Source organism: Streptomyces sp. NPDC050564, from assembly GCF_044457265.1.
GTDB lineage: Bacteria > Actinomycetota > Actinomycetes > Streptomycetales > Streptomycetaceae > Streptomyces.
The window spans coordinates 1-57,339 of the sequence record NZ_JBITGS010000048.1; the positions used below are offsets into that span (position 1 = coordinate 1).

The window sequence follows — 57,339 nt, forward strand, 5'->3', positions numbered from 1 at the left end:
ACGGTCCAGCGGTCCTGCAGCGCACCGATCAGCAGATCGGGTGTCAGGACGGCCGAACCGTGCAGGAAGGCATCCACGCAGGGCCCCTCGCCCAGGGTGAGCTGCAACTCCTCCAGCTGCTCGCTGATGTCGTCGGTGCTGCACAGTGGATGGCTCGCCGCGGTGCGGGACATCGCCGACAGCCCGGCCCCGCCGACCGGGAGCGCGGCCACGGCCGCGGTGCACACATCCACCACACCGACCCGGGCACCACGCAGGGCCGCCTGCTCGGCGACCAGCACCTGAATCCGCGCCGACCGACTGTCGGACCTCACCCGGGCCACCGGGTCCAGGCATCGTGCGCAAGTCCCTCCAGTCTCGCCGCGGTTGGTTCGCCGACGGGAAGGACCAGCACCCGGAGCAGCGTGGCGCTGGTCGGCCTCCAGAACTCTCCCATGTCCAGCCATCCCCAGGAACGGAGCGCAGCGAGGGCGGGGTGATCGGCCCGGTCCACCAAGGTGGCGCCGAGCGACGCCCGGTGGTCGATCAGCAGCCGCTCCTGCAACCGGCGGGCCACGTGCGCATCCTGCGGGTGCGGGCGGACCAGGATGTCGGTGATCGCGAAGACGCCGCCCGACTCGGTGAGTTGCTCGATGCTGCGCGGCAGTGCCCCGTCGAAGCCGAGCCACCAGAAGTCGTCGCTGCGCACCGGGAATGCGAAAGCGCATCCCACCAGGCCGTCCGTCTCCGCAATCGCCATGGCGAACCCCAGCCGACGGATCTCGGCGGTGAGACGGTTCAGAAACTCCTGGCGGCCGGGACGGCGGTACGCCTCACGGGCAGGCGTCTCACGGGAGTCCACGTACAGATCCGTCAGCTTCCCGCTCAGGCCCTGTGCCAGCCAGCGGTTCACCCGACGCAACCGCAGCGCGTCCATGGTGGACGGCTCGCCGCCACGGGGCTTGTACGGCTGCCCCCGCTCCGACCGGGCCGTCACCGCGCATCACCCGAGAGGACAGAGGCAAGCGGAACGGGCCGGTGCGGCGGGGCTTGGGCGGCCGGGGCTGGGACACCCTCGAGAGGAAGTGACAGATGCCCGAGCGGAACGCCAAGGAGCAGGAACCCGGAGTCGGTGAGGTCGAGTATCAAGCCCAGCATCGGTGGCGGATGGTGCAGTCGCAGGGCTCCGCCGGCCTCCGCGGTCTTCTGCGCGGCGTGCAGGAAGGCGTTGAGGCCGCTGCAGTCGCAGAAGGTGACGGGGGTGAGGTCGACGCCGATGGTGCGGATACCGTCGCCCAGACACCGCGCCAGTGCCGCGCGCACCAGCGGCGCCGATTCCAGATCGATCTCCCCGGCCAGGGTGATCAGCGCCCGGTGCCTTCGGTCATGGCGGTAGACGGTGAGCTGCGGGAAGGGCATGACGCCTCAGTTCAGAAGACCATCCAGCGGTGCGCGCGGTGACGCCGGGATTCCCGGCCCTCTTGGCGCGCTGCCGGGAGGGGCGTACGTTCGGCGGAGGCGGAGCAACGGCCGGCCCAGCAGCCTGTGCGACAGGACAGCGGGCCCACTCAGGTCCCTCCAGGGATGCGCCGGGTGACGGATGAAAGATCCGCTCCCCGCAGCCATCTGTGTCGAGCAACGACAAGCCGCCGGGGTCTGGGACGTCCGTACAGCAGCATAGTCCCTTACCCTGCCCGACGGACGGCCGTAAGCCACCCATTCCCAGGATGCGGACAGTGCCAAAACGCGGTGGCGCGCGCATACCCGGCGCCCTGCACTGTCGGGCTTGCTTTCCTCGCTGTGCACTCGGCCGGCGTGGGGTCTGGCGGGTCCCGGGGAAACGGGCGTCGGCGCTGAGGAAGCAATGGGAGAGGGGGAGGCCGCCCAGGCGGCGCAGGCGTTCGATGTAGAGGATGTCGGCGCCGGGTGGGACGTGGAGGCGTTCGGCAACCGGTGCGGGTGCCGGGGCGGGGCCCACCGTGCGGACCTCGTTGGTGACCCGGCCGTGTTCGCGGAGGGTTTCCGCGAGGCCCATCAGGCGGTCGAGGCCGTGCGGGTACTTCCGGGCGACGACCACGGTGCCGACGCCGGGCTGGCGTTCGACGAGGCCTTCGGCTCGCAGGAGGTCAAGGGATTGGCGGACGGTGTTGCGGGAGGCTCGGTAGTCGCTGGCGAGGGTCGACTCGTGAGGGAGCGTGCCGGTGTGGAAGCCGCCGGTGAGGAGTTGGTGGCGGAGGAGGTCGGCAAGCTGCCGGGCCTGGTCGGCGCGCAGTCGGCGCCGCGTGCGGTGAGCGGCGACGGTGGTGGCGCCCTGGCCGGCGTGGTCTCGGATGCGGTCGGTGGGAGGCACGGGTCGGACCTTATCCATCCGGTTGGGATAGTGGTGTTGCTGAAGTGTTGCGCCACCTGTTGCTTGGCCAAATGCGTCGCTGACCTGGGGTTCCCGACGGTCGACGGGAAGATCTGCCAGCGCCTGCCGGTACGGGGACGGGGCGCCGGGCGCTGCAGGGTGGCGTCCGCCGCGGAGCCGGTATCAACTGCGCCACGCCGGCTCAGGGGTCTGGCCATCACGTGGCACCGACCACGGCTCCGTTCTCAAGGGGCGGAGAAGTTGCAGGTATCCGCAATGTGAGACCTGTCCGGAACTTATTGACCGACGGGGTGGGCGTCTGCTCAACTCGCGTTCCATGACCCCGCGCGTGGATTTGACTCGGAGGCGCCACATCGACCTGGCGCACGTCTCCAGCGCGTCCTGTTGTCGTTGATCCGGAAAGTGTGTCGCTGATCCGCGAAGCGGCCCTCGGCAGCGGCGGGTGTGCGCCGGAGGCGTACTTCCGGAAAGGGGCGGTGCTAAGCCGCCGCCTCAGCGGTATCTCCCCGAGGGACCGCGGTATCGACCGCATGATCGCCTTCTTCTCCCGCTCCTCTCTCCGCTCCTGCTCTCCCCCTGGGGAGAAGTACGTGCGTCGCAACTCGAGGTCGGCGAGGGGATGTGCCGTCAGCTACGGGCCGAAGGTCAGTCGTGCAAGTGGCGCGGGCCGGCGGGACTTCCGCAACACACCCCGGACAGCGCGCGCTGACAGGCGCGGTCGCGCGACCTCCACTACGCGGCTTGACCTTCGTCCGGCACTCCTCGCGTAGTCGTCCGGCCCTCGCATCGCGACCGGACCGAGTACCGGCTTCGTGGCCGTTCATCGCTGCCCATCACCCGTTCACTCCGACTCGCAGCACCCGGCGGTGCGCCCAATTCCTTGAGAGGGACTTCCTCATGTCTCCGTCCATCCGCAAGCTCACTGGCCGCATCGGCGCGCTCGTCGAGGGCGTCGACTTCACGGCGCCCCCCGACCTCTCGACGATCACGACGCTCCGTCATGCCCTCAGCGAGCACAAGGCGATCGTGTTCGACCACGCGCACCTCGACAATGCCGGTCAGGAGCGCGTCGCCGAGTGGTTCGGCGACCTGACAACCGCCCACCCGAACGTGCCGGCCGCCGACGGTACGACGAAGGTGCTCGCCGTCGACAGCGAGACGTCCAAGGCGAACGAGTGGCACACGGACGTCACCTTCGTGGTCAACCCACCGCAGCTCACCACGCTCCGGTCCATCGTGACCCCGCCGTACGGTGGCGAGACGCTCATCGCGAACGCGGCCGCGGCCTACCGCGACCTGCCCGAGCCGCTCCGCGCCCTCGCGGACTCGCTGCGCGTCGTGCACACCAACCAGTACGACTACGCGCGCCCTTCGGCCACGACGGCACAGCGGAAGGAGTACGACCGGGTCTTCGTCTCGACGCCGTACGAGACAGAGCACCCTCTCGTGCGGGTACATCCGCTGACGGGCGAGCGCGGGCTGTTCATCGGCGGGTTCGCCAGGCGGATCGTCGGCCTGTCGAGCAGTGAGTCGGCCGATCTGCTGCGCATCCTCCAGTCGTACGTGACCCGCCCGGAGAACATCCTGCGCTGGACCTGGGCTCCCGACCAGCTGCTGATCTTCGACAACAGGATCACCCAGCACTACGGGGTGGACAACTACGACGACCACCCGCGCCGCCTCAATCGTGTGACGGTCGCGGGAGACGTGCCGGTCGGTGTCGACGGCCGCCGTAGCGAGCAACTCGTCGGCGACGCCTCGCACTACAGCAAAGTGCTGGAGGTGGCGGCATGACCGAGGTCAGCCTCAAGAGACCGGCCGTCGGCCCGGCGGTCGCCGAGACGACGAGTGTGCCGGGACGCGAGGTCTTCCTGCCGCGCGACGCCCGCCGCCAGACCCTGCTCCGCGCACTCCGCGAGCGCCTGCGCTGGCCGCTGGGGATCTACACGACTCCGGTCGTGGTCCTCATCGCCTGGGAGATCCTGGCCAGGGCCGGAGTGCTGAAGAAGACCTATGCTCCGGCACCGACCTCCATCGTCAAGTCCGCCGTCGATCTGTGGCAACAGGGCGTCCTCGGGCCGGACTTGGCCATCTCGCTGCAACGAGCCGGCATCGGTCTCGCGATCGGTCTGACGGTGGGCATCGTCAGCGGGGTGCTCGGCGGGCTGCTGCGCAGCGGCGAGTACCTGTTCAACGGCGTCGTGCAGATCCTGAACACGATCCCGCTGCTGGCGGTGCTGCCGCTGATGATCGTGTGGTTCGGCATCGACGAGCTCACGAAGGTGCTGCTGATCTCGTTCGGTGCAGGCGTCCCGATGTATCTCAACCTGTTCGCCGCGATCCGGGGTGTCGACCAGCGTCTGATCGAGATGGCGCGGACGACGGGCGCGGGCACCTGGCGCCTCGTGACGCGTGTACTGGTGCCCGGAGCCCTGCCGGGATTCCTGGTCGGCCTTCGCTTCTCGCTCGCGTACAGCGTCCTGGGCCTCGTCGCCGCCGAGACGGTCAACGCCGACAAGGGTCTCGGCTTCCTCATCACTCAAGGGCAGACCTACCTCCAGACCGGCCAGGTCTTCGTGGGGCTGGTGATCTATTCGCTCCTCGGTCTGCTCGCCGACCAGGTCGTCCGGGTTCTCGAGCGGGTGCTGCTGCGATGGCGCCCCAGTTATGAGGCAGCATGAGCAACACGGGTGCTACGCACAGCACACAGCCCCGCCGGCAGGCCGGCGCCGTCGTCGAGAAGATCGTCCGCCGGTTCGGGGACCGGGTCGTCCTCGACCACCTGGACCTCACCATCGCCGACGAGGAGCTGGTGGTCCTGCTGGGCCCCTCCGGCTGCGGCAAGAGCACCCTCCTCAGGTTGCTCGCCGGGCTGGACCGGCCCGACGGCGGGCGGGTGGAGGTCCCGGCGAAGCGCGCGATCGTGTTCCAGGCCGACCGTCTGCTGCCGTGGCAGAAGGTTCTGCGCAACGTCACCCTCGGCCTGTACGGCCCGGACTCCGACCAGCGGGCCCTCGACGTGCTCGCCGAGGTCGGGCTCTCGGGCCGCGAGGAGGCATGGCCCAAGGAGCTCTCGGGCGGCGAGGCCCAGCGGGTGTCGCTGGCCCGGGCGCTGGTCTCGGAGCCGGAGCTCGTGCTGCTCGACGAGCCGTTCGCGGCGCTCGACGCGATCACGCGGCTGCGTATGCACGACCTCGTGCGGGCGCTGCGGAGCAGGCACCACGCGGCCATGCTGCTTGTTACCCACGACGTCGACGAGGCGATCGCGCTGGCCGACCGTGTCGTCGTCATGAGCAACGGACGCATCGGCACCTCCCACCTCGTCGAGCTTTCGGCCGCGGACCGCGAGGCGAGCATCGCGCGTGAGGAGCTGCGTTCCGCGCTCCTGGAAGACCTCGGTCTGGCCAACCAGCACTGACTTCCCCCACCACACCCACCGACTTTCCCACCACAGCACAGAAAGCACGTGAGAACCCATGTCCAGAAGTTCCTCCCGAATCGTCGCCGCCGTCGGCCTGCTCGCCCTGGGGAGCACCCTCGTCGCCTGCGCATCGACGTCGGAGGCCGCCGCGCCTCTGAGCAGCCCCAGCGGATCGGGCGCCACCAGTCACCCCGAGTGGAACAAGTACACCTTCACCGTCGGAGACAACGGCGGTGACGGCAGCCAGGAGCTGGCGAAGATCACCGGCGTGTTCGACAACGCGCCCTACAAGGTGAAGTTCGCCCGCTTCACCTACGGCCCGCCGCTCGTGCAGGCTGCCGCGTCCGGCGACATCGACCTGGGCAGCGTCGGCGACGTACCGCCGATCACCGGCGCCGCGAAGGAGTACGACTTCAAGGTCGTCGCCGTCAACCGTTCCCTCAGGCCCACCCAGGCGAACGAGAACATCATCGTGCCGAAGGGCTCGACGCTGAAGACGCTCGCGGACCTCAAGGGCAAGAGGATCGCTGTGCCGCAGGGCAGTTCGGCTCACGGTCTGGCGCTGAACGCGCTCAAGAGCGTGGGTCTCACCCCCAAGGACGTGAAGCTGGTCTTCCTCGACCCGGCGGCCGGCGCCACGGCGTTCAACACCGGCAAGGTGGACGCCTGGTCGATCTGGAACCCCCAGTCGGCGATCGCGGTCAAGAACGGTGCGCGGATCCTGGCGAAGGGTCTCCCGCCGATCGACCAGACGAGCAGTTACTACGTCGCGAGTGAGAGTTCGCTGAACGACAAGACGAAGCGGGCGGCGCTCACCGATGTCCTGCAGCGGCTGGCCCACGAGTTCGCGTGGGCGATCAAGCACGAGGACAAGTACGCGGAGGCGATCTCCAAGGAGGAGGGCATCCCCCTGGACGATGCCAAGGCGTCCCTGAAGGCCTTCGAGACCCGGGTCACCCCGGTGGAGAAGAAGGACATCGCGGCGGAGCAGAAGCTCGCCGACGCCTTCCTGGAGGCGGGCCAGATCACCAAGACGGTCGACGTCGCGTCGATCACCGACAACCTCCTCCCGGCCGGCTACGACAGCTCGAAGCTGTCGGTCGGCTGAGCCGGCGTACCCGCCCCGAACGAAAGGAGAGCAGTCGTGAGTGATCAGAGAAGACGCCGGCTCCACCTCAACGCCTTCCTCATGGAGGCCGGCCATCACGAGGCCGCCTGGCGGCTCCCGCACAGCAACCCGCGGGCGGACTTCGACCTGCGGCACTGGATCGAACTGGCTCAGCTGGCCGAGAGCGCCAAGTTCGACTCGCTGTTCCTCGCCGACGGCCCGGCGATCATCGGCACCGGTGAGTTCCGGCCGCCGGGCCAGCTCGAGCCGCTCACGCTGCTGACCGCGCTGTCCCAGGCGACCAGCCGGATCGGCCTCATCGCGACCGTGTCGTCGACGTACAACGAGCCCTACAACCTCGCCCGCCGCCTCGCCTCGGTCGACCACGTCAGCGGCGGCCGCGCCGGCTGGAACATCGTCACCTCGGCGGGCGCCGACGAGGCGGCCAACTTCGGCCTCGAGAACCGTCCCGACCACGCCGAGCGGTACGCCCGGGCCGACGAGTTCCTGAAGGTCGCCAAGGCACTGTGGGACAGCTGGGAGTCCGAGACCGTCGTCGCCGACAAGACCACGGGGCGCTACGCCGACCCCGCCCGGCTCCACACGCTCGACCACCGGGGCACGCACTTCTCGGTGGCCGGCCCGCTCAACGTCGAGCGTCCGCCACAGGGTTACCCCCTGCTCGTGCAGGCCGGCTCCTCCGAGGACGGCAAGGACTTCGCGGCACGCCACGCCGAGGCGATCTTCACCGCCCACCAGACGTACGAGCGCGCGGCCGGCTTCTACGCCGACATCAAGGCCAGGGCCAGGGCCGCGGGGCGTGACCCGGACGGCGTGATCGTGCTGCCAGGCATCGTCCCGTACATCGGGTCGACCGAGGCGGAGGCCCGGGCGTTGGCGAAGCAGTTCGACGAGCTGCGCGTTCCGGAGTACGGACTGCGTCAGCTGGCCGCGGTCTTCGAGACCGAGCCGTCGGTGTTCGAACTCGACGAGCCACTGCCGGACTTCATCCTCGCGAGACCGAAGCTGGAGGGCACGCAGAGCCGCTCCGACCTGATCATCGAGCTCGCCGTACGCGAGAAGTTGACGGTACGCCAGATCATCTCTCGGCTCGGCGGCGGCCGCGGCCACTTCGAGTTCATCGGCACGTCCGAACAGGTGGCGGACACGATCACCACCTGGTTCGAGGGCGGTGCCGCGGACGGGTTCAACATCATGGCGCCGGCCCTGCCGTCCGGCCTGGAAAGCTTCATCGAGCACGTCCTACCGATCCTTCGCGGCAAGGGCCTGTTCCGTGAGGAGTACGAAGGAACGACCCTTCGCGAGCACTACAGGCTGCCGGTGCCGGCCAACCAGTTCCACCCGGAAGAGCCCCATGTGTCCGGTGACTGACAGCAAGCCGCCGGCTCTGCTCGTCCAGGGGCGCAGCAGGACGTACGGGACGGCTTTACCGCGATCGCCGGCTTGGACCTGGAGATCCCCGACGGCGCCTTCTTCGGGTTGCTCGGAAGCAAGGCCGCCGCGCGCGCCTATGAGCTGTCCGGGGGCAGCGGCGTCTCGTTCTCGCGCGGGCGCTCATGCACCGTCAGTGCAGGACGGCGGTTCGGCATCCGGGATCCGACTGCTCACGCCGGTCGCGTACGAGCCGTCGGCGGATGCGGAGTGGACGGTCGGACCGCTGCCTCCACCAGTTGTCGGGCGCCGCGATGAACCCCTGCCGTACGAGCCGCTGTTCGCGCCCCGGTCCACCTCCGCGATCCTGCAGATGGCCCTCTCCACCCACACGTCGGACGGAGAACCTGACATTCCCGAGACCGTCCGGCGTTTGGCCATGGGCCATCCGCTGACAGAGCTGTTCGTACGGCCGGTGCGCACGCTGAGATTCGGTGTGCAGATCCTGGTCGACCTTGGGGTCGGTATGGAGCCGTTCGCCCGCGACCAGCAGGAGCTGATCGGCCAGATTCGCCACACCGTCGGTCAGGAACTCACAGACATACGGTACTTCGACGGATCGCCGCTGCGCGGCACCGGCCACGGAGACCGCGGGGAATGGAGCACGTACCGGCCCCCGGCCCGTGGCACTCGGGTACGCCTGCTCAGTGACCTCCGGTTGGGCGGCCCATCGCTGCATGTGCGGCGTGCCGACGCCGCCGAGTGTACGGAGTGGGTCCGTCTCCTGGAGAGCGCCCATTGTTCCGCCGTCGCGTTCGTGCCGTATCCGCCCTCCCGCTGGCCGGGATGGGCACGTGAGCTGCTGCATGTGGTGGCCTGGGACCGCCGCACCACAGCGGGCAGGGTCGGACGCAGGCCGCCGAGAGGCGCTGTGACGGACACGGACGTCGGCTGACGACCCGTCCGAAACCGTTCGCCTCACGTACCGCCGACTTTCACATGGGGGCCACAGGACCCTTCCCTGACGTTTGGTGCTCTTGGAACACTCCAACCGCGCACGTTCCATCACCAACCGGCCGACCGGGCCCGTCAGGACAAGAGGTCACTCACCCATGCCTCAAGTGAATCGGCGCCGTTTCCTTCAACTCGCTGGCGGTACCGCGGCGTTCACCGCGCTGTCCAGCAGCATTCAGCGGGCCGCGGCGCTGCCCGCGCACCACCGTTCGGGCACGATCGACGACGTCGAGCACATCGTCGTCCTGATGCAGGAAAACCGTTCCTTCGACCACTACTTCGGTTCGCTGAGAGGCGTTCGGGGCTTCGGCGACCCGCGTCCGGCCACGACGTCGGGCAGCAAGTCGGTCTGGTACCAGTGGGACGGCACCAAGGACGTGCTCCCGTTCCGGCCCGAGGCGGACAATCTGGGCCTGCAGTTCATCCAGGACCTCCCGCACGGCTGGAGCGACGGGCACGCCGCCTTCAACAAGGGCAAGTACGACAAATGGGTGCCCGCAAAGTCGTCGACGACGATGGCGTACCTGACGCGCGAGGACATCCCGTTCCACTACGCGCTCGCCGACGCCTTCACCATCTGCGACGCGTACCACTGCTCGTTCATCGGCTCCACCGACCCGAACCGCTACTACATGTGGACGGGGTATACGGGGAACGACGGCAAGGGCGGCGGCCCGGTCCTCGGCAACGACGAGGCCGGGTACGACTGGACGACGTACCCCGAGCGCCTCGAAGCGGCCGGGATCTCCTGGAAGATCTACCAGGACGTCGGCGACGGCCTCGACGCGAACGGCTCCTGGGGCTGGATCCCCGACGCGTACCGCGGCAACTACGGCGACAACTCGCTGCTGTACTTCAACCAGTACCGCAACGCCAAGCCCGGCGACCCGCTCTACGACAAGGCCCGCACCGGCACCGACGCCCGTAAGGGCGAGGGTTTCTTCGACCAGCTGAAGGCCGACGTCCAGGGGAAGAAGCTGCCCAAGATCTCCTGGATCGTCGCGCCCGAGGCGTTCACCGAGCACCCCAACTGGCCCGCCAACTACGGTGCTTGGTACATCTCCCAGGTCCTCGACGCGCTGACCTCCGACCCCGAGGTCTGGAGCAGGACGGCCCTGTTCATCACGTACGACGAGAACGACGGCTTCTTCGACCACCTCGTGCCGCCGTTCCCGCCGCAGTCCGCCGCGCAGGGCAAGTCCACGGTCGATGTCGGCCCGGACCTCTACCAGGGCGACGCGAGCCGCACGGCAGGTCCCTACGGCCTCGGCCAGCGCGTGCCGATGCTCGTCGTCTCGCCGTGGAGCAAGGGCGGGTTCGTCTGCTCCGAGACGCTCGACCACACCTCGATCATCCGGTTCATGGAGCGCCGCTTCGGTGTGCACGAGCCGAACATCTCGCCCTGGCGGCGCGCGATCAGCGGTGACCTCACTGCCGCGTTCGACTTCGCCCGCAAGGACGCGAAGCCGGTCGCGCTGCCGGACACCGACGGCTACCGGCCGCCGGACCACGACCGTCACCCCGACTTCGTGCCCACCCCACCCGCGAAGGCGGTCCTGCCCAAGCAGGAGCGCGGCTCGCGCCCGGCCCGCCCGCTGAAGTACGCGCCCCTCGTGGACGGTTCGGCGGATACGGCGGCCGGCAAGTTCACGCTCACCTTCGGCTCGGGCGCCAAGGCCGGCGCCGCCTTCCTCGTCACCTCCCAGAACCGCACGGACGGCCCCTGGACGTACACCACCGAGGCGGGCAGGACGGTCTCGGACACCTGGAACTCGGCGTACTCGAACGGGTCGTACGACCTCACCGTGCACGGACCGAACGGCTTCCTGCGCACCTTCAAGGGCCCGGGCAAGGTCGCCGGACCCGAGGTCACCGCGCGGCACGTCGGGAGCGATGTGGAGCTGACCTTCACCAACAAGGGCTCCGGCGCGGTCGTCCTCAAGCTCACCAACGGCTATGGCGGAAAGCCGCTGTCGTTCAAGGTGCGGGCGGGCGCGACCGTCCGGCACACTGTGGAGCTGCGGGAAAGCAGGCGCTGGTACGACCTGACCGTCGTGTCCGACGCGGACGCGGGCTTCTTGCGCCGGTTCGCCGGACATGTCGAGAACGGTCTGCCCGGTGTGAGCGACCCGGCGATCGGCACCGCCTGATGGTTACCCAAGTGCCGGTTGCTTTCGGGCCATCTCACGGTAGTGTGCCCCGGTGACCACGCATTCGAACACTCCTGCAGGTTGGTACCCGGATCCGCACGGGGCGCCCCAGACGCTGCGCTACTGGGACGGCTCGCAGTGGACCGACCACACGAATGCGGACCAGCAGGCCCAAGCGGCACAGCAGGTACCGCAGCAGGCCCAGCACCCCCAACAGGCGTACGGCCAGCCCGCTCCGGGCCCCGATCCGCGCGTGCAGAAGCAGGTGCAGCAGCAGGCCGGGGTGGCGCCCAGCGGTGCCGGCGGCGGCAGCCTGTTCACCGAGCCGGTCCTGGTGGTGAACCAGAAGGCCAAACTGATCGAGGTGACCAACGAGTACAAGGTCATGGATCAGAATGGCAACCAGATCGGCTCGGTCACCGAGGTCGGTCAGAGTGCGCTGAAGAAGGTCCTGCGCTTCGTCTCCAGCCTCGACCAGTTCATGACCCACAAGCTGGAGATCCGCGACGCGTACGGCCAGCCGCAGTTGCTGCTGACCCGTCCGGCGAAGTTCCTCAAGTCGCGGGTGGTCGTGTCGCGTCCGGACGGCTCGCCGGTCGGTGAGATCGTGCAGCAGAACATGATCGGCAAGATCAACTTCGCGATGAACGTCGACGGCCAACAGGTCGGCGCGATCAAGGCGGAGAACTGGCGCGCCTGGAACTTCGCGATCGTCGACCACGCGGACAACGAGGTCGCCCGGATCACCAAGACCTGGGAAGGCCTCGCCAAGACGATGTTCACCACTGCGGACAACTACGTCCTGCAGATCCACTTCCAGCTCCCCGAGCCCCTGCTGAGCCTCGTCGTGGCGACGGCGCTGACCGTCGACACGGCGCTCAAGCAGGACTCCCGAGGACTGGGCTGACATCGCCTTCGCCGATCGGCATTCGGCATGAGGAAGGGCGGTTGCGGATCTCCGCAACCGCCCTTCTTGCCGTCGGCCTCGCAGAGCCGACGCTAGAGAGCTGTCAGGTGGCCCGAGTTGGGCTGCTTGGGCATCAACGAGGGTTCGTACGCCGCCGATCCGGGCTCCAGTGCCAGCACCGCGGCGACGGGGTGGTCGTCGTCCGCCAAGTCGGCCGCCAAGGGCGCGGGCTCCGGGGCCGACCGTGACAACGTCACGACGCCCCACGCCGCGACACCCGCTCCCACGAGCGCCAGCAGTACGCCCGCCGCACCGCCCTGAAGGCGTTCGCCGAGCAGGGACAGGCCGATCGCCGCGGCGGCCACCGGGTTGGCGAGCGTCACGACGGCGAGCGGTGCGCCAAGACCCCCCTGGTACGCGGTCTGCGACAGAAGGAGTCCGCCCGCCGCGAAGGCCGCCACAAGCAGCGCCACCACGACCACTTGGGCGCTCAGCAGCGAGTCCGAGCGATCCGTCGCGGCCACCGTCACGGTCTGCGTGAGCGCCGAGGCGACCCCCGAGGCGAACCCGGAGGCGGTCGCGTGCCGCAGCCCCGGCCGCGCTCCCGGTCGTGACAGACCGCCGATCAGCACGGCGGTTGTCCCGGCGACGGCCAGCGCCTGCGGCACGCTCAGCACGTCGGCGGGCGCGGGCCCGGACGCCGTGACGAGCACCGCGGCGAGGCCGAGCAGGGTGAGCGCCGTACCGCGCCACTCGACCACGCTGACCCGCCGTCCCGCCACCCGCGCCCCCAGCGGCACCGCGGCCACCAGGGTGAGCGCGCCGAGCGGCTGCACCAGCGTGAGCGTGCCGTACTTGAGCGCGGCGACATGCAGCAGCGCGGCGGACGCGTTGAGCACGACCGACCACCACCAGGCCCCGCTGGCCAGCAGCCGGAGCGTGCCCGAGCCGGCGGACCGGGAGGCGAGCCGCTCCTGGGCCACGGCCGCGGCGGCGTACGCGACGGCCGAGAACAGGGACAGGACGACGGCGGCGAGAGTCGCGTTCATCGCCCGGCCCCCACGAGCTCCGGCACTTCCTGCACGGGAGCGTCGGCGCGCTCCTGGATCCGGCCGGCGGTCGTCGCCGTCCGGTGCGGCAGGTGGATCACGGCGAGCGCGATGCCGAGCAGCGCGGTCGCGACGATGGCGTCGAGCCAGTAGTGGTTCGCCGTGCCGACGATCACCAGCAGCGTGAGCAGCGGATGCAGCAGCCACAGCCAGCGCCACCGGGACCGAGTGGCCGCGATCAGGCCGATCGCCACCATCAGTGCCCAGCCGAAGTGCAGTGACGGCATCGCCGCGAACTGGTTCGCCATCGAGTCGGTCGCCGGGTGCGCCCCGTACACCGTGGGCCCGTACACCTGACCGGTGTCCACGAGCTCCGCCTCGCCGAGCAGGCGCGGTGGCGCGAGCGGGAAGGTGAGGTGTCCCACCAGGGCGGCGGCGGTGACCACGGCGAGCACCCGGCGGGCCCAGATGTAGTGGGCCGGGTGCCGCAGATACAGCCAGACCAGGAAGGCCGCGGTGGCCGGGAAGTGCACGGTCGCGTAGTAGGCGTTCGCGATGTGCACGAGGGTGTCGCTGTGCAGCAGTGCGGTCTGCACGGCGCCCTCGCCCGGCAGGTGCACGGCCCGCTCCAGGCCCCACACGCGGTGCGCGTTGCCGAACGCTTCGCCGGTGTGGCCGGTGGCCAGCTGCCGGCCGACCTTGTAGATGACGAAGAGCCCGACGACGAGCAGCAGCTCGCGAAGGAGCGGCGGACGCGCCCTGGTGTCGTACGCGTGCGGCTCGCGGGCGCCGACCTGGGGCGACGCCCGGCGTATGGCCGCGTCGGGCGGCTCCGGTTCCGAGGCGGACTCGGACTCTGCAGGCTCGGTTCGGGAATCCATCCCCCGGCCCCCTTGCTGACGGTCTTGCGTGGGGTGGTGCGCGGTGAGCCCAGGACAGGATCCACTCGACAGAAAAGTGGATCCTGTCCAAGGCTCATCGATACGGCAGTGTACCGATACGCCACTGTACCGATACGTCAGTGTACCGATACGCATCCGTACCGGTACACTGACGTATCGATTAGACTGTGTGAAGCGGAACACCGCGGATCACGACCCGAGCCGGATTCAGCGAGGAGAAGAGCCATGACGTCGCAGGCTGCGGACGGACCGGAGACGGTCGTCGCCTCGCGCCGCTCCAAGATCACGCCCGAGCGTGAGCAGGAGTTCTACGACGCCGTGCTCGACCAGATCCGCGAATGCGGCTATGAGGCGCTGACCATGGAGGGTGTGGCGGCGAGTACCCGCTGCAGCAAGTCCACGCTCTACCGGCAGTGGAAGACGAAGCCCCAGTTCGTGGCCGCCGCGCTGCGCGCCAACCGCTGTCCGCGGTTCAGGGGGATCGACACCGGCTCGCTCGCCGGGGACCTGCGCGTGGCCGCGCGGGCCGCGGGCGACTGGTCGGGCCGCGACACCCAGCTGCTCCAGGCGCTCGGCCATGCCGTGATGCAGGACAGGGAGCTGCAGGAGGCGTTGCGCGACGCGCTCGTCGAGCCTGAGATCGCAGCGGTCAGGGCGATGATCGCCCGCGCGGTCGACCGCGGGGAGATCGACGCCGACCACCCGGCGCTGGAGTTCATCCCGGCACAGCTGTTCGGCGTCGTGCGCGTACGCCCCGTTCTGGAAGGCAAGTACGCGGATTCGGAGTATCTCTCACAATTCGTGGAGGCGGTCGTGCTGCCGGCCCTGGGCCTGACCTGAGACTCAGGTCGCCGTCCGCGGGATGACCGGACGTCGGCCTGTATCGCGCCGCACCGTGGGGACGGGGGCGGCGCGCACCCCCCGGCCGGGTGGGGTTCCCCTTGAGCGGAGGGGCGCCCCACCCGGCCGAATTCTTTCCCGCTAGACGTTCTGTCCGTCGCCGCCGGCCCCGGACGCCACCTTGATGCCGTCGGTGATCGTGTCGATCACCGACTGCTCGGGCGCCTTGGAGCTGACGTCGACGCCGAAGCGGACGACGACGAGCGATTTGGAGTCGGCGGGGGAGGGGAAGACGAGCGACTCGACATAGCCGTCGTCACCCTTGCTCGTCACGACCTTCCAGCGGACCAGATAGCCCTTCTCGCCGGCCACCGTGACCGCCTTCGAGGCGAGCTCCGTGTGCGAGGTGATCGTGCCGTAGCCCTTGCCGTACGACTCCTTGGCGTTCTTGGAGATGTCCTCCTTGGCCGCCGCCTCCGCCGTGGTCGACTTCAGTTTCTGCGCCAGTGCGGGAGCCGAGTACGCGCCGCCCCGCTGGCAGTTCTGCGAGGTGTCGCCTGGGCACTTGTAGGTGTCCTTGGTGGAGATCGCGGCGCTGCCTGTTCCGCTCTGGCCTGTCCAGCCGTCGGGCACCGGGATGCTGATGCCGTTGTACGCGTCCGTGACGTAGCCGTCCTCGGTCTGCGGCTGCCCCGACTGACCGGGCGCCGGTGTCTGGCCGCCCGAACCGCCGGAGTCGCCGGGAGCGCCGCCGGGTCCCCCCGACTCGCCGCCCCAGGGCGCGCCCGTGCCACCCTGTCCACCCCCGGGGCCGCCCTGCCCGCCGGGCCCCTGGGAGTTCGCGCTGTTGCCGCTGTTGCCGTCGTCCTTGGTCAGCGCGTACACCCCGCCTCCGATGCCCGCGAGGACCGCGATCGCCGCGGCGACCGCTATGCCCAGGCGCAGCCCGCGCCGCGGCGAACCCGGGGCGAGGGCCGGATACGGTCCGGCGGCCGGCGGGTGCGCCGGGGGACCCCATGCGGCGGCCGACCCGACGGGGCGGGTCTGGTCCGTCCATGCCTTACCGTTCCACCAGCGCTCGGTGGCGGGAGCGTCATCTGTCTGCCCGGGGTCGGGATACCAGCCGGGGGGAGTCACCTGCGTCATGGTGCCCACCGTATGAGCCCTGGGTGAAAGGCGGATGAGAGGGGCCCGGCAGCAGTCACTTCACGATCAGCCGTAGAGGTGTACGGTCCGCCCGGGGCGGCAGCCGCAGCCCTTCCCTGCCCGGGGTGATCGACCCGAGCACGCTGGGATGCCGGGCCCCGGTGCTCGCCGGATCGGTGCCCGCGAGCCCGTGCAGCGTCAGAAAACCCAGTACGGCGAAGGCGTACGCCTCCTTGGCGGCCGACGGCAGTCCCAGGTCGTCGGAGGTGCGCAGCACCACCCCGGGGAGTTCCTCGCCCAGCATCGCCATGAGTACGGGATTGCGGGTGCCGCCGCCGGAGGCGATCACCTCCGTGGCCCGCACCGCGCGCACGGCGTCCGCGACCGTCCGGGCGGTGAGCCGGGTGAGGGTCGCGATGACGTCCTCGGCGGTGAGTGTCCCGAAACCCGCCAACGCGTCCCTCAGATAGCCGAGATGGAACAGCTCCTTGCCGGTCGTCTTGGGCGCGGGCAGCGCGTAGTACGGCTCGGCGAGCAGCCGCCGGAGCAGCGGCTCGTGGACGGTGCCGCGGGCGGCGAGGGCGCCGTCCACGTCGTAGTCGAGGCGTCCGCCGCTCAGCCCCCGTGCCGCGGCGTCGACCAGGGCGCACGCGGGCCCGGTGTCGAAGGCGGTGCCGTCCGGCGCGGTGAGGTTGGCGATGCCGCCGAGGTTCAGGGCCACCGGCGTTCCCGGGCGGCCGCGCAGCCACAGCAGGTCGACCAGGCTCACCAGCGGCGCGCCCTGGCCGCCCGCGGCGATGTCACGCGGGCGGAAGTCGGCGACCACGGGCAGCCCGGTCGCCTCGGCGATCCAGGCGGGCTGTCCGAGCTGGAGGGTTCCGTGCACCTGGCCGTGGGCCGCCCAGTGGTAGACGGTCTGGCCGTGCGAGGCGATCAACTCACCTCCGCCGTGGCACAGTTCATGGTTGGCTCGGACGGCTGCCGCCGCGAAGGCCTGTCCGATGAGGGTGTCCAGGCGGCACACCTCGGCCAGGCTGGTGGGGGCCGGAGGCAGCGCCGCGGCGAGCGCGTCGCGCAGTTCCTCGTCGTACGCCTCGCTGACGAGCCCGAGCGGCCGCATGACGAGGCTGTCCCCGTCGAGGGTCAGCTCGGCGGCCGCCGCGTCGATCGCGTCGTACGATGTGCCGGACATCAGGCCGATCACCCGCACGTGATCAACTCCCTTTCCCCGTGCGGAGCGTGGCGAGCGCGAGCACGCTCACCGCGCAGGTCGCCGCCGCGTAGTACGCGGGGATGTCCACGCTCCCCGTCCGTTTGATGGTCTCCGTGATGATGAGCCCCGCGCACCCGGAAAACACCGCATTGGACAGGGCGTAGGCGAGTCCCAGACCGGTGTAGCGCACGCTCGTCGGGAACATCTCGGAGAGCATCGCCGGACCGGGCCCCGCCATCAGACCCACCACGGCACCCGCCACGAACACGGCGACACCCTTCACCGCGTTCGATGTCCCGCTGTGCTGAAGGAGGTTGAGCAGCGGGATCGCCAGCACGGTGACCAGAACGGCCCCCGTGAGCATCACCGGGCGCCGCCCGATCCGGTCGCTGAGCCATCCCGCCGGGACGATCGTGGCCGCGAAGCCGAGGTTGGCGAGGACCGTGGCGAGCAGTGCCTGCTGGAAGGTCGCGTTCAGGGTGCTCTGCAGGTACGAGGGGAGCACGACCAGGAAGGTGTAACCGGCCGCCGCCCAGCCCATGATGCGTCCGGCCCCGAGCGCGATCGCCCTGGCCACCTGGGAGCCGGGCGGGCGCTCCCGTTGCCGCTCCCGCTCGAAGGACGGTGTCTCGTCCAGTCTCAGCCGCAGCCGGAGCGCCCCGAGGCCGAGCGGCAGCGTCAGCAGGAAGGGCAGCCGCCAGCCCCAGTCCTCGAGCTCGCGGGAGGTGAGCACCGTAGCCAGCAGCGCCGCGACGCCCGCACCGGCGAGGAGCCCGAGCGCGACAGTGAAGGATTGCCACGACCCGTACAGCCCCCGTCTGCCCGGCGGTGAGAACTCCGTCATCACCGAGACCGCGCCCCCGAACTCCCCGCCCGCGGACAGTCCTTGGAGCACCCGGAGGAACGTGAGCAGCCACGGGGCGAGGGCGCCGACCGCGGCGTAGGTGGGCAGCACGCCGATCAGGGTCGTTGCGGCCGTCATCAGGGCGATCACCAGGATCAGCACCGGGCGTCGCCCGACCCTGTCGCCGAGCCGTCCGAACAGCGCGGCGCCGACGGGCCGGAAGAAGAACGCCAGTGCGAAGGATGCGTAGGTCTTCACCAGGGCCTCGACCTCGCTGCCGCCCTCCGGTGTGAAGAAGCGCGCCGCGATGATCGTCGCGAAATAGCCGTAGACGCCGAACTCGTACCACTCGATGAAGTTGCCCACGGAGCCCGCGAACAGGGCTCTACGGGAGTGCGCGGACCGGGCGGCGCGCAGGTCCGAGTCGTGCGCGGGGGCGCTCATGCCGGTTCCTCCAGGGGCATGCCGGAGCCCGGGTCGGACCGGCCCCCGACGGAGACTGATGTGGGAAAATTAGCTTCAGTTCGCGGGTTGTTGACTGTCAATAACTTTCACACGGGCTGGTCGACGGCCTCTCGCGTCGCCTCCGGGGCACGCCTGTCACTCGTCTCGGCAACACGTGCCCGGGCCCGCCTCCACCGGGGCTTCCATGCGGCTAGGCTCGTTATCAGTACGTCGTTTGGGCGACCTGGGGAGGTAGCGGGATGACGGAGGCACGGCCCGGAGGGGGCGCCTCGGCTTCCCTGTGGGAGCGCGATGAGGAAGTCGCCACACTCGAACAGGCGATCGCCGCGCTGCGCGCGGACGCCGCCACCTCGGGGAGCCTGCTGGTGCTCAGCGGCGAGGCGGGCCTCGGCAAGACCGCGCTCCTGGCCGAGGCGCGCCGGATCGCGGAGAGCAGCGGCTGTGCGGTGTGGTCGGCACGCGGCGGCGAGACCGTCACATCCGTCCCCTTCAATGTCGTACGGCAGTTGCTGCAGCCGGCCCTCGTCTCGCTGATGCCGGAAGAGGCGCGCGAATACCTGGGCGACTGGTACGACATCGCAGGGCCCGCCCTTGGCATAGCGGAGCCGGGCGAACGTCAGCCCGACCCGCAAGGTGTGTGCGACGGCCTGGTCGCGGCGGTGCGGCGGCTCGCCAAGCGCGAATGGCCGCTCGTGCTGCTCATCGACGACGCCCACTGGGCCGACCAGGAGACACTGCGCTGGCTCGCCGCGTTCGCCGAGCGGCTCGAGGACCTGTCCGTTCTCGTCGTGGTCGCCCGCCGTCCCGGCGGTGTCAGCGGCGAGAGCGCCCGGCTGCTCGACGTGGTCGCCGCCGCGGCCCGACCGGTCGCCACCTTGAGCGCGCTGACCCCGGCCGCGGCCGAAGGACTGACCCGCGCCACGCTCGGGGAGCACGCCGACGCGCCGTTCTGCCGCGAGGTGTGGGCGGTCACCGGCGGCAATCCGTACGAGACGGTCGAACTGCTCGCCAAGGTGCAGGACAGCCAGATGGAGCCGGCCGAGGGATCGGCCGCCGAACTGCGCGACCTGAACCGCTCGGCCCGCGGCCGCGGACTCGTCGCCCGCCTCGAAGGACTCGGCATCGACGCCACGCGGTTCGCCTGGGCGGCCGCGATCCTCGGCACCGCGATCTCCCTCGACCTCGCCGCCCAACTCGCCGGAATGCAGAGCGACGAGGCCCTGCGCTGCGCGGAACTCCTCGGCGCCGCCCGCATCCTGACCAGGCCCGAGCCGACGAACGGTCAAGTCGCTGAGAACGAGCTGGAGTTCGTGCACCCGCTCATCGCGACCGCGGTCTACCGCTCGATCCCGGACGCCCTGCGCACCGCGATGCACGGCCAGGCCGCCTGGGCGGTCACCGAGTCCGGGCGCGGCGCGGCCGCGGCGTCCCGCCATCTTCTCGAAGTCCACCCGGACGACGACCCCGAACTCGTCGAGCAGATGCGTGAGGCCGCCAGGGAACACCTCGCCGTCGGCGCGCCCGACGCGGCCAGGCGCTGCCTGGAGCGCGCCCTGGCCGAGCCCCCGCTGCCCGACGTGCACGCCCGCGTGCTCTACGAACTGGGCTGTGCCACGCTCCTGACCGCGCCCTCCACGACCATCGGCCATCTGCGCGCCGCCCTCGAAAGGCCGGGCCTCGAGGACGCCATGCGCGTGGACGCCGTCTTCCGGCTCTCCCAGGCGCTGCTCCACAACAACCAGTTGGACGAGGCCGTCCGCACGGTCGACGAGGAGGTCGCCCGGCTCGAACCGGGCCCCGCCCGCATGCGGCTGCAGGCCGTGCACTACATGTGGGAGGGCATCCACGCCGGCGAGGAGCGCGCCTCGGGACACTCCCTCGGTCTCGCCGAACTCGTCAGGACCTGCACCGGGCGGGACAACTCCGAGCGCGCGCTGCTCATACTGCGCGGCTTCGACGCGATGACGCGCGGCGAGAACGCCGAAGAGGTCGTGGAACTCTGCGACCGCGCCCTCGTCAACGGCCGCCTCGCACCCGGACTCGGCTGGACCGACACCGAGTGGGGCGTCGAACTGCTTCTGATGCTCGGCAGCGCGTACGCCTACGCCGACCGGCTCGACCGGGCCGAAAGCCTGTTCAGCGAGGCCCTGCACGCCTATGTGAAGGCCGGCTGGAGCGGCGGCCACCTCTCCCTGGCCAACGCCTACCTCGGCCTCGCGCACCGCAGACGAGGCCGCCTCGCCGACGCGGAGCACTACCAGCGCGAATCGCTCCGCCTCGCCGAACGGGTGGGCCGCGGGCTGCCCCTGTACTGGTCCGCGACCTGCGGACTCATCGACACACTGCTCGCCCGCGGCCATGTCCACGAGGCCGCGGAGATCGCCGAACGCTACGGCTTCGCACCTCCGTACCCGTCCACGATCGTGCTCCCGGACACCCGCTCCGTGCGCGGCCGTCTGCTGCTCGCCGCCGGCCGCACCAAGGACGGCATCAACGAACTGGAGGCAGCCGAGAAGGCCGCCGCCGCGCGCGGTCACCACAACACGGTGCTCGCCCCCTGGGCGGTCGACCTCGCCCGGGCCCTCGCCACCGAGGACCCGACGCGTGCCGCCGCCCTGGCCGCCGACGCCCGCCGCCAGGCCGAGCGCTTCGGCACAGACACGGCCATCGGCGAGGCGCTCCGCTGCGCCGCGGCCCTCGAATCGGGCCAGCGCGCGGTACGGCTGGCCGCCCAGGCGGTCACCTACCTGGAAGCCTCGCCCTGCCAGTACGAACACGCGGCGGCCCGCGTCGAGTACGGCATCGCCGCCCGCTCGGTGGCGGAGCTCAACAAGGGGCTGACGCTGGCGCGTTCGTGCGGGGCGGACGGGTTGGTGGCGAAGGCTGGGGAGGCGCTGGCGAGCCTCTAGTCCGGCAGCGGCGGGGTGTCAGTCCGGCAGCCGGGCTTCAGCTGCCGAGCAGCTGATCCGTGGTCGCCTCCAGCCGCTTCCACACCTCGCGGTCGTACGTGTGCGCGTGTGCCCGCGAGGGGTTCGTGCCGTCGAAGTACCCGCCGGTGCCCAACTCCCTTGTGACCAGGCGGAGTACACCCGCCGCACCGTCGGCGACGGTGGACCAGGGGACCACTCCGGCATCGCGGACCATCGCTGTGTCCATGTAGGTCGCGGGGTGCAGGACATTCACCGAGACGCCGCTGCCCGCCACCTCCTCGCTCAGCGCGAACGTGTGCGTCGCCAGCGCGAACTTGCTGCGGCAGTACGCCGATACCCCCGTGTAGCCCCGGGTGAGTTCCGGGTCGTCGAAGTCCAGCGGCTCCTGGCCGACCGAGCCGACATTGACGACGCGGGACGGGGCGCTCGCGCGGAGCGTGGGCAGCAGCGCGCGGGTGAGGGCGACCGGCGCGAGATAGTTCACCGCGAGCCGCAGCTCGTGACCGTCGGCGCTCACCTCACGGCCCGCACCGTGCGGGCCGGCGCCGACCCCCGCATTGTTGATCAGCACGTCGAGACGGGGGTGCGCGGCGGCGACCTCCTCGCCCAGTCGCCGCACCTGCGCGAGCGAAGCCAGATCGGCGACGTACCCGTGGGACTCGCCACCCTCGGCCCGCAGATCCGTGACGAGCGACTCGGTCCGTGCGCGGTCGCGCCCGTGCGCGAGGACGACATATCCGGAGCGGACCAGCTCGAAGGCGACGTACCTGCCGAGCCCTGAGGTGGCACCGGTGATCAGAACAGTGGACATGCCTCCACCCTAGGCACGGTGCTCAGGCATGCACGAGGTGCCGTTGAAGCTACGACCAGCAGGGTCACCCACCGCTCTTGTCTTCCTCCGCCAGCACCCGTTGCGCCACCGCGAACGCCGAGTTCGCCGCCGGAACACCGCAGTACACGGCCGTCTGCAGCAGCACCGCGCCGATCTCCTCGGGCGTGAGGCCGTTGCGCCGCGCCGCTCGGACGTGCATGGCCAGCTCGTCGTAGTGGCCGTGCGCCACCAGAGCGGTCAGCGTGATCATGCTGCGCTCACGGCGCGTCAGCGTCGGATCCGTCCAGATCTCGCCCCACGCATAGCGCGAGATGAAGTCCTGGAAGCGAGCGGTGAAGGGCGTCTGCCGTGCCTGCGCGCGGTCCACGTGCTCGTCCCCGAGGACCTGACGGCGCACCTCCATGCCCCGCAGCGCATACCCGTCGAAGTGCCCGCGCAGCGCGGCGAGCACAGCCTCCGGGCGCTCCGCAGGCGCCAGATGCGAGGCGCCCGCGATCTCCGTGAGCGAGGCGCCGGGCACCGCGTCCGCGATCTCCCGCAGATGCGCGGGCGGCGTCGCCGGATCCTCGCGGCCCGCGATGAGCAGGGTCGGCACGGTGAGGGACGACAGCCGCTCCCGGATGTCGAAGGCGGCGAGCGCGTCACAGCAGGCGGCGTACGCCTCGGGATCCGCGGTGCGATGGTCCTCCACCAGCTCGGGCACGGTGAAGCCGGGCGTGAACCAGCGGGCATTCGCGGTTTCGGCGAGCCCGGCGAGGCCCTCGCGGCGCACGGTCTGCGCGCGCTCCTCCCACGGCTTGGAGCCGTTGAAGTGGGCCGACGAGCAGATGACGGCGAGGCTCTCCAGACGCTCAGGGTGGTGCACGGCCAGCTGCAGACCGACCGCGCCACCGAGCGAGACACCCGCGTACGCGAACCGGTCGATGCCGAGCGAGTCGGCGAGGGCGAGCACCAGGCCGGCGAGGTCGGCGACGGTCGCGCCGGGCCCGATCAGGTCTGCGGCCGAACCGCCGTGACCCGGCAGATCCCAGCGGACCACCCGATGGGTGACGGACAGTTCGGGCGCGACCTTGTTCCACAGGGCGTACGACGTGCCGAGCGAGGGGCCGAGGAGCAGCGGGGGAGCGGTGGTGGGACCTTCGGCGCGGTGGTTGAGCAGTGTGTCGGTCAACGTCGCTCCAGAGCACGGTCGGTGAGGGCTCCCGCGGAGCCCGTGTAGCGGGTGGGGTCGGTGAGGTCCGCGAGGTCGAGCTCCTTGAGCTCCGGCTCCTCGCCGAGCACCTCCACGAGGGGCCGGTTCTCGGTGACGGCGCGCTGGGCGGCCCGCGTCAGCAGCTCCTTGGCGCGGGCCCGCCCGAGCACGGGAGCGAGCTCGGCGGCCAGCCGCTCGGAGACGATCAACCCGTGGGTGAGACCGAGATGTTCACGCATGGTGCCCGCGTTCACCCGGAGCCCCTCCGCCAGCTCGGCGGCATCGCGCGCTGCCCCGCCGACCAGCCGGAGCAGATCCCGCAGGGGCTCCCACTCGGCGTGCCAGGCCCCGGCCGGACGCTCGTCCTCGGCCGCCATCGCCCCGTAGAGCGTCGCCGCGAGGTGTGGCGCCCGGCGGGCCGCGGCGGCGACGAGGGTGGCCCGCACGGGGTTGGCCTTGTGCGGCATCGCGGACGATCCGCCGCCGGAACCCTCGGCGACCTCGGCGATCTCGGTACGGGTCAGGGTGAGCACGTCGACGGCGGTCTTGCCCAGGGCTCCGGCGGTGAACGCCAGCGCTCCGGCCAGGTCGGCGATCGGCGTACGGAGGGTGTGCCAGGGCAGCACGGGTGGGGCGAGCCCGAGTTCACGGGCATACGCCGCGATCAGGGCCTGCGTGTCCGCGGGGGCGGATGCGTCGCTGGCGGCCTGCGTGTCCGCGGGAGCCGGCCTGCCACCGGCCCGAGGCCCAGCGGGGCCGAATACCGTGAACGCGGCCAACGTCCCCGCGGCGCCGCCCAGTTGGGCAGGCAGCGAGGCACGTACGGCGGACACCCTGTCCCGGGCATCCAGCACCAGCGACCGCCAACCCGCCGCCTTGAGCCCGAAGGTCGTCGGCACCGCGTGCTGGGTGAGCGTCCGGCCCGGCATCACCGTGTCCCGGTGCTCCGTGGCGAGCCGGGCCAGCGCCCGCTCCGTGCGGCCGAGGTCCCCCAGGACGAGGTCCAGCGTGCGGGCGGCGACCAGCATGGTCGCCGAGTCCATGATGTCCTGGCTCGTCGCGCCCCGGTGGACGTACGGGCCGAACTCCGTGCCGACCGCGGCCGTCAGGTCCGCGACCAGCGGGATCACCGGATTGCCGCCGCTTCGCGCGCGCAGCGCGATCGCTGCGAAGTCGAAGACGGTGGCGTCGGCTGCCGAGGACACCGCCGACGCGGCCTCAGCCGGGGCCAGCGCCAGCGATGCCTGGGCCCGGGTCAGCGCGGCCTCCGCGTCGAGCAGCGCCCGCAGATACGCGGTGTCGCTCGTCGCGGACGCGGCCGGGCAGCCCGCCCACCCGGGGGCGAGCAGGGCGTCGGAATCGACAGGGTCGACAGCTGTCACTGGAACTCCAGGAAGACCGTTTCGCCTTCGCCCTGAAGGCGGATGTCGAAACGGTACGTGCGGTTCGCCCCCTCGGCCGCGATCAGCGTGGCGCGCCGGTCGGCCGGGAGCGAGTCCAGCAGCGGGTCGGCGCCTTCGGCGAGGTACGCGCGGGTGAAGAGATGGTGCGTCAGACCACGGGCGAAGACACAGACGCTGATGTACGGCAGTCCGGCGTTCCCCGGCGGCAGCGTGCGCAGCGCGTAGTGCCCGTCGGCGTCCGTGGCGACCCGCCCGAAGCCCGTGAAGTCGATGCCGTTGCGGCCGAGGAAACCGCCCGTCGACGGGTCGCGGCGCATCGAGCCGGGAGCGCCCTTCAGAGAGCCGTCGGGCGCCGCCTGCCAGAAGTCCAGCAGGGCGTCGGGGATCGGCGTGCCCGCGCCGTCGAACACGTATCCGTGCAGGGTGATCGTGTCGGGGTGGCCCTGGGGCGCGACGTCGCCGCCGCCGGGAAAGGGCAGCGCATGGCCGTAGAAGGGGCCGATGGTGTGGGACGGGGTGGGGAGCAACCGCTCGGTCATGCTCAACGGCCTTCCTCGATCCAGGTGGCGGAGGGACCGTCGAGGACGATGTCCCATTCGTAGCCGAGCGAGAACTCGGGCTGCGAGAGGTCGTGGTGGTAGCCGGCGATCAGACGGCTGCGCGCCGCCTCGTCCGTCACGGACCGCAGGATCGGGTCGTACGGGAACAGCGGGTCGCTCGGGAAGTACATCTGCGTCACGAGCCGCTGGGTGAACGCTGTGCCGAAGACCGAGAAGTGGATGTGCGCGGGCCGCCACGCGTTGGTGTGGTTGCCCCACGGGTACGGGCCCGGCTTGATGGTCGTGAACGTGTACCGTCCCTGATCATCCGTCAGCGTGCGGCCCACGCCGGTGAAGTTGGGGTCGAGCGGCGCCGGGTGCTGTTCGCGCAGATGGGCGTAGCGGCCGGCGGCGTTGGCCTGCCAGATCTCGACGAGCTGACCGCGTACGGGACGGCCGTCGCGGTCGAGGAGGCGGCCCGAGACGGTCATGCGCTCGCCGATCGGTTCGCCCCGGTGCCGGCGGGTCAGGTCGTTGTCGATCTCGGTGATGTCGGTGACACCGAAGACGGGACCCGACAGCTCGACCGTCTCAGGGTCGCCGCCGTTCACGGCGACCAGCGCCTGCTTGGGGTGGCGCAGGAGGGAGCTGCGGTACGGGGGGTAGTCGCGCGAGGGGTGGTGCTGGACCGGGGCGCCGCCGGCGACCGCCTTGTCGTACGCGTCCTGGAGATCCTTGATCTCGACGTCGATGTCCGACTGAGTGAGAGCCATGGTCGACTTCCTATCGTTCGAGGACGAGGGCGAGGCCCTGGCCCACGCCGATGCAGAGGGTGGCGACACCAACTCCGGAGCCCTGGCGGGCGAGTTGGTGGGCGACGGTTCCGGCGAGCCGGGCGCCGGACGCGCCGAGGGGGTGACCGAGGGCGATGGCGCCGCCCTGCGGGTTGAGGATCTGCGGGTCGAACTCGGGCCATTCGGCCAGGCACCCGAGGACCTGCGCGGCGAAGGCCTCGTTGAGCTCCAGCGTCGACAGGTCGTCAAATCCCTTGCCCGCCTTGGCGAGAGCGCGATGGACGGCCTCGACGGGGGCGAGTCCGAAGTACTGCGGGTCGATCGCGGAGACGCCGGTCGCGCTGACGCGCGCGAGGGGCTCACGCCCGGTGGCCTTCAGGCCCTCCTCGTCGACCAGCAGCAGGGCGGCCGCGCCGTCGTTCAAGGGCGAGGCGTTGCCCGCCGTCACCGTGCCTCCCCCAGCCTTCGGCTGGGGGGACCCCCATCTCGCTTCGCTCGCCTTGCGGAAGGAGGGCTTCAGCCTCGCCATGGCCTCCAGGGACGCCTCGGCGCGTACACACTCGTCGGCGCCGAAGACGACCGGTTCGCCCTTGCGCCGCGGAAGGGATACGGGGGCGATCTCGCCGTCGAACAGACCGTCCGCCTGTGCCTGGGCCGCCTTGCGGTGGCTGGCGAGGGCGAACTCGTCCTGCTGCTCACGTGTGATCTTGTGCTTCTCGGCGATGAGTTCGGCCGACTCGCCCAGCGGGATGGTCCACTGCGGGTCCATCCCCCGGTTGACCATGCGCCAGCCCAGCGTCGTGGAGTACAGCTCGGTGTGTCCGGCCGGGAAGGGCCTCTCGCTCTTGGGCAGCACGTAGGGGGCGCGGGTCATCGACTCGACGCCACCGGCCAGGGCGATGGAGGCGTCGCCGAGCGCGATGGCCCGGGCGGCCTGGATGACGGCTTCGAGCCCGGAGGCGCACAGGCGGTTGACGGTCACGCCCGGCACCGAGGTGGGCAGACCGGCGAGCAGGGCGGCCATGCGGCCGACGTTGCGGTTCTCCTCGCCCGCCCCGTTGGCGTTGCCGAAGTACACGTCCTCGATCCGGGACGGGTCCAAATCCGGTGTACGGGCGAGGAGTTCACGGATGGCGTGGGCGGCGAGGTCGTCCGGGCGGACGGCGGCCAGTGACCCGTTGTACTTGCCGATGGGGGTGCGGACCGCATCGACGATGTAGACGTCCTTCATGAGGTCTCCTCGGGAATGCGGATCTTCGCGGCGGTCTTCGCCACGATCTCCTCGACGGTGACGCCCGGCGCGGTCTCGACGAGCACCAGCCCCTCCGCGGTGACGTCCAGCACGCCGAGGTCGGTGATGATCCGGTTCACGCACGACTTGCCCGTGAGCGGCAGCGCGCACTCCTGGAGGATCTTCGCCGAGCCGTCCTTGGCGGTGTGCGTCATGACGACGATGACCGTGCGGGCGCCGTGGACCAGGTCCATCGCGCCGCCTATCCCGGTGATCATCTTGCCGGGGATCGCCCAGTTGGCGAGGTCACCGCCCGCGGACACCTGCATCGCGCCGAGCACGGCGACGTCGATGTGCCCGCCGCGGATCATTCCGAAGGACAGGGACGAGTCGAAGTACGAGGCCCCCGGCAGGACCGTCACGGTCTCCTTGCCCGCATTGATGAGATCCGGGTCGACCCGGTCCTCGGTCGGGTAGGGACCGGTCCCCAGGATGCCGTTCTCGGACTCCAGGATCACCTCGACGCCGTCGGGGAGATAGTTGGGGATCAGCGTCGGCAGGCCGATGCCCAGGTTCACATACTGGCCGTCCTCGAGCTCGCGCGCGGCGCGGGCGGCCATCTCCTGCCTGCTCCAGGCCATTACTTGCTCACCGTTCCATTCGCCGCGGGCGCCGAAACCGTCCGTTGCTCGATCATCTTGGCGCTGGCCTGCTCCGGGGTGAGCGCGACGACGCGCTGCACGAAGATGCCCGGCAGATGGACCGCGTCCGGGTCGATCTCGCCCGGCTCCACCAGCTCCTCCACCTCGGCGATCGTCACCCGGCCGGCCATCGCCGCCAGCGGGTTGAAGTTCCGGGTGGACTTGTTGAAGACCAGGTTGCCGTGCCGGTCGCCCTTGGCGGCCCGTACGAGGGCGAAGTCGGTGCGGATGCCGTGCTCCAGCACGTATTCCGTGCCGTCGAACTCGCGCACCTCCTTCGGCGGGGAGGCCAGCGCGACGCCGCCCTGGCCGTCGTAGCGCCACGGCAGTCCGCCGTCCGCGACCTGCGTGCCGACCCCGGCCGGGGTGTAGAAGGCGGGGATCCCGGCGCCGCCCGCGCGCAGCCGCTCGGCGAGCGTGCCCTGCGGGATCATCTCCACCTCCAGCTCACCGGCCAGGTACTGCCGTGCGAACTCCTTGTTCGCGCCGATGTACGAGCCGGTGACGCGGGCGATCCGCCCGGCCGCGAGCAGGATCGCGAGGCCGGACTCCATGGCCCCGCAGTTGTTGGAGACCACACCGAGGCCGGATACGCCACGCTCGTACAGCGCCTCGATCAGCACATTCGGCACACCACTCAGGCCGAATCCACCGACCGCGAGTGTCGCGCCGTCCGGCACATCGGCCACTGCCTCCAGGGCCGTGGCGACCACCTTGTCCATCCGTGAAGCCCCATCTCTCCCGAGCGTCCAACGTCTCAATTAATCAGGGCACTGATTATTTCTACGAGGTTTCAAACACGCTGCCACCCGATCCCGGGCTCGTCAAGCCCCTCAATGAATGTGCAGGTGAGAGTCTCGGCCATACGGCGAGACGGGTCAGGCCGCGCCGAGGTATTGTTCAGTACGCCAACGAATAGTTGAGTCGAGGAGCGCATATGGCCGCGGTGGACCTCTCCACCCACCCCGGGCACCTGGCCCGGCGACTGCAGCAGGCCCACTACCTGCTGTGGAACACCATGGTCTCCGAGGAGATCACCTCCCCGCAGTTCGCGGTCCTCAACGCACTCGTCGCGGAGCCGGGCCTGGACCAGCGCACGGTGGGGGAGCGGGTGGGGCTCGACCGGTCCACCATCGCCGAGGTCATCAGTCGGCTCAGCCGTCGGGGTCTGCTCGACAAGGTGCGCGACCCGCAGGACGGCCGCCGCTTCCTGCTGCGCCTCACGGACGAGGGGATGCGCACGCACCGCAAGCTGACCGTGCGCACCGCCCGGATGAACCAGGTATTCCTGGCCCCGCTCTCCGCCGAGGAGCAGGCCATGTTCTTCGACCTCATCCAGCGGGTCTCGGACGCCGCGGAGGGTCTCCGCAATCCGGCGGAGCCCGCGGCCTCCGCGAAGGCCTAGGCCTGTCCGGCGGATCATGTCGGAGACGCGGGTCCTGGCAATAGCGGCCGCAGTCGGACTCGACTCGGCCGACGACGCACGGCGCGTGTTCGCAGCCGCGCGCCAGGAGGCGGAGACGGCGATCGAGCGCCGCTTGGGGCGCCGCTCCTAGCCCGCGTCCGGTCGATTCTTCCGGGGGCGGTCACCTGGGGACGGTCATGCCCTCCCGCTTGCGGGGACGGTCACGCCTTCGCGAAGACCACCCACACCTGGCCCTGCGCGAAGTTCATCGGCGCACCGCCCGTCGTCGTGAACTCCGTGCCGTCCGTCGCGCTGGGGCGCGCCCAGTTCGCGTCGAAGACACGGCCGTCGCGCAGCACCTTCGCCTTCCCCGAGCCCACCGTCTCCGTGTACGGCGTGTTGTTGCCCAGGACGTCGTGGAACTGGGAGGCGCGGACCTTCACGTACTGCACCACGACCGTGGCCGGGGCCACCGTCTTGCCGTCGGTCGTCACAGTGGGCGTCCCGTCCATGTTCACCAGCCAGCGCTGCCGGCTGCCGGACCAGGTGAAGGTGAAGCGGGCCGCCGGGAAGCGGACGGTGCGTGAGGTCTCCGGGCTGCCGCCCGTGGGCGCCTGGCCGAAGTGGAACCCGGCGGTGAGGGCTGCGCTGCCCGGCGCGGATCCCATCAGCCGCTGCGGACGCAGATAGAGATTGTGCGGCGCGGGTTTGTCCGTACCCCGGTAGTAGGCGCCGGAGACACTTTCCGGCGGTTGCGCGTGCAGCGGGGCCCTGTCGATCAGCGGCAGCAACTTGTGCTGCGCGCCCGAGAAGGCGAGCGTCGGCTCGTCGAACTGGCGCAACAGCTCCAGGTCCGACTCGCGGGCACTGCGCACGGGCCCGACAACCTTTGGGAACCGGCTCGCGTAGACCGCCATCAGCCGGCTGAGACCGCCCTCGACCTGCTCCGCGTACACGACATCGGCCGCGTCCAGGCCGGTCTGCGGGCGGGCCGCGCGCACATTGTCGATCTTCACGGCGAGCACCGAACCGCTCTTCGTTGTGCCGTCGTTGCCTTCGGTGGGTCCCTGTGTCCGGCCGCGCCCGTCGTCGGTCGCGCCACCGCCCGCGGTGCAGCCCGTCAACAGGGAGCCCGTCACCGCGGCGGCCAGCAGCGCAGCTGTCATCGCGCCGCGCCGCATCCGTGCCAGCTGTCGCATGCCCACCGTGCGCCCCCGTCCTGTGCCATCGATTGTGCGCTTATAGGTTCATCGGTGGCCATACCCGTTCGATTCTGATTACGTGCGCCGCCGAGTCGATCAACCGGGCGCGTTGCTGCATGTGAACCTCGGGGGGTGGCGTGAAGGGCGGCCCGAAAGGCGGCGGTCAGTCCTGCGGTCCGAAGATCTCCGCGAGGTCGTACCCCACCGGTTCCTCCAACTGGCCGTATGTGCAGCTCTCAGCCGTGCGGTCGAGGCGCCAGCGGCGGAAGCGGGCCGTGTGGCGGAACCGCACGCCGTTCTCCATGTGGTCGTACGCCACCTCGGCCACCCGCTCGGGCCGCACCGGCACCCAGGAGAGGTCCTTCTTCGACGACCATCTGCTGGGTGCGCCCGGCAACCGCGCCGTCTCGTGCGCCGCCTCGTCCGCCCAGGCTGCCCACGGGTGTTGCTCGACATCCTCCATCCGCAGCGGCTCCAACTCCTCCACCAGCTCCGCGCGCCGCTTCATCGGGAACGCGGCGCTCACGCCCACGTGCTGAAGGGTGCCCCGGTCGTCGTACAGACCCAGCAGCAACGAGCCGACGATCGGTCCGCTCTTGTGGAAGCGGTAACCGGCGACGACGACGTCCGCCGTCCGTTCATGCTTGATCTTGAACATGGCGCGCTCGTCCTGGAGATAGGGCAGAGTGAGCGGTTTGGCGATCACCCCGTCGAGACCCGCGCCCTCGTACTGCTCGAACCATCGCAGCGCCACCTCGCGGTCCGTGGTCGCCGGGGCCACATGGACCGGCGCCGTCACTCCGGACAGCGCCATCACCAGCAGCGCGCGCCGATCGCCCAGCGGGACGTCGAGCAGCGACTCGTCGGCGAGCGCCAGCAGGTCGAAGGCCACGAAGGAGGCGGGAGTCTTCTCGGCCAGCATCCGCACCCGCGAGTCCGCCGGGTGGATCCGCTCCGTGAGCGCGTCGAAGTCGAGCCGCCCTTCCCGCGCGATCACGATCTCGCCGTCCATCACACAACGCTCCGGCAGCCGCTCCCGCAGCGCTTCGACGAGCTCGGGAAAGTACCTGGTCAACGGTTTCCCGGTGCGACTGCCGATCTCGACCTCGGCACCGTCGCGGAACACGATCGCCCGGAAACCGTCCCACTTCGCCTCGTAGTGCATGTCAGGCGGGATCCTGGCCACGGACTTGGCGAGCATCGGCTTCACGGGCGGCATCACCGGCAGGTCCATGCTCCGATTCTGCGCGGTGACAGTGCCGCCCGCCCGGTGTGCGAGGTGTGCGCCTCGCGCCTACCGTGGCTCGCATGGGCGATGCGGTGGAATTCGAGGCAGCCGGGAGGACCGTACGTCTGTCCAGCCCGGGCAAGGTCTTCTTCCCGGAGCGCGGCTTCACGAAGCTGGACCTCGCCCAGTACTACCTCGCCGTCGGCGACGGAATCCTGCGCGCCCTGCGGAACCGCCCCACCACCCTGGAGCGCTACCCGGACGGGGTGACGGGCGAGTCCTTCTTCCAGAAGCGGGCCCCCAAGAACATGCCCGACTGGATCCCGACCGCCCACATCACCTTCCCCAGCGGCCGCAGCGCGGACGAGATGTGCCCGACCGAGCCCGCCGCCGTCCTGTGGGCCGCCCAGTTCGGCACACTCACCTTCCACCCGTGGCCGGTCCGCCGTGACGACGTCGACCGGCCCGACGAACTCAGGATCGACCTCGACCCACAGCCCGGCACGGACTACGCCGACGCGGTGCGCGCCGCTCACGAACTGCGTGAGGTGCTGCACGAGTACGGTGATCTGCGCGGCTGGCCGAAGACGTCCGGCGGCCGGGGCCTGCACGTCTTCGTGCCGATCCAGCCGCGCTGGACCTTCACGCAGGTGCGCCGGGCCGCCATCGCCGTCGGGCGCGAACTCGAGCGCCGTATGCCCGATCAGGTCACCACCGCCTGGTGGAAGGAGGAAAGGGGCGAAAAGATCTTCGTGGACTACAATCAGACCGCGCGGGACCGCACCATCGCCTCCGCCTACTCGGTACGCCCCCGCCCGCACGCCCCCGTCTCCGCGCCCCTGCGCTGGGACGAGGTGGACGACGCCCAGCCCCGCGACTTCGACCTGGGGACGATGCCTCGGCGCTTCGCCGAACTCGGCGATGTGCACGCCGACATGGACGACCATGCCTTCTCCCTGGAAGCCCTGCTGGAACTCGCCAGCCGCGACGAGCACGACCACGGCCTGGGTGATCTGCCGTACCCGCCCGAGTACCCGAAGATGCCGGGCGAGCCGAAGCGGGTGCAGCCGAGCCGCGCCAAGCACGAGCGCGGCTGACCACAGAACGCGGCCGGCTCCTCGGGAGAGCCGCCCGTCCGAGCGCGGCCGGGCCCGGAGGCGGCCGTCAGGCGCCGAGCGCGGCCACGACCGTCCGGCAGTCCCTCAACAACGCCTCGTCCGAGGCCACGTCGTAGCGCATGTTCCCCGTTGAGTTGTCGTTGTTGTGGCGGCGGACGGACGCCAACTCCTCACGTATGAGGGGGAGGGCTGGAGCGGCCGCCGATCCCATCTCGACCAGACAGGCCGCCGTGGCGGGGCGGCTCCTGGGCACGGCCGTCCACGCGCTCAGCACTACCGGGAGCACCGCCTCCGCGTCGCCGGTCACCTTCCACAGGGCGATGGCCGCCGGGGCGTCGCCGCCATCGTCCTATGAATGACTAGAAAATATGGAACAGATGTCCACCTCATCGACGCCCAGTCGACCTCTTCGATCCCCGTGAACACACAGACCTCCCCGCCGTCAGTGGCGTACGGCGGCCACTGATCACAGCATGCCGCACGCCACTGACAACGGCTTGGACGGGACGGACGCCCCGCGACCTCTTACCGCTCCTTTCCTTCCAACTCCTTACAACTCCTTGATCCGGATGTCGCGATACGAGATCACGTCCGTCGTGCTGTGCACCTGGAGTCCGACGTAGCCGGAGGCGAACCGTCGTCCGTCCGTGCCCGGGTCGTCCGAGCGCGGCGGATAGAAGTCCTGGCCGCCGGTGTTGTCGAACTCGTTGATCAGCACGCCGTTGCGGTACACCGAGTAGTGCTGGTCGACCACACGGATCTCGTAGTCGTTCCAGGTGCCCTTCTGCGTGACGCCGGCCCCGGCGAGCCCGACCCGGTCGAATCCGTAGATCGAGCCCGTCTTGTACATGTCGCCGTCAGGCCGGTCGAGCACCTGCACCTCGTGGCCGTACTTGATGGCGACCCACTCCGGCCGCGACTCCTCCGGGTGGTCATGGACCCACGGGAACCGCACGAACACACCGGAGTTGGCGTTCCCGGTGCCGGGAGCGTCGTCACGCCACTGGAGCTTCAGCGAGAAGTCGGCGTACTTGCGCTCGGGGAACCACAGCATGCCGAGCCCGCCCTGCGTGGTGCCGGACGTGATCGACCCGTCGGTGTTCAGCCCGAACGAACCGCCACCCACGTGCTCCCACCGCGCGAAGGACGCCTGCGAGCCGTCGAGGATCTTGCGGTAGCCGTCGGTCTGGCCCGGCTTGCCGATGCCGGACTGCTTGGCCGCCTTGGTGATCCGGTTGTACTCGCGCTGGTCGATGACACCTTCCTTGAGGAGCCTGTCCAGGACGGTCTTGACGTGCTTGAGGAACAGCGCCTGGGAGGTCCACTCCTTCTCATCCTCGATCAACTCATTGATACGGCACCGGTTGTTGGTGACCCGGTTCGGTACACCCGAGTCGACCGTTCCCACGATCACGGTCAACCGTTCGTCGTATTCGGGGCAGTTGGGCGCGGGCACGCCGCCACCGGAGGCGACCGTGAAACTCACGGTGCGCGGCTCCGATGTGTTGCCCGCCTTGTCGCTCGCCCGGTACGCCACCGTGTGCGCGCCGACGCGGTCGACCAACACCGGTGCGGAGTAGGCCAAGTAGGGGCCGCCGTCGAGGGAGTACTCGACCGCGGCGACTCCCGAACCACCCTCGTCCGTCGCGTTCACGGTCACCTTGGCACTGTTCACATACGCGCCGTCGGAGTTCTTCGTCCCGTCGACACTCACGCCGGTCACCGGCGGCGTCGTGTCGGAAACGGGTGGCGCCACCACCGTGAAGTCGACGCTCTTCTCGGCGGTGGTGTTGCCCGCCTTGTCCGTCGCGCGGTAGCGCACCTGGTGGGCGCCGAGGTTGTGCACCATCACGGGAGCCGTGTACGGCTGCCAGCCGCCGGAGTCGACCGCGTACTCGATCGTGTTGACTCCGGAACCGGTGTCGGAGGCGGAGACGGTGACGGTCGCCATGTCGATGTACGCACCGTCGGGATTCCGCTCGCCGCTCACCGTCGCCGAGGTCTCGGGCGCGGTCGTATCGTCCGTCGGCGGCGCGACCACCGTGAAGTCGACGCTCTTCTCGGCGGCGGTGTTACCCGCCTTGTCGATCGCGCGATAGCGGACCTTGTGCGCGCCGACCTGGTCGACCACGACGGGCGTGGTGTACGGCTGCCAGGCACCCGTGTCCTCGAGGGCGTACTCGATCCGGTCGACGCCGGAATCCGCGTCGCTCGCGGCGACCGTGACCGTCGCCGAACCGACATACGCGCCCTGCGAGTTCTGCGCACCGCTGACCGAGGCCGATGTCTCGGGCGCCGTCGTGTCCGAGCCGCCGCCCTCCGTCACCACGAGGATGCCCTGCATCCGTTCATGGCCCGGCATCGTGCAGTAGAAGCGGTAGCGGCCGGGTGTGAGGGTGACTTCGGCCGTGTGTCTGCCGCCCTGGTCGTCGTTCGGGTTGGCCAGGATGTTCAGCGGGACGTCGTTGTTGTACTCCGGGTCGGAGACGTCGAACGTCAACGTGTGTGGCATTCCTGTGGTGTTGCCGGTCGCGGCACTGTTCTCGAAGACGATCGTCGTCGGGCCCGCGACCGCGGTCTGCGGCACCGAGGCGTACTGGGTGATGTCGTCCCCGGCGGTCCAGGTGAGCACCTGAGCGGCCGCGGTGTCGTTCGAGGATCCGGCGTACGGGGACTCGGTCCGCCCGAACGCGGAGGTTGATGTCAGCCCCAGCACCATCAGCAGGGACGCCAGCAAAGCCGTCCACCAACGTCTTTGGGACATCACTCCACCCTCCTGGCCAGTTGACCGGTGGTCGGCGTCGGGCCGCCACCCGTGTAAGTGACCTTCCACAGTGCCGACTTGGAGTCCGAGGTGAAGAAGCCGCGGCCGTAGTCCAGGACATATAGTGCGCCGTCCGGCCCGAACTTCCAGTCCATGAGGTTCTTGATGCCGTCGTTGCCGATGGGCACGATCTTCTTCAGTGACTCGGAGTGGATCGGCAGGCCGCCGTCACCGGCGGTCTTCGGATCGGTGAGGACGGCGTTGCGCGGCTGGTCGGAGTCGTAGAAGTCGCCGACGAACCACTTGCCGTCCCAATAGGAGGGCCACTTCGTGGCGTTGGGGACCGACGCGTCGTACCGGTAGACGGGCCCGTTCATCGCTGCCTGGCCACCGCCCTTCAGCCACGGCAGCAGATAGGTGGCCTCCTCCTGTTTGTACGACGGGATGCCGTTCGCGTCGCGTGGGTAGTCCGGGGCGCCGCCCTGGGGTGAGTACCAGATGTTGTTGCCCGTGACCGGCGGAAGATTGACGAGACCGTCGTTGTTCGGGGACTCGTTCTTGGGGTGATCGCAGTCGTACCAGCCGAGCGGCTTGGTCGGGTCGGGCAGATTGCGGTCCCGGTAGGGCTGCTTGTTGCCCATGCAGTACGGCCAACCCCGGTTGCTCGCCCTGGTGATGACGGCGAAGGTGTCGTACTTGGCAGGGCCCCATGTGGTCGACGGCGTGCTCGCGTCCGGGCCGACCCACCCGGCATACAGGGTGTCGGTCTTCTTGTCGACCGCGATCCGAGCCGGGTTCCTGACCCCCATCACATAGATCTCGCCGCGTGTCTTGCCGCCCCCCTCGGCGGTCTCCTTGCCGGTGAAGAGATTGCCTTCCGGCAGCGTGTACGTGCCGTCGGGCTCAGGGTGGATCCGCAGGATCTTGCCGTTGAGGTTGTTGGTGTTGCCCGCGGTGCGGCGCGCGTCCGCGAACGACACGCCCTTGTAGTTGGGCTCGGGGTTGTTGCCCGAGTAACCATCGCTGAAGCGGCTGGAGTTGTTGTCACCGGTCGCGATGTAGAGATTGCCCTTGGAGTCCCAGGTCATCCCGCCGCCCGCGTGGCAGCAACTGTGGATCTGCACCGGCCACTTGAGGAGCACCTTCTCGCTGCTCAGGTCCAGCTTGTCGGTGGCGCGATCGAGTGTGAAGCGGGAGACGCGGCGCTCGGCCATCTGCGTGTCGCGGTTGATCTGCGCATGGGGTGTGTAGTGCAGATACACCCAGCCGTTCTGCTCGAACTTCGGATCGATCTCGATGCCGAGCAGGCCCTCCTCGACCTTGATCAGCTCGTCGCCGCCGCCCTTGTTGCCGAACACGGTGAGCGCGCCGGCCAGGGTCACCTTGTTGGTCCTGGGGTCGTAGACGTGGATCTCGCCCTTGCCCTTGCCGACGTCCGGGTTGTTCCAGTCGGTGATCACGGGCTGGGAGGAGTCCGCGCCGCCGCGGCCGATGTAGAGCACCCGTCCGTCGGGTGCGGTCACCAGCCCGTGCGGCTCGCCGATCTGGTCGTTCTGGCCGGGTTGATTGGGCTGAGTCAGACGCTCGGCCTTGTAGTTGGCGTTGATCGTCGCCTTGCAGTCGGCCTGCACCAGCCGGGTCGTCCAGAGCAGGGCGCCGCGCAGATGCGTACGGAAGTCGCTCTCGTCGTACGACGACGCCGTGCCGCCCATTCCGGTGTAGAAGGAGCGGCCGCCGTCGTAGTCACGGCACCAACTCACCGGATGGTCCCAGCCGTTCCTGCTCGCACCCGGCTGATACGTCGACTCACGGACCCGGGCCACGGTGTGCACCTCGCCCGACGGATTCTTCACCCAGTTGAGCCACTGGTCCGGCCGCTTCCACCGGACCGGGAGATCCTTGGTGGCGGGGTGCTGCCGGTCGCCGACCTCAACGGTCGCTCGCTGTACGTTCGTCGGGCTCGTGCTCGCCGGACGGGCACCGATGAGTCCGCTGAACCAGTCCGAGTACGGCTCGGCGCGAGCCGCGTCGTGGATGCCGACGAAACCGCCGCCCGCCTCCATGTACGCCTCCAGGCCGGCCTCCTGCTCCGGATCGAGCACGTCCCCGCCACCCGTGAGGAACACGATGGCGTTGAACCGGCCCAGCTTCGTCTCGTTCGTGAAGACCGAGGCGTCGTCCGTGGCCTCGACCTTGAAGCGCTGAGCGGTCGGACCGGACAGTCCGATCTTCTCGATGGCCTCGATCCCGGCGTTGACGGCCGGCGACTCGTCCCCGGCCGCCGCCGAGCCGTAGAAGATCAGCACCCGTACATTGGCCCCGCCCGGTGGCGACTTGACGGACATCGTTGTCAGCGCCGGATCCGGAGCCGGGCGCGCACTCGCGGACGGTGCCGAGAGCACTCCGGTGGTGATGGCTCCGGCGGTCAGGGCGGCGGCCCAGGCGCGACGCCGGCTTCTGGGTCTGCTCGCGCTCAACCCTCGTAATTCTGACGGTGTTTGATGCGATGTGAGCCGCATGTGGTCATCCACTCCTCGTCGGTCACAGCAACAGCGCCAAGGAAGCTAGACCTCTTTTCGCGGCTCGCCAATAGGTATGACCGCGATGGAACAAACTTTGTCCTGAGTGTGGATAAACGCGAGTCGGGCCGCTACCGTCTCACAGGTTCATCTCCGTAAATTCCGTACCAGGGTGGGGAGTTCGGCATGGACAGACGCGGCTTCAATCGGCGGATGCTGCTGGGCGGGGCGGCGGTCGCGACGGGTGCGACATCGTTGTCGGCGGCACCGCCGTCCGTGAGCGCCGAGGACCCGGTACGGACCGCTCCCGCCGGTGGCGAGGTCCGGCACATCAAGCTCTACGCCGAGAAGCTCGCCGACGGGCAGATGGGCTACGGCTTCGAGAAGGGCAAGGCGTCGATTCCGGGTCCGCCGATCGAGCTCAACGAGGGCGACACGCTGCACATCGAGTTCGAGAACACGATGGACGTGGCGGCGAGCCTGCACGTCCATGGGCTCGACTACGAAACCTCCAGCGACGGAACGAAGTTGAACAAGAGCGACGTCGAGCCGGGCGGCACCCGCACCTACACCTGGCGCACCCATGCCCCCGGCCGTCGCAAGGACGGCACCTGGCGCGCGGGCAGTGCGGGTTACTGGCACTACCACGACCACGTCGTCGGCACCGAACACGGAACCGGCGGCATTCGCAAGGGTCTCTACGGCCCGGTGATCGTCCGCCGCAAGGGTGACATCCTCCCCGACCGGACCTTCACCATCGTCTTCAACGACATGACGATCAACAACAAACCCGCGCACTCGGGCCCCGACTTCGAGGCCACGGTGGGCGATCGCGTCGAGATCGTGATGATCACGCACGGCGAGTACTACCACACCTTCCATCTGCACGGTCACCGCTGGGCCGACAACCGCACGGGGACGCTGACCGGCCCCGACGACCCGAGCCGGGTCATCGACAACAAGATCGTCGGACCTGCGGACTCCTTCGGCTTCCAGGTGATCGCGGGGGAAGGGGTCGGGGTCGGGGCGTGGATGTACCACTGCCACGTGCAGAGCCATTCCGACATGGGGATGGTGGGGTTGTTCCTGGTGAAGAAGACGGACGGGACGATTCCGGGGTACGGGTCGCATGAGCACTAGCGGGCGACGCGGTGGGCTCCACCGACTCGAGGCACGGGCGCCGCCATGCGGATCCCGATGTTCACCTCCGGGGACGATCGACCGTGGATACGCTGTGTGTCCGGACGATTGCGGTGGGCTGGCTCGGGTCGGGGGCGGTCGGGGTGGGGCTGAGCTATCGGGATGCGGTTCGCCTGCTGGGCGGGTCGCAGGGGCGTACGGTCGAGGCCCTGGACCGGCTGACCGGAGGGCTGCTGCTGGCGACCTCGGGCACCGGGATCGGTCTCCTGTCCAGCCTGTTCGATGTCAGGGGCGAGTTGGCTCGGCTCAGCGCGGGCCTGGTGCAAGGTCTCGGCGAACGAGCGCGCGGACTCACTCGGTTCGAGCGCAGCGAACGCATGGCCGCGGCGCACGCCGTGGTGGTTCTGGCGGCCTATTTCGAGGTGCTGTCGGAGACGGAACTGCCCTGTGAAGCAGGTGAGTTGGAGCTCTCGAGCGATGAGCAAGTGACCCTCGCCGGGGGCGGTTCGACACGTTCCCAGCGGCTGGGTTCCCTGGCCGCCGGGCTGCTGCGGGCAGAGGCTCCGACGCCTGTACCGCAGCGACCCTACGAGGCGACCCTGGAAGCGCTCGCGGACTTCTACCGGCGTCTGTCCGGCGAGGTGACCCGCTTCGTCTCCGGTCTGGCGCTCTGGGACCGTCTCGACGACACCCGCAGAGATCATTTCTCACGGACGCTCACCGACGAGCTCCCCGAGCGAGCCGTCGCCCGCTATGAGAACCTCTTCAGGCAGCTGGCGCTCGACTGCCCGGAGCTCGCCTTCTGGGCGAACCTGGTGGACCATCAGGCCACGCGGGCGCAGCTTCGGACGCTGAGCGCCGGACTGGAGGGCGTGGGCGAGGCGCTGTCGCAGATCGTGTCGGGGCGATCCGCGGATGCCTGGATCACCGGTCTGTCACGTGCTCACGCTGCGGTCCTCAACCGCCCGATCCTCACCTCGCGGGATGTACTGGACGGGACGAGCCTGCCCGCTCTGGGTGTCGCGTACGTCAATCCGGACTACCGGGTCTCCGAAGTGGGCCCGTCCGAGCAGTTCGCGACCGAGGACTGGTGGGCCGAGCGGTCCGTGCGCGGCGATCTGGAGCGGTTCCTGGTGGGCCACCTGACCTCTCCGCAGGCGGTACGCGCCCCGCTGATCGTGCTGGGCCAGCCGGGGTCGGGGAAGTCCGTCCTCACCCAAGTGCTCGCGGCACGGCTTCCGCCCGCTGACTTCCTGGTCGTACGTGTGGTGCTGAGAGAAGCCGCGGCGGACGCCGATCTGCAGACCCAGATCGAGCACGCGGTGCGGGCGGCCACCGGCGAGTCCGTGAACTGGCCCGAACTGGTGCACCGGGGGCAGGGCGCGCTGCCGGTGGTCATGCTGGACGGATTCGACGAGCTGTTGCAGGCGACCGGCACCAGCCAGACCGACTATCTGCTGCGGGTGGCCGACTTCCAGGCGCGCGAAGCCGACCAGGGGCGGCCCGTCGCCGTCCTCGTGACAAGCCGCACGGCGGTCGTCGACCGGGCCAGGCCGGCGGAGGGCATGATCGCCGTGCGGCTCGAACCCTTCAATGACAGCCAGGTGGCCCAGTGGCTGGACGTGTGGAACCGGACCAACGCCGACGGGTTCGCGCTGCGAGAGGTGCGACCGCTCACCGCGGAAACCGTCCTGGCGCACGGCGAGTTGGCCTCCCAGCCCCTGCTCCTGCTGATGCTCGCGCTCTACGACTCCGACCGGAACGCGCTGCAGCGCCACGGTGTCGCGCTCGGACAGGCGGAACTCTACGAGCGCCTGCTCACCAGTTTCGCCGCGCGAGAGGTCCGCAAGACCGGAGCGGCGCCGGCCGGAGCACAGCTGGACGAGGCCGTGGAGCGGGAACTCACCCAACTGTCGATCGTGGCGTTTGCCATGTTCAACCGCGGTCGGCAGTGGATCAGCGCGACCGAACTCGACGCCGATCTCGCCGCGCTCGGCCCCGAGGCAGCCGGCGGGCCCGCTCCCAGCGGCCTGCGCGCCATCCTCACCGCCGCTCAACTCGTGCTCGGCCGCTTCTTCTTCGTGCACGAGGCCCGGGCCAGCCGCGAGGGCCGGACACTGAGCGCGTACGAGTTCCTGCACGCCACCTTCGGAGAGTTCCTGGTCGCCCGGCTCATCACCCAAGAGCTGGACGACCTTGTCGACTCGGTACGTCACGGCCCGCGCCGTGGCAGGCCGCCCGTGATCGACGACGCCTTCCTGCACGCGCTGATGTCCTTCACGCCGCTCACCACGCGCGGCACCGTCGTCTCCTTCCTCAGCGAACGGTTGAACGGCTGGTCGCAGACACGTCGAGCTGACGCGGTCACCCTTGTTCTGGGCCTCTTCCACCGTGCGCTGGAGGCCCGCCACGACACCCGGTACGGCGACTACACGCCGCAGCGCCTGGAGGTGCCGGCCCGGCCGGCGACGTACTCGGTGAACCTGGTCCTGCTCGCCGCGGCGGCGACGACAGCCGACGGGCTCAGCGGCGGCGACCTCTTCCCCGACGTGAGCGACCCCGTGACACCTTGGCGCAGGCTGGCGCTGCTGTGGCGTTCGCAGTGCCCGGCGGAGGGCTGGACCGGGCTCATCTCCACGCTGGTCCTGGAGCGTCTGTGGGAAGACGGCCGCCGGCAGGTTCGCGTGAGCCTGCGACGGGACGCCGAGGAAGAGCCATGGCGGTCGGATCCTTACTGGACGTACGACCATGGGCCGGAGTACGAAATGAGACCACGTACGGAGGGGGCTTGGCTCTCCTGGGTCGTACACAGCAACCATCAGCTGCGTGAACAGGCGAGGTTCCTTTGTGACGCCGCCGACGACATCTTCGCGCACGGACTCGAACCCTGGGCCGGCGCCTGGGACTCGGCGGTCGTCACCTTCTTCGACAACGGAAGCCAGACCCCCGTCTCCGCAGTGAACGCGCTCGTCCGTCTTTGGCTCACCGTCGATCAGGACAGCACCCCGGCGGATCTCACCGCGGCCTTCGACGCCTGCCTGCCCAATTCGCTCCATGGGTTCGCCCCGTACGACCGGGAAACCAGGCGGCGCTTCCGGCTGGTGTTCCTGCGCCGGCTCGCCGCGGACTGGGAACGGCTCGACGACGCCTGGGTGGACAGGGCGATGCGCGCGATCCGCGAGGCCGGAGAGCAGACCGAGGACGAAGGTGCTGAATTTCTTGAGATGGCTCGGGAGATCCTGCCCGATCAGCTCAAGGCTCGCTGGACGAGCGGGACTTAGCTTGGTGTTCATGGAGCTTTGCTGCTTGTGATGGCTGCCGGGCGGCTTGGTTTGTTCTGTTTCCCGCCGGGGCGCTCGCGTGCACGGTGCTTGATCTTCACGCCGGTTGGCCGGCCGGAGCCTGCGGTGCTGGGTTTCGGTGCTCCGGCCGGCGGACGGCGGCGGCCGGCTCGATCAGTGGGCCATCGAACGGTCGGGCTGGAGACTGATGTCCAGGACCTCCCAGCCTGTGAAGGGCTCTTCCTGCACGTAGATGCGCGGTCCACGGCAGACGAGTCGGCGGCGCCCGAGGCGGGTGCCGTCGGGGCGGACGAGCCGTCCCTCTGTGACCGCGGTGACCCCCGTGTCCGTCAGCTCGCCGATGACGAGCCGGTCGTGGTCGTTCCCGTAGCCGCCGAAGAGGGCCACTCGACGGTCGTGGACCGCCAGTCCCTTGACGCCTCGGACCTTGTTGGCGTGGGATTTCACACCCTGGTCCGGGCGTATCTCCAGCACGGGGAAGTGGGTGTAGGCGCAGGCCCAGGCCGAGCGGCCGCTGACGTTGAGCGCGTAGCAGTCGCTGATCTCGCTCGCGCCGTCAACCGGGCGGTACGTCCACAAGGGCTCCCCGGTGTGGCTCCAACGTCGTAGCCCGGGCCAACTGAGCTCGTCGTCGCCGTACACGCCCTCGTCGAAGTAGCCCACCCACAGGTCGCCGGCTTCATCGGTCAGCAGATACTCGATGCCGTCCCCCACGCGAAACGTCCACGAGAGGCGGCCGAGGGCGTCGAAGACCTGGACGTGTTCCTCGTGCGCCCGGCTGCGTGGCTCCGCGACGACGAATCCGCCGTCCGGGAGGGCGTCGAAGCTGGGGAATGACGCCGCCACCGAGCTGAGATATGTCTCGTACGGGCGGCCGTCCTCCACCGTGACGACCACGGCGTCGTACGGCTTCTCGCGGCGCGACTCGGGCGGACGCTCGGTCAGCAGCCAGTGCGCGCGCCCGAAGGCGTCGACCGTGCTGTGCATGATGTGCAGATCACGGTAGGTGCGGGGGAGACGGGCGAACGTGGCCGGCCGGATGGCGTGGCGGTCAGGCGTCATGGGCCTTTCTCATGGTCATGCCGCGATCTTCGTCCGGCAGACTCCTCGGCGCAAGCCGATTTCGGTGATCCAGGAGCGCTCTCACGGAGTGCGCGGCGGCGCGGCTATCCTGATCCGCAACCGCCGAGGAGGTGCCCAGAGGTGACCGGGACAGCGTCACGCCCGACGTTGGAGGCCGTGGCCGCGCGGGCCGGGGTCTCCCGGGCCACCGTGTCGCGTGTCGTGAACGGCGGTGACGGGGTGCGCGAGCCGCTTGTCGAGCGGGTGCGGCGGGCCGTCGAAGAACTCGGCTACGTGCCGAACCAGGCCGCGCGCAGCCTCGTGACCCGGCGACACGACGCGGTGGCCGTCGTGATCGCCGAACCGGAGACCAGGGTCTTCGCGGACCCCTTCTTCGCTCTTCAACTCCGGGGCATCAGCAAGGAGTTGACGGCACACGACTCCCAGCTCGTGCTGCTGCTCACGGAGGGCAGGGACGACCACGTACGCGTGGGCCGCTATCTCGCCGGCGGCCACGTCGACGGCGCGCTCGTCTTCTCGCTGCACCTCGACGACCCGCTGCCCTCGCTGATCCACGGCGCGGGCGTTCCGACCGTGTTCGGCGGCCGGCCCGGCTGGGGCGACGGGCCCCGCAACGCGGTGCCCACGGTGTACGTCGACTGCGACAACCGGGGCGGCGCCCGCGACGCCGTACGTCACCTCGCCGGACTCGGCCGTACGCGCATCGCCCACATCACCGGTCCCCTCGACCAGACATCCGCGGTCGACCGGCTCGACGGGTTCCGGGATGTCATGGTCGACGTCGACCCCGCGCTCATCGCCGAGGGCGACTTCACGCCGGCGGGGGGCGAGCGCGCGATGCGGGAGCTGCTGGAACGCCGCCCCGACGTGGACGCCGTGTTCGCCGCGAACGATCTGTCGGCCGCGGGAGCCCTGCGCGTCCTGCGCGAGCGGGGACGACGGATGCCCGACGACGTCGCCGTGATCGGCTTCGACGACATGCTGCCGGTCGCCGAGCAGACGGACCCGCCCTTGACGACGGTCCGTCAGGACATAGAGGAAATGGGCCGGTTGATGGCCCGGCTGCTGCTGCGCCGCCTCGACCGCGCGGCCGACGAAGGCAGCACGGTGGGCGCACCCTCCAGTGTGGTGTTGCCGACGACACTCGTACGCCGGGCCTCCGCCTAGTGCCCCGGCGGGCAACGTTTGCGCGGCGAACGTTTCCTGCTGGGGCACTGGGTTTCAGCGGTGCGGGCCCAAGTGCTCCAGGACATCGCCGAGTTGGGCCGGGGTGAGCGACGGCTCGGGCAGCGGCGCGGCGGCCGGGGAGGCGCGCAGGCCGTCGAGGAGGAGTGCCAGGGCGCGGCGCCAGGCGTCCGGGCCCGCAGTCGTCAGCGCCGGGACGGCGCGGGAGAGCGCGGCGAGGGCGAACAGGAGGTCCTCGGTCGTGAGATCACCGCGCACCGCGCCCTGTTCGCGGCCGCGGCGCAGGAGGACGTCCACCGTCTCCCGGTTGTGGGCGTGCACGGCCTCCAGCGTGGCGACGTTCTCCAGACGCGTGGTCATCAGGTCGATCGCACCTCGGTCGGCAGCCAGCCCCGTGAAGACCGCGTCCATGTAGTCCAGTAGGCCCCTCCAGGCGTCCTTCGTGGTCCGGGCCCGTTCCCCGGCCGCCATGGTCTTGGTCAGGGAGTCCCGGAAGACCTCGTCGACGAGAGCGGCCCGGCTCGGGAAGTGCCGGTACAGCGTGGCGTTTCCCACCCCGGCCCTGCGGGCGATCACGTCGAGCGGCGCGTCGAGCCCTTGCTCGGCGAACACCTCGCGCGCCGCCTCGGCCAGAAGCTCGCGGTTGCGCACGGCGTCGCGCCGCCGGCGTACCGGATCCGGCCCATCCACGCCGACCGTCATGTCCTCACCCTTCAGCAGTACCGGGGACCACTCCCCGGTATTGATGTTATCGTCGGACAGGGAAACGGGGAGTGCTCCCCATTTAAGTGGGAGGGGTGGACCGATGGCGGACACGGCGCTGGTGCTTGGCGGCGGCGGGGCGGTCGGCGGGGCGTGGATGGCGGGGGTGCTGGCGGGACTTGCCGAGTCCGGTGTCGAGGTGTGCGGGGCCGACGTCGTCATCGGCACCTCCGCGGGCGCGATCTTCGGCTCCCGGCTCGCCTCCGGCGTCAGCGCCGCCGAGCTGTACGAGGGTCAGCTCGCCGGAGCGGACCCGGTCGACTTGACCGTCACCCTGGGGCAGACGGCGCGCTTCCTGTGGGCGGCACTCGGCTCCCGGAACCCGAGACGTTCCGTCGAACGACTCGGCCGAGCTGCACTCGCCGCCCGTACCGGCCCTCAGTCGGAGGTCTTCGACACGGTCGGCACCCTGCTGGGCGACGTACGGCACTGGCCCGAGCGGGAGCTGCGGATCACCGCGGTCGACGCGCGGACCGGGACCCTCGAAGCGTTCGACCGGACATCCGGTGTCACCCTCCTCGAAGCGGTGGCGGCGAGTTGTGCGGTGCCCCTGGTCTGGCCTCCCGTCACGGCCGGGGGCCGTCGCTGGATGGACGGGGGCAGCCGCTCGACCAGCAACATTCAACTCGCGCGCGGCCATCGCCGCGTCGTCGCCATCTCACCGATTCCCAAAGCGGTCGGCCCGCACCCGAGTGCCCCGCGACAGGCCGCCGAACTGGCGGCGGAAGAGGCGCGCATCAGCCTGCTGACCCCGGATCACGCCGCCCGCCGCGCGATGGGCCGCAACATGATCGACAACTCCCGCCGTCCGGCCGCCGCCCGGGCGGGCCACGCCCAGGCCGTCGCACTCGCGGAGTCCGTGGCCGAGGTCTGGTACGGCTGACGCCCGCATGGGCCCCTGGGCTTGCCTCCGCGTACGCGAAGCCGCATACGGGATCGGGTAGTTGGCACAGGCGACGCGTCCTCGTAGCGGGGGCGGACGTGGGCCTTGCGACCTGGGCGTGCGTACACGCCGCCCGTGGTGGTGGCCCGCACGTGGCCAGTGACGGGGGCGTACGCGTGCCTCCTGGCGGGGCGTACGCATGTCCTTGTGGCGGGGCGGCGCGTGGCCGTCCGGGACGGGCGCCGTCGGAGGAGCCGGACCACGTCGACACCGTGCCGTGCACCGGAGTTGACGACGCATCGGTGGGGTCCCGGCGCCTGCGGGTCCCCACCGATATCCGGGCCTCAGCTCTGCTGCGGAGCGCTCTTGATCACCGCGAAGCGTGCCCCGTACGGGTCGGCGAGCTTCGCCATGCGGCCCACGCCCTCCAGGTCCGTCGCGGGCATGCGGACCTTCCCGCCCAACTCCTGGGCCTTGCCGACCACCGCGTCCGTGTCGGTGACCTCGAAGTACGGCAGCCAGTACGCGCCGGACTCGGCCTCGGTCGGGTCGTCGGCCAGCGGGACGATCCCGCCGAACATGGCCTCCTCCTCGGCCCCCGCGGGGTTGATGCAGGTGTAGGTGCCGCCCGGGAAGGGCATGGCCGAGGTCTCCCAGCCGAACACGGAGTTGTAGAACGCGGCGGCCGCGGCGATGTCCTGGGTGTACAACTCCACCCAGCACAGCGAGCCCTGGTCACCGGCCACGTCCAGGCCCTTGGTGCGGCCCGGCTGCCAGATGCCGAAGGGGATGCCCGCCTCGTCGGCGAGGATCGCCATGTGGCCCTCGCCCATCACGTCCATGGGCTGCATGAGCACGCCGCCCTTGGCCTGCTCGGCCGCCTTGGCGGTGGCCTCGGCGTCAGGGGTTTGGAAGTAGACGGTCCAGGAGGGCGGGCCCTGCTCCGGGGTGGTCTGCATACCGCCGGCCACGGTCTTTCCATCGAGCTGGAAGAAGCCGTACCCGCCGGCGTCGGGCCCCGCGGACTGGAACTGCCAGCCGAAGAGGCCTCCGTAGAAGGAGATGGCGCCGTCGATGTCGGATGTGCCGACATCCAGCCAGTTCGGGGCGCCGGTGACAAAACGGGTGGTGAGCATCATTGCCCTCCTTTGAGGTGTCCCGTTGCCTGCACTGCCGAGTCTTGCACCGCCCACTGACAATCGCTGCCGGAGCGCGCGGGCGGGCCGGGTGACGGCAGCGTTCACCCTGGGTCACCGGGTGACTTTTCTTTGTTGCCGCGCTCCCCGCGCGCCGCCGTGTGCTTCCCCGTCCGGCGGGTCCATCATCAGACGTCGCCGGAGGCCTCGGAACGTGCCGTTGATCGCGCGTTGATCGAACGTTTTTCGCCGCGAGGCACGATCATGCCCATGCACTTGGAAACGATCACTGCGGCCGACATCGCCTGGCAGGAGCAGGCGTTGTGCGCGCAGACGGGGGCCGACTTCTTCTTTCCCGAGCCGGGCAGTTCGGTGCGGGAGGCGAAACGCATCTGCGGTATGTGCGAGATGCGCTCCGCGTGTCTGGAGTACGCGCTGAACAACGACGAACGCTTCGGGGTCTGGGGCGGCCTCTCCGAGAAGGAGCGCCTCGGCCTGCGGCGCACGGAACAGAACTGACAAGGTCGAACCGGGTAGACCCTCCGGCGCACGGAACAGAACAGAACTGACAGAACCGGGTAGATCCTCCGGCGCGGATCGCATGGACAGACCCACTCCCTAACACCTGCATCGCAGCTCCTCAAGCCGACCGGATGCGGCGGGACATCGCCGGGCGGGGCCGTCGTAAACCGATGCGAAGGCCGGGCGGGGGTGCGGTTAGGATCCGGTGCGCACCCGGGCGTGGAGCAGAGGCAGACTCGCCGCCCTCTCAAGGCGGTCACGCCGGTTCGAATCCGGTCGTCCGGGCTGCGTCCGGTCCGCGGGGACCGGGATGCGGGGTCCTGTAGAGCAGAGGCAGACTCGCCGCCTTGGCAAGGCGGATACGCCGGTTCGAATCCGGCCGGGACCACGTCAGCGCATACGTGGGGCGGGGACACATGGGTGAAGGCGGGGGCATCACGGAGGACGAGCTGGCGGCTTTCCACCGTACGGTCGGCAAGCTGCGGGCTCTGCCCGTCGACGACCCGGTGCGGCTGCGCACCGAGCAGGTCGCCGCGTCCTTCGCGCGCGACGGGCGGTTGCGCAGGCGCAAGGTGCGCGGCGCCGAGTTGTCGGCTGCCGACGCCGCCGCGATGGCGGCGACCGTGACCGGGGCGCTCGACCGGCGGGAGGACGCTCCGCTGGCCCACCCCGGTGCGGCCGGTGCGGGGGGCGTCTTCGGCAGGCCACGCAGCTGCTATGTCTGCAAGACGTCCTATCGACAGGTCGACTCCTTCTACCACCGGCTGTGCCCGGACTGCGCCGCCGACAACACCGCACGGCGCGCGCTCGGTACCGACCTGAGCGGACGCCGCGCGCTGCTCACCGGCGGCAGGGTCAAGATCGGCTTCCAGCTGGCCCTGATGATGCTCCGCGACGGCGCCGAACTCCTGGTCACCAGCCGATTTCCGCACGACACCGTGCGCCGCTTCCGCGCTGAACCGGGGAGCGAGAAGTGGCTGGACCGGTTGACGGTGCTGGCCGTCGACCTGCGCGATCCACGGCAGGTCCTCGGGCTGTGCGAGCAGTTGCGGCAGGAGGGCGAGCCGCTCGACATCCTGGTGAACAACGCCGCGCAGACGGTGCGGCGGCCCCCGGAGTCGTACGCGTTGCTCGCCGCGGGGGAGTACGTCCAACTGCCCGAGGGAGCCCGACAGGCGCCGGGCTTCACGCCGATGCGGGCACTGGAGGGAGGCCCCTCGGCGCTGCCCGTGGTGCTGCGCGAGGCCGACGAGGCCGGGCTGCTGCCCGACCCACTCCCCGGACAACTCCTGGTCGGCGCGGCTCGGCGAGCTCGACCCGGCCGAGGTGCTGGAGACGCAGCTGGTCAACGCGCTCGCCCCGGCGCTGCTCTGCGACCGACTGCTGCCGCTGCTGCTCGCCTCACCGCAGCCGCGCCGTTACGTCGTCAACGTGACCGCCGTCGAGGGCCGGTTCGCGGTCCGCAACAAGATGGCCGGCCATCCGCATACCAACATGGCCAAGGCCGCCCTCAACATGCTCACTCGCACCAGCGCCGCCGAACTGGCGGAGCAGGGCGTACACATGTGCGCCGTCGACACGGGGTGGATCACCGACGAGAACCCCGCTCCGAAGAAGGAACGGATGGCGGGCGCCGGCTTCCGCACGCCGCTCGACATCGTGGACGGGGCGGCCCGGGTGTACGACCCGATCGTGCGCGGTGAGGCGGGCGAGCCTCTGTCCGGGGTGTTCCTCAAGGACTACCGGGAGGCGGAGTGGTGAGCGAGTCCGAGTCCGAGTCCGGGTCCGAGTCCGAGTTCTGTTCCGATTCCGGGTACGAGTCCCAGTCCGCGGTGGAGTTCGCGGGCGTGTCACCCGTCGTGCCTCGTCCGGTGGCGGAACTGGCGCCACTGCTCGACTGGTTGCGCGGCGGCCGTCCGGCAGGGGAGCGGCTGGACTTCACGGCGGGTACTGCGCTGCCCGACGGCCGGCTCGACCTGTGCAAGCAGGAGATCGGGGCGGCGGGCGCCGCCTTGGTCGCCGAGGCGCTGTCCGAAAGGTCGCAAGGGCCGTCCCCCGTAGGCCACTTGCTGCTCGGCACCGACGGGCTCGGCGACGAGGGCGCGGCCGCCGTGGCCGCGGGCGCGGACGTCGAGACGCTCTACCTCGGCTGCAACGGCATCACCGCGGGCGGCGCCTGCCGCATCGCCGACAATCTGCGCGCCTCGCCGCGCGTCGTCACCGGCGTGTGGCTCAAGCGCAACCCGCTCGGCAGCGGGGGAGGGCAGGCCGCCGCCGAACTCGTCGAGGCCGCACGGTCGCTGCGCACCCTCGACCTGGTGCAGACCGGGCTCGACGCGGCGGGCACGGTCGTCCTGGCCGACGCCCTCCTCGCCGCGGCGGACAACGGTCGCCGCATCGAGCGGCTGTTCATCGGTGGAAACCCCCTGGGCGCGGACGGCGCCGTGCCCTTGGGCGCCCTGATCGTCGCGGGCGCGATCGACGAACTCTACGTGTCGGCCGCGCAGTTGGGTGACGCAGGCGCGCTCCGTCTCGCCGACGCTCTGGAACAGGCACCGTACGGACGGCTCGCCCGGCTCTCCGTCGCCAGTAACGGCATCGGGCCGACAGCCGCCGCCCGACTGGTGACGGCCGCGACCTCGGCCGGCGTCACCCTCCTCGACCTGGGGAGGGTTGTGAGCCGCTGCTGCATGGCAGCGCATGAGTGTGTTCTGGCGTGTGTGTGAGTGTCCGGCTGTCTCCTGTGGAGGGCCTGGCGCCGGGGAACGGGAGTTCTTGTGTCGAATGGGTGACCTTTCCCGGTGGTGGTCGTTGGGTGGGGTGACGGGCTTGTTCGACCCTGGAGGGGAGGGTGATCGGGTTGAGTGGGCTGCGGGAGGTGGCGGCGCCGTTCGTGGTGCCCGGCCCCTGCGGGGTTGCAGTCCGTGACCGGCTCAGGCATCTGACCGCCGAGGACGAGAAGGTGCTGCGTCTTCTCGGCGCGCATCTCGGCTCTCTCGCCTCGAAGGACCTCAAGGCGCGCTGCGCTGACGGCCTGGAGCACTCCACGGACACGTGGGCGGGTCGTAAGCGGGCGCTGACCGCCGAGTCGTCGTCCCGGTGGGCGGGCAGCATCACGAAGGCCACACACGATCAGTGGGCCCTCGCCCGGCGAGGCCAGGCGGCGCATATCCACTCGCTCGAAGCCGGTATCAAGACCATCGGACACAGGCTGTCGTTGCCGGTCGGGGAGAAGGGCTCCAAGCGGGCTTCGGGTGGCTACCGCTCGGCGCACGAGTGGTTCCGGAAAACGCGCCGCCTGCACGTTCTTGAGGACCGGCTCAGCCAGGTCCGGGCCGACCGTGAGGCCGGTGCCGTGCATATAGCCCGCGGCGGCAAACGTCTGCTCAACACCCGGCACAACCTCGCCGACGCGGGGCTGAGCGAGGCCCAGTGGCGTGAACGCTGGGAAGCCGAGCGCTGGTTCCTCCAGGCGGACGGCGAGAGCGGTAAGCGCTACGGCAACGAGACCATCCGCGTCAGCCCCGACGGCGAGATCAGCATCAAGCTGCCCGCCCCGCTGGCCGGCCTGGCCAACGCCGCACACGGCCGGTACGTCCTCACTGCGAAGGTACGGTTCCCTCATCGCGGGCAGGAGTGGGCCGACCGCGTGGAGGCCAACCGGGCTGTCGCCTACCGCATCCACCGTGACACGGCACGCGGGCGCTGGTACCTGACCGCCTCCTGGCAGATCCCGCTGTCGAAGACCATCCCGCTCGAATCCGCCCTCACCGACGGTGTGATCAGCGTGGACACCAACGCCGACCACCTCGCCGCCTGGCGCCTGGACACGCACGGCAACCCGATCGGCAACCCACGCCGCTTCTCCTACGACCTGTCCGGCAACACCGACCACCGCGACGCCCAGGTGCGGCACGCCCTGTCCCGGCTGCTGAACTGGGCCAAGACCTGCGGTGTGAAGGCCATCGCCGTGGAAGACCTCGACTTCGCCGCGGAGAAAACCCGCGAGAAGCACGGACGCCGACGCCGGTTCAGACAGCTGATCTCCGGCATGCCCACCGGCAAGCTCCGCGCCCGGCTCACCTCCATGGCCGACGCCACCGGCATCGCCATCATCGCCGTGGACCCGGCCTACACCTCCAAGTGGGGTGCCCAGCACTGGCAGAAGCCCCTCACCGCGAAAAACCGCACAACCACCCGTCACGATGCGGCGAGCATCGCGATCGGACGACGCGCCCAAGGGCATCCCATCCGGCGACGGACGACACCGCCCCCTGCCCACCAGAGCGATGGGCAGGGGCATTCACCGTCCAGGCCAGACCGGATGCCGTCGGGCGTGAGGGACCCCGCCCCCGCGACCCCGGACCACGCACAGGATGCGTGCAGCCGGACGTGGAGAGTACGCGGGCGACCAGGACATCCAAAACCGTTCGAGATGTCCGCAGTGACCAGGTATGGGTACAACACTCACTCCTGCTCACTGATTAAGAACGGTGTTTGCAGCCCGATGTGCTGCCGTACCCGCTCGGCGTCGTCGGACCCGATCAGGCCCAGCAGGAACTCGATCGCCTGTCGCGACGTGCTGTTGTCATACACGGGCGCATGATGCCCCGCCGAACCGGCGGCCCGCACCGGGAAATCAGTACGCCGCACGGCTTCCAGCAGGCACAATCCCCGCATGACCCGCACCCCGCAGCAGGACGCCGACAGTCTGCTGAACGCCCTCGACCCGCTTCCGTACCCGCAGCGCATGCGCGAACTCGCCCTGCGGGTACCGGAGATGGTCCCGCTGCGTCCGGTGCTGGAGGAGCTCGAGGCCCGCGGCCCCTACGAAGCAGGGATCGCCGTCGTCGCCGCGTCCGTCGGCCGGGACACCGCGTGGGTGGCGGACCGCCTCGCCGACCCGGACGGCTTCGTGCGCGGACACGCCCTGCGCGTCGCCCGAAGTCTTCACGTGCCCGACTCCGCCTACGAGTCGGCGCTGGACGACGCCCCGGAGGCGATCCGCAGGGAGCTGCTGCGCGCGATCGTCGCCGGACGGCGCACCGCGCTGGCCGACCGCCTGGTGGACGGACTGCGGCGAGATTGGGGCGACGCGGAGGCGGCGCGGCTGCTGCCCGGGTGCACGACGGAGACGGTGGCCAGGCTGCTGCCCGAACTCTTCCACGCGGTGACCGGCTGGAAGGCCCTCGGCAAGCGGCACCCCGGCCCCCTTCTCGACGTCGCAGAGCGGGAGTTGACGACGCTGCCCGAGGCGTTGCGCGCCACCTGGTGGGCCCGGTACACGCAAGGCGTGGCCGCCACCGTCGGAACGGAGCCGCTGCGCGTGCTCGGCCTGCTCGAACGATTCGGGCCCGCCACCCTTCCGTACCAGCTGCATGTTCGCCTCGGAGAATTCGCGGCGGCCGACGCGGGCCGGCTGCTGAGGCTGCTGCACAGGCCCACCGGAATCCCCACGCACCGCAGTCGGGCCCTGGGACCCGCCGTGCTGCGCAGACTGGCCCGCTCCGGTGCGCCCGAACTCACGCAGTACGGGCGGCTCTTGGCCGAGTGGGGCGATCTCGCGCCGCTCCTGAAGGCCATGCCGCCCGCGCGGCGCCACGCCTTCTACCGGGCCGCGCAGGAAGATCGCGGAGCCGTGGGCGTCACCATCGACGCCGTCATCCTCGAAATCCTGCCCCGCAGTTGCGTCGCCGAGGAGGCCCGGCGGATGGCCGCCGAGGCGCGCGAACGCGGCGCTCTGCCGAGCTCCCTGCTGCTCGCCGACTCCTTCCTGCCGGTCGCCGAAGTACGTGAACGGCTCGTCGAGGCCACCCGCCGCCCGGCCGCCGAAGACCGTGCGGAGGCCTGGCGGTTGCTCATCCGCAACGCCGCCCGCTCCGGCGACCGTGCGGCCGTCACCTCCGTACTGGAGGAGATGGGACGGCTGCGCAACGAACAGGATCCGGTGCGGTCGGCCGCGCTGCACACCCTGTCCGGTCTCCCGCCCGCGTTGTTCACCGAGGACGCCGAGCCGCACCTCGACCGCATCGCCGTGCACGCCGTCGAGGCCCGCGACTCCTCGCCCGCCACCCGGCAGCACCTCAGCCGGCTCGCCGTCTCCGTGCTGCGCGAGCACACGGCAGGCGGGGGACGGGAGTTGGTGAACTGGGCGCTGCGCACCCTGGTCCGGATCTCCGGCAACACCGGCGGCGCGGACCTCGGTCGGCTCGACGCGAGGCTGCGCCGCGGCCAGGAGCGCCAGGTCTACGAGGCCCTGCGGCCGTGGATCGAGGCGGGCGCCGAGAAGGCCGACTACAGCCTCGCCTTCGCGCTCGCCCGCGCGGTGGGGCGCCGCGCGGCCGGCATGCCCGAGCTGCAGGAACTGCTGTGGCAGGCCATCCGATACGGCAACGACGTGACCGTGCGCTCCGCTGTCGAGCTGTGGCTGGAGGCGCCCGCGACTCGGGACGAGCGGGTGGCACGCATCCTCGCGCTGGAACCGTCCGCGGGCGCGCTGTGGCCCGTCCACCAGGTCGTCACCCGGCGCCGCACCGATCTGCTCGACCTGCTGCTCGCCGAGGCCCCTCCGTACGGACGCTTTCTGACCAAGGGCACCCCCTGGACCGTACCGGTGGACCGTGACGTACGGCGTTGGGTACCACGCCAGCAGCTGGCGGTGGCACGGCAGTTGGCGACAGAGGCCGAGGACGCCGGACTGCCGCTGTACCAGCGGGCCGCCGCCGTCGCACAGAGTGCGCGAGTCCCGGGCAGGGGCGCCGATCTCTTGCGTCGCTGGACGGATTCCTCGGACGTGGTGCTCGCCGAGGCGGCCCTCGCCGCGCTCGCCCGCACCGACCGGCCCGCCGACGCGCTGCCCGAGCTGCTGGGACACGGGGGCGGCGAGCGGGCGCGGGTCGCGGTGTACGCGGCCACGCAGGCGTCCCGGTACGCGGCGCCGTCACGTCTCGGCGAGCAGCTGCGCGAGGTGCTGTTCGCGCCGCGCGCCAAGGTGACCAGCCGCAAGGAGGCCGCCCGGCTCGCCGCCGTACGGCTCCCCATGCCACGGGCGGCCGCGCTGCTGACCGAGGCGTACGCGGCTCCGGGCGCCCATCTCGACGTCCGTGCCGCCTGTGTGGCCTTCGCGGGCGGTCTGCTCGCTCAGGAACGGGTCTGGGGCCTGCTGCGCGACGCCGCCGGTGGCGAGCCGGTGCTGCGCACCGCGGTCCTGCGGGTGTCCCCGCTGGACCTGCCCGAGCCCCACCGCGAGCGGTACGCCCAGCTGGTGCGCGACGTGTCCGCCACCGACGACCCGGAGACCGCCACCCTCGCCTTCGGCGCCCTGGCCCGCTGGGCGCCCTGGTCACCGCAGGCCCCGACGGTCCTCGCCGACGCCGTCACCGATCTGACGGTACGCACGAGCTGGCACGCCGCGGCCAACGGTCTGGTGACCGCGGCGGTGGGCTCGCTGCGGGGTGGCGGGGGCCTTGAGCAGGCCCTGCGGATGCTGGCCGAGGCGGAGACCTCCGTCGGGGCGGAAGATGCCGGCCAGTCCGATGCCGACGAGCGGCGCGACCGCCCCGCCCGTCGGCGCGTCGACTACCTCGTCGCGCGTCTCGCCCAGCAGGCCAGGACGGCCCCGGCGCCCATCCGTCCCGCGGCCCTCGCCGCCGGCGAACTGCTCGCCGGGTACGACGCCTTCGTCCCGCAGGCCGCCGCCATCACGGCGTTCCACCTGGACCTGGACGAGGAGCCGGTGCGGCTGGAGTGGCTGGCCGCCCTCACCGACGGCCGCCCGGCGCTCGCCGCCCGGACGGCCGGGGAACTCGGCGACCGGCTGCGGCGACAGGCGCACGAGGGGGATCCCGAGATACTGCTCGACGAGGTACGGCGCCTCACCGCGCACGGCGGGCACGGCGAGGGGCTGCTCGCGGCGGCCGTCACCGGGGCGATCGGCAGCCGTACGGGCTGGGCCGCGCCCTGGCGGGAGCGGCTGAGAGCACTGCGCCGCCACCCGGTGGCCGACGTGCGGGACGCGGCGCTGGACCAGGTGACGGCGTACGAGTAGCGGATCCCCCGGTGAGGGCCCGGGGGAGGCGTGCGGCTAGGGGCTCTGCGAGGAGCCCCGGTCGGCGGCGCCGCAGTGCCGTGACCTGTCAGCCGGCGGCGCGTGCCGCCATGCGGGCCTTGCGGGCCGCGAGCTTCTCGTCGAACTTCGAGGCCTCCGCGTCGAGGCCGCGCATGAAGCGGCCGAGCTCCTCCTGCGCCTGCAGACCCATGGGGCCGAGGCCGTCGATCTCCAGGACCTTGAGGTGGCGCAGCACCGGCTGGATCACGTCGTCGTGGTGGATGCGCATGTTGTAGACCTCGCCGATGGCCATCTGCGCGGCGGCGCGCTCGAAGCCGGGCATGCCGTGACCGGGCATCCGGAAGTTGACGACGACGTCGCGCACGGCCTGCATGGTCAGGTCGGGGGCCAGCTCGAACGCGGCCTTCAAGAGGTTGCGGTAGAAGACCATGTGCAGGTTCTCGTCGGTCGCGATGCGCGCCAGCATGCGGTCGCAGACCGGGTCGCCCGACTGGTGACCGGTGTTGCGGTGCGAGATGCGGGTCGCGAGCTCCTGGAAGGCGACGTACGCCACCGAGTGCAGCATCGAGTGGCGGTTGTCGGACTCGAAGCCCTCGCTC

Annotated in this window: 45 protein-coding genes, 2 tRNA genes and 4 pseudogenes (1 of these 51 only partly in view); 24 read left to right on the forward strand and 27 right to left on the reverse strand. The window is 70.4% G+C overall.

What is annotated here, in order from left to right; genetic code table 11:
* The 4 genes and pseudogenes from ACIBK0_RS44735 to ACIBK0_RS44750 form a co-directional block, all read right to left on the reverse strand.
* Positions 1-314, reverse strand: a pseudogene (locus ACIBK0_RS44735) (ANTAR domain-containing protein); the annotation flags it as partial.
* Complete coding sequence (locus ACIBK0_RS44740; RefSeq protein WP_399093937.1) at positions 311-976, reverse strand: hypothetical protein; 666 nt, start codon at positions 974-976, stop codon at positions 311-313. The gene ACIBK0_RS44740 and the pseudogene ACIBK0_RS44735, both read right to left, overlap by 4 nt.
* Complete coding sequence (locus ACIBK0_RS44745) at positions 973-1,398, reverse strand: STAS domain-containing protein (protein ID WP_399093940.1); 426 nt, start codon at positions 1,396-1,398, stop codon at positions 973-975. The genes ACIBK0_RS44740 and ACIBK0_RS44745 overlap by 4 nt, the downstream gene beginning before the upstream one ends.
* 448 nt (positions 1,399-1,846) lie before the next feature.
* Positions 1,847-2,329 (reverse strand): annotated as a pseudogene (locus ACIBK0_RS44750) (GntR family transcriptional regulator); the annotation flags it as partial.
* Positions 2,330-3,247: 918 nt separating this feature from the next.
* On the opposite strand from ACIBK0_RS44750, the gene ACIBK0_RS44755 reads away from it, so the two are divergent.
* From ACIBK0_RS44755 to ACIBK0_RS44790, 8 genes are all read left to right on the forward strand, one after another.
* Positions 3,248-4,144 carry a TauD/TfdA dioxygenase family protein gene (locus ACIBK0_RS44755; RefSeq protein WP_399093943.1) on the forward strand — a complete coding sequence of 299 codons (897 nt, stop codon included), beginning with the start codon at positions 3,248-3,250 and terminating at the stop codon, positions 4,142-4,144.
* The gene (locus ACIBK0_RS44760; RefSeq protein WP_399093946.1) at positions 4,141-5,031 is read left to right on the forward strand and encodes an ABC transporter permease; all 891 of its coding nucleotides are present in this window, start codon (positions 4,141-4,143) and stop codon (positions 5,029-5,031) included. The genes ACIBK0_RS44755 and ACIBK0_RS44760 overlap by 4 nt, the downstream gene beginning before the upstream one ends.
* Positions 5,028-5,768, forward strand: a complete 741-nt coding sequence (locus ACIBK0_RS44765; RefSeq protein WP_399093949.1) for an ABC transporter ATP-binding protein — start codon at positions 5,028-5,030, stop codon at positions 5,766-5,768. The genes ACIBK0_RS44760 and ACIBK0_RS44765 overlap by 4 nt, the downstream gene beginning before the upstream one ends.
* A gap of 58 nt (positions 5,769-5,826) precedes the next feature.
* Entirely contained in the window at positions 5,827-6,879 is a 1,053-nt protein-coding gene (locus ACIBK0_RS44770; RefSeq protein WP_399093952.1) for an aliphatic sulfonate ABC transporter substrate-binding protein, read from the forward strand.
* A gap of 36 nt (positions 6,880-6,915) precedes the next feature.
* A complete protein-coding gene (locus ACIBK0_RS44775; protein ID WP_399093955.1) occupies positions 6,916-8,271 on the forward strand; it encodes an LLM class flavin-dependent oxidoreductase in 1,356 nt (451 codons plus the stop codon).
* A gap of 196 nt (positions 8,272-8,467) precedes the next feature.
* Positions 8,468-9,226, forward strand: a complete 759-nt coding sequence (locus ACIBK0_RS44780) for a hypothetical protein (protein WP_399093958.1) — start codon at positions 8,468-8,470, stop codon at positions 9,224-9,226.
* A gap of 157 nt (positions 9,227-9,383) precedes the next feature.
* Positions 9,384-11,435 carry a phosphocholine-specific phospholipase C gene (locus tag ACIBK0_RS44785; RefSeq protein WP_399093961.1) on the forward strand — a complete coding sequence of 684 codons (2,052 nt, stop codon included), beginning with the start codon at positions 9,384-9,386 and terminating at the stop codon, positions 11,433-11,435.
* 52 nt (positions 11,436-11,487) lie between these two features.
* A complete protein-coding gene (locus ACIBK0_RS44790) occupies positions 11,488-12,342 on the forward strand; it encodes a phospholipid scramblase-related protein (protein WP_399093964.1) in 855 nt (284 codons plus the stop codon).
* 92 nt (positions 12,343-12,434) lie between these two features.
* Here the strand turns inward: ACIBK0_RS44790 and ACIBK0_RS44795 are convergent, their stop codons facing one another.
* The gene (locus ACIBK0_RS44795) at positions 12,435-13,391 is read right to left on the reverse strand and encodes a hypothetical protein (RefSeq protein ID WP_399093967.1); all 957 of its coding nucleotides are present in this window, start codon (positions 13,389-13,391) and stop codon (positions 12,435-12,437) included.
* On the reverse strand, positions 13,388-14,272 hold the full coding sequence (locus tag ACIBK0_RS44800) for a phosphatase PAP2 family protein (protein WP_399093970.1): 885 nt from the start codon (positions 14,270-14,272) through the stop codon (positions 13,388-13,390). The genes ACIBK0_RS44795 and ACIBK0_RS44800 overlap by 4 nt, the downstream gene beginning before the upstream one ends.
* Before the next feature lie 246 nt (positions 14,273-14,518).
* Here ACIBK0_RS44800 and ACIBK0_RS44805 point away from each other — a divergent pair, with 246 nt between their 5' ends.
* Positions 14,519-15,133, forward strand: a complete 615-nt coding sequence (locus ACIBK0_RS44805) for a TetR/AcrR family transcriptional regulator C-terminal ligand-binding domain-containing protein (RefSeq protein WP_399093973.1) — start codon at positions 14,519-14,521, stop codon at positions 15,131-15,133.
* A 141-nt stretch (positions 15,134-15,274) separates the two neighbouring features.
* Here ACIBK0_RS44805 and ACIBK0_RS44810 read toward each other — a convergent pair whose 3' ends face one another.
* The 3 genes from ACIBK0_RS44810 to ACIBK0_RS44820 are packed head-to-tail and all read right to left on the reverse strand — an operon-like array spanning position 15,275 to position 18,780.
* Complete coding sequence (locus ACIBK0_RS44810; RefSeq protein WP_399093976.1) at positions 15,275-16,279, reverse strand: DUF2510 domain-containing protein; 1,005 nt, start codon at positions 16,277-16,279, stop codon at positions 15,275-15,277.
* A 55-nt stretch (positions 16,280-16,334) separates the two neighbouring features.
* Positions 16,335-17,489: an anhydro-N-acetylmuramic acid kinase gene (locus tag ACIBK0_RS44815; RefSeq protein WP_399093979.1), complete on the reverse strand. Its 1,155-nt coding sequence runs from the start codon at positions 17,487-17,489 to the stop codon at positions 16,335-16,337.
* Positions 17,490-17,493: 4 nt separating this feature from the next.
* Positions 17,494-18,780, reverse strand: a complete 1,287-nt coding sequence (locus tag ACIBK0_RS44820) for an MFS transporter (RefSeq protein WP_399093981.1) — start codon at positions 18,778-18,780, stop codon at positions 17,494-17,496.
* Positions 18,781-19,040: 260 nt separating this feature from the next.
* Here ACIBK0_RS44820 and ACIBK0_RS44825 point away from each other — a divergent pair, with 260 nt between their 5' ends.
* The gene (locus tag ACIBK0_RS44825) at positions 19,041-21,710 is read left to right on the forward strand and encodes an ATP-binding protein (RefSeq protein WP_399093984.1); all 2,670 of its coding nucleotides are present in this window, start codon (positions 19,041-19,043) and stop codon (positions 21,708-21,710) included.
* 37 nt (positions 21,711-21,747) lie between these two features.
* Here ACIBK0_RS44825 and ACIBK0_RS44830 read toward each other — a convergent pair whose 3' ends face one another.
* From ACIBK0_RS44830 to ACIBK0_RS44865, 8 genes are all read right to left on the reverse strand, one after another.
* On the reverse strand, positions 21,748-22,542 hold the full coding sequence (locus ACIBK0_RS44830) for an SDR family NAD(P)-dependent oxidoreductase (protein ID WP_399093987.1): 795 nt from the start codon (positions 22,540-22,542) through the stop codon (positions 21,748-21,750).
* Positions 22,543-22,606: 64 nt separating this feature from the next.
* Positions 22,607-23,734: a 3-oxoadipate enol-lactonase gene (gene pcaD, locus ACIBK0_RS44835; RefSeq protein ID WP_399093989.1), complete on the reverse strand. Its 1,128-nt coding sequence runs from the start codon at positions 23,732-23,734 to the stop codon at positions 22,607-22,609.
* Positions 23,731-25,137: a 3-carboxy-cis,cis-muconate cycloisomerase gene (gene pcaB, locus ACIBK0_RS44840; RefSeq protein WP_399093992.1), complete on the reverse strand. Its 1,407-nt coding sequence runs from the start codon at positions 25,135-25,137 to the stop codon at positions 23,731-23,733. The genes pcaD and pcaB overlap by 4 nt, the downstream gene beginning before the upstream one ends.
* Positions 25,134-25,697 (reverse strand): protocatechuate 3,4-dioxygenase subunit alpha, encoded by a 564-nt coding sequence (gene pcaG / locus ACIBK0_RS44845; protein WP_399093994.1) that lies wholly within the window; start codon positions 25,695-25,697, stop codon positions 25,134-25,136. The genes pcaB and pcaG overlap by 4 nt, the downstream gene beginning before the upstream one ends.
* A 2-nt stretch (positions 25,698-25,699) precedes the next feature.
* The gene (pcaH, locus tag ACIBK0_RS44850) at positions 25,700-26,470 is read right to left on the reverse strand and encodes a protocatechuate 3,4-dioxygenase subunit beta (RefSeq protein WP_399093997.1); all 771 of its coding nucleotides are present in this window, start codon (positions 26,468-26,470) and stop codon (positions 25,700-25,702) included.
* Between the two features lie 10 nt (positions 26,471-26,480).
* Positions 26,481-27,722, reverse strand: coding sequence for a thiolase family protein (locus ACIBK0_RS44855; protein ID WP_399094000.1), 1,242 nt, complete (start codon positions 27,720-27,722; stop codon positions 26,481-26,483).
* Positions 27,719-28,363 (reverse strand): CoA transferase subunit B, encoded by a 645-nt coding sequence (locus tag ACIBK0_RS44860; RefSeq protein ID WP_399094003.1) that lies wholly within the window; start codon positions 28,361-28,363, stop codon positions 27,719-27,721. Before ACIBK0_RS44860 ends, ACIBK0_RS44855 begins: the two co-directional genes overlap by 4 nt.
* A complete protein-coding gene (locus tag ACIBK0_RS44865) occupies positions 28,363-29,145 on the reverse strand; it encodes a CoA transferase subunit A (RefSeq protein ID WP_399094006.1) in 783 nt (260 codons plus the stop codon). Before ACIBK0_RS44865 ends, ACIBK0_RS44860 begins: the two co-directional genes overlap by 1 nt.
* A gap of 215 nt (positions 29,146-29,360) precedes the next feature.
* Between ACIBK0_RS44865 and ACIBK0_RS44870 the strand changes: the two genes are divergently transcribed.
* Complete coding sequence (locus ACIBK0_RS44870) at positions 29,361-29,828, forward strand: MarR family winged helix-turn-helix transcriptional regulator (protein WP_399094009.1); 468 nt, start codon at positions 29,361-29,363, stop codon at positions 29,826-29,828.
* A 16-nt stretch (positions 29,829-29,844) separates the two neighbouring features.
* Positions 29,845-29,979 carry a hypothetical protein gene (locus ACIBK0_RS44875; RefSeq protein WP_399094012.1) on the forward strand — a complete coding sequence of 45 codons (135 nt, stop codon included), beginning with the start codon at positions 29,845-29,847 and terminating at the stop codon, positions 29,977-29,979.
* 70 nt (positions 29,980-30,049) lie between these two features.
* Here ACIBK0_RS44875 and ACIBK0_RS44880 read toward each other — a convergent pair whose 3' ends face one another.
* On the reverse strand, positions 30,050-31,027 hold the full coding sequence (locus ACIBK0_RS44880) for a DUF3048 domain-containing protein (protein WP_399094015.1): 978 nt from the start codon (positions 31,025-31,027) through the stop codon (positions 30,050-30,052).
* A 166-nt stretch (positions 31,028-31,193) separates the two neighbouring features.
* Positions 31,194-32,264, reverse strand: coding sequence for an ATP-dependent DNA ligase (locus tag ACIBK0_RS44885; protein ID WP_399094018.1), 1,071 nt, complete (start codon positions 32,262-32,264; stop codon positions 31,194-31,196).
* Positions 32,265-32,338: 74 nt separating this feature from the next.
* On the opposite strand from ACIBK0_RS44885, the gene ligD reads away from it, so the two are divergent.
* Positions 32,339-33,355, forward strand: coding sequence for a non-homologous end-joining DNA ligase (gene ligD / locus ACIBK0_RS44890; protein ID WP_399094021.1), 1,017 nt, complete (start codon positions 32,339-32,341; stop codon positions 33,353-33,355).
* 67 nt (positions 33,356-33,422) lie between these two features.
* On the opposite strand, the gene ACIBK0_RS44895 is transcribed toward ligD, so the two are convergent.
* The 3 genes from ACIBK0_RS44895 to ACIBK0_RS44905 form a co-directional block, all read right to left on the reverse strand.
* Positions 33,423-33,683 carry a hypothetical protein gene (locus tag ACIBK0_RS44895; RefSeq protein ID WP_399094024.1) on the reverse strand — a complete coding sequence of 87 codons (261 nt, stop codon included), beginning with the start codon at positions 33,681-33,683 and terminating at the stop codon, positions 33,423-33,425.
* Positions 33,684-33,926: 243 nt separating this feature from the next.
* Positions 33,927-36,140, reverse strand: coding sequence for an OmpL47-type beta-barrel domain-containing protein (locus ACIBK0_RS44900; RefSeq protein ID WP_399094027.1), 2,214 nt, complete (start codon positions 36,138-36,140; stop codon positions 33,927-33,929).
* A complete protein-coding gene (locus ACIBK0_RS44905) occupies positions 36,140-38,659 on the reverse strand; it encodes a ThuA domain-containing protein (protein ID WP_399094030.1) in 2,520 nt (839 codons plus the stop codon). The genes ACIBK0_RS44900 and ACIBK0_RS44905 overlap by 1 nt, the downstream gene beginning before the upstream one ends.
* 186 nt (positions 38,660-38,845) lie before the next feature.
* Between ACIBK0_RS44905 and ACIBK0_RS44910 the strand changes: the two genes are divergently transcribed.
* Positions 38,846-39,799 (forward strand): multicopper oxidase domain-containing protein, encoded by a 954-nt coding sequence (locus tag ACIBK0_RS44910; RefSeq protein ID WP_399094033.1) that lies wholly within the window; start codon positions 38,846-38,848, stop codon positions 39,797-39,799.
* Between the two features lie 83 nt (positions 39,800-39,882).
* On the forward strand, positions 39,883-43,080 hold the full coding sequence (locus ACIBK0_RS44915) for an NACHT domain-containing protein (RefSeq protein WP_399094036.1): 3,198 nt from the start codon (positions 39,883-39,885) through the stop codon (positions 43,078-43,080).
* Positions 43,081-43,254: 174 nt separating this feature from the next.
* On the opposite strand, the gene ACIBK0_RS44920 is transcribed toward ACIBK0_RS44915, so the two are convergent.
* Complete coding sequence (locus ACIBK0_RS44920) at positions 43,255-44,163, reverse strand: hypothetical protein (RefSeq protein ID WP_399094039.1); 909 nt, start codon at positions 44,161-44,163, stop codon at positions 43,255-43,257.
* A 141-nt stretch (positions 44,164-44,304) separates the two neighbouring features.
* Between ACIBK0_RS44920 and ACIBK0_RS44925 the strand changes: the two genes are divergently transcribed.
* Positions 44,305-45,351, forward strand: a complete 1,047-nt coding sequence (locus ACIBK0_RS44925; protein WP_399094042.1) for a LacI family DNA-binding transcriptional regulator — start codon at positions 44,305-44,307, stop codon at positions 45,349-45,351.
* A gap of 54 nt (positions 45,352-45,405) precedes the next feature.
* On the opposite strand, the gene ACIBK0_RS44930 is transcribed toward ACIBK0_RS44925, so the two are convergent.
* On the reverse strand, positions 45,406-46,071 hold the full coding sequence (locus ACIBK0_RS44930; RefSeq protein WP_399094045.1) for a TetR/AcrR family transcriptional regulator: 666 nt from the start codon (positions 46,069-46,071) through the stop codon (positions 45,406-45,408).
* Positions 46,072-46,174: 103 nt separating this feature from the next.
* Between ACIBK0_RS44930 and ACIBK0_RS44935 the strand changes: the two genes are divergently transcribed.
* A complete protein-coding gene (locus ACIBK0_RS44935) occupies positions 46,175-47,014 on the forward strand; it encodes a patatin-like phospholipase family protein (protein ID WP_399094048.1) in 840 nt (279 codons plus the stop codon).
* A gap of 344 nt (positions 47,015-47,358) precedes the next feature.
* Here the strand turns inward: ACIBK0_RS44935 and ACIBK0_RS44940 are convergent, their stop codons facing one another.
* The gene (locus tag ACIBK0_RS44940) at positions 47,359-48,150 is read right to left on the reverse strand and encodes a VOC family protein (protein ID WP_399094086.1); all 792 of its coding nucleotides are present in this window, start codon (positions 48,148-48,150) and stop codon (positions 47,359-47,361) included.
* Positions 48,151-48,420: 270 nt separating this feature from the next.
* Between ACIBK0_RS44940 and ACIBK0_RS44945 the strand changes: the two genes are divergently transcribed.
* The 6 genes and pseudogenes from ACIBK0_RS44945 (at position 48,421) to ACIBK0_RS44970 (ending at position 53,160) form a co-directional block, all read left to right on the forward strand.
* A complete protein-coding gene (locus ACIBK0_RS44945) occupies positions 48,421-48,669 on the forward strand; it encodes a WhiB family transcriptional regulator (RefSeq protein WP_399094051.1) in 249 nt (82 codons plus the stop codon).
* A 216-nt stretch (positions 48,670-48,885) separates the two neighbouring features.
* Positions 48,886-48,957, forward strand: a tRNA-Glu gene (locus tag ACIBK0_RS44950).
* Positions 48,958-48,988: 31 nt separating this feature from the next.
* Positions 48,989-49,060: transfer RNA gene (locus ACIBK0_RS44955), tRNA-Ala, on the forward strand.
* 28 nt (positions 49,061-49,088) lie between these two features.
* Positions 49,089-50,433: pseudogene (locus ACIBK0_RS44960) on the forward strand (SDR family NAD(P)-dependent oxidoreductase).
* Entirely contained in the window at positions 50,430-51,398 is a 969-nt protein-coding gene (locus tag ACIBK0_RS44965; protein ID WP_399094054.1) for a ribonuclease inhibitor, read from the forward strand. Before ACIBK0_RS44960 ends, ACIBK0_RS44965 begins: the two are co-directional and overlap by 4 nt.
* Positions 51,399-51,532: 134 nt before the next feature.
* Positions 51,533-53,160 (forward strand): annotated as a pseudogene (locus tag ACIBK0_RS44970) (IS200/IS605 family accessory protein TnpB-related protein).
* Here ACIBK0_RS44970 and ACIBK0_RS44975 read toward each other — a convergent pair.
* Positions 53,140-53,352: a hypothetical protein gene (locus tag ACIBK0_RS44975; RefSeq protein WP_399094057.1), complete on the reverse strand. Its 213-nt coding sequence runs from the start codon at positions 53,350-53,352 to the stop codon at positions 53,140-53,142. The pseudogene ACIBK0_RS44970 and the gene ACIBK0_RS44975 sit on opposite strands and share 21 nt — an antisense overlap.
* On the opposite strand from ACIBK0_RS44975, the gene ACIBK0_RS44980 reads away from it, so the two are divergent.
* Positions 53,351-56,719 carry a hypothetical protein gene (locus ACIBK0_RS44980; RefSeq protein WP_399094060.1) on the forward strand — a complete coding sequence of 1,123 codons (3,369 nt, stop codon included), beginning with the start codon at positions 53,351-53,353 and terminating at the stop codon, positions 56,717-56,719. The genes ACIBK0_RS44975 and ACIBK0_RS44980 overlap by 2 nt on opposite strands.
* 88 nt (positions 56,720-56,807) lie before the next feature.
* Here the strand turns inward: ACIBK0_RS44980 and ACIBK0_RS44985 are convergent, their stop codons facing one another.
* A protein-coding gene (locus ACIBK0_RS44985; protein WP_399094062.1) for an acyl-ACP desaturase crosses the window boundary here: on the reverse strand, positions 56,808-57,339 show its 3' portion. The gene runs 446 nt beyond the window's last position; only the last 532 of its 978 coding nucleotides appear in the window; its start codon lies off the right edge, out of view; it ends in the stop codon at positions 56,808-56,810.

Coding starts and splice junctions, on each gene's coding strand:
- ACIBK0_RS44745 (WP_399093940.1), bottom strand. CDS start 1,398: ATGCCCTTCCCGCAGCTCACCGTCTACCGCCATGACCGAAGGCACCGG.
- ACIBK0_RS44755 (WP_399093943.1), top strand. CDS start 3,248: ATGTCTCCGTCCATCCGCAAGCTCACTGGCCGCATCGGCGCGCTCGTC.
- ACIBK0_RS44760 (WP_399093946.1), top strand. CDS start 4,141: ATGACCGAGGTCAGCCTCAAGAGACCGGCCGTCGGCCCGGCGGTCGCC.
- ACIBK0_RS44765 (WP_399093949.1), top strand. CDS start 5,028: ATGAGCAACACGGGTGCTACGCACAGCACACAGCCCCGCCGGCAGGCC.
- ACIBK0_RS44770 (WP_399093952.1), top strand. CDS start 5,827: ATGTCCAGAAGTTCCTCCCGAATCGTCGCCGCCGTCGGCCTGCTCGCC.
- ACIBK0_RS44785 (WP_399093961.1), top strand. CDS start 9,384: ATGCCTCAAGTGAATCGGCGCCGTTTCCTTCAACTCGCTGGCGGTACC.
- ACIBK0_RS44795 (WP_399093967.1), bottom strand. CDS start 13,391: ATGAACGCGACTCTCGCCGCCGTCGTCCTGTCCCTGTTCTCGGCCGTC.
- ACIBK0_RS44800 (WP_399093970.1), bottom strand. CDS start 14,272: ATGGATTCCCGAACCGAGCCTGCAGAGTCCGAGTCCGCCTCGGAACCG.
- ACIBK0_RS44805 (WP_399093973.1), top strand. CDS start 14,519: ATGACGTCGCAGGCTGCGGACGGACCGGAGACGGTCGTCGCCTCGCGC.
- ACIBK0_RS44810 (WP_399093976.1), bottom strand. CDS start 16,279: ATGACGCAGGTGACTCCCCCCGGCTGGTATCCCGACCCCGGGCAGACA.
- ACIBK0_RS44820 (WP_399093981.1), bottom strand. CDS start 18,780: ATGAGCGCCCCCGCGCACGACTCGGACCTGCGCGCCGCCCGGTCCGCG.
- ACIBK0_RS44825 (WP_399093984.1), top strand. CDS start 19,041: ATGACGGAGGCACGGCCCGGAGGGGGCGCCTCGGCTTCCCTGTGGGAG.
- ACIBK0_RS44830 (WP_399093987.1), bottom strand. CDS start 22,542: ATGTCCACTGTTCTGATCACCGGTGCCACCTCAGGGCTCGGCAGGTAC.
- pcaG (WP_399093994.1), bottom strand. CDS start 25,697: ATGACCGAGCGGTTGCTCCCCACCCCGTCCCACACCATCGGCCCCTTC.
- pcaH (WP_399093997.1), bottom strand. CDS start 26,470: ATGGCTCTCACTCAGTCGGACATCGACGTCGAGATCAAGGATCTCCAG.
- ACIBK0_RS44855 (WP_399094000.1), bottom strand. CDS start 27,722: ATGAAGGACGTCTACATCGTCGATGCGGTCCGCACCCCCATCGGCAAG.
- ACIBK0_RS44860 (WP_399094003.1), bottom strand. CDS start 28,363: ATGGCCTGGAGCAGGCAGGAGATGGCCGCCCGCGCCGCGCGCGAGCTC.
- ACIBK0_RS44865 (WP_399094006.1), bottom strand. CDS start 29,145: ATGGACAAGGTGGTCGCCACGGCCCTGGAGGCAGTGGCCGATGTGCCG.
- ACIBK0_RS44870 (WP_399094009.1), top strand. CDS start 29,361: ATGGCCGCGGTGGACCTCTCCACCCACCCCGGGCACCTGGCCCGGCGA.
- ACIBK0_RS44875 (WP_399094012.1), top strand. CDS start 29,845: ATGTCGGAGACGCGGGTCCTGGCAATAGCGGCCGCAGTCGGACTCGAC.
- ACIBK0_RS44880 (WP_399094015.1), bottom strand. CDS start 31,027: ATGCGACAGCTGGCACGGATGCGGCGCGGCGCGATGACAGCTGCGCTG.
- ACIBK0_RS44885 (WP_399094018.1), bottom strand. CDS start 32,264: ATGGACCTGCCGGTGATGCCGCCCGTGAAGCCGATGCTCGCCAAGTCC.
- ligD (WP_399094021.1), top strand. CDS start 32,339: ATGGGCGATGCGGTGGAATTCGAGGCAGCCGGGAGGACCGTACGTCTG.
- ACIBK0_RS44900 (WP_399094027.1), bottom strand. CDS start 36,140: ATGTCCCAAAGACGTTGGTGGACGGCTTTGCTGGCGTCCCTGCTGATG.
- ACIBK0_RS44905 (WP_399094030.1), bottom strand. CDS start 38,659: ATGCGGCTCACATCGCATCAAACACCGTCAGAATTACGAGGGTTGAGC.
- ACIBK0_RS44910 (WP_399094033.1), top strand. CDS start 38,846: ATGGACAGACGCGGCTTCAATCGGCGGATGCTGCTGGGCGGGGCGGCG.
- ACIBK0_RS44920 (WP_399094039.1), bottom strand. CDS start 44,163: ATGACGCCTGACCGCCACGCCATCCGGCCGGCCACGTTCGCCCGTCTC.
- ACIBK0_RS44930 (WP_399094045.1), bottom strand. CDS start 46,071: ATGACGGTCGGCGTGGATGGGCCGGATCCGGTACGCCGGCGGCGCGAC.
- ACIBK0_RS44935 (WP_399094048.1), top strand. CDS start 46,175: ATGGCGGACACGGCGCTGGTGCTTGGCGGCGGCGGGGCGGTCGGCGGG.
- ACIBK0_RS44940 (WP_399094086.1), bottom strand. CDS start 48,150: ATGCTCACCACCCGTTTTGTCACCGGCGCCCCGAACTGGCTGGATGTC.
- ACIBK0_RS44945 (WP_399094051.1), top strand. CDS start 48,421: ATGCACTTGGAAACGATCACTGCGGCCGACATCGCCTGGCAGGAGCAG.
- ACIBK0_RS44980 (WP_399094060.1), top strand. CDS start 53,351: ATGACCCGCACCCCGCAGCAGGACGCCGACAGTCTGCTGAACGCCCTC.
- ACIBK0_RS44975 (WP_399094057.1), bottom strand. CDS start 53,352: ATGCGGGGATTGTGCCTGCTGGAAGCCGTGCGGCGTACTGATTTCCCG.